Origin of the sequence: Synechococcus sp. R55.8 (assembly GCF_047461895.1) — a bacterium.
Taxonomy (GTDB): domain Bacteria; phylum Cyanobacteriota; class Cyanobacteriia; order Thermostichales; family Thermostichaceae; genus Thermostichus.
Genome location: NZ_JANSIB010000001.1, coordinates 9,489 through 52,780, shown reverse-complemented (window position 1 = coordinate 52,780; position 43,292 = coordinate 9,489). Strand labels below are relative to the sequence as shown.

The window sequence follows — 43,292 nt, the reverse complement described above, 5'->3', positions numbered from 1 at the left end:
GTTTTCTCGCCCCCCTGGGTTGCAGCCTTCTCAGCTGGCCTTGCAGGGCTTTGAAGCCCTTGGGCCGTTCCCAAAAGCGCCCTCTGAAGTCGTCAGGAATTGCTCCAAAACCAGGTCAATCCCCGTCGTCCGCCCGTGAGCTGGTTTGTTGGGAGGCATCTGGATAAGCCCAGTACTTGTAGGTTACCGCCAGCATAAGTAGGCTTTACTACAGATTTCGCTCAGGGGTATGGCGGGGATCCATGTATCCCAGTGCTCACCCTGCGGCTAGAGCATGGGACCTATTGCCCCCGCACCCCCGTTAGTTAAAATTGTTGGTACTAGAACTGTAAGGCACAGCTTCTTCTAGCTTTGTCCAGGTTTGCGGCTGAGCTACAGGTGCTCTGTTGTGGGCAAAGGGAACTTGCGCCTCGGCTGCAGCAAGCAAGATGGGGGTTGGCTTCCTGCTCAGCAGGTTTTGGGAAAGGTTGAAGGTTGTAAGTTGGCTCAGAAAAGGACTGGGTGTTTTGGGGCAGATGAAAAGTAGCTTAGTGCAGCTCGATTATCGAGTTTATAAGTTGGCGCGGCTGTTGAGCGAATATTTGGAGTTGGGGAAATGGGTTGCCCTGTCTGCTGGCTCGCTGGGTGAAGAGCCTTCTGGCAACGAACATCAAGCCTGGCTGCACAAATTTTCAGTTTACTTGTCAGAGCAGGCTCCTTGCCCTGGCCTCAAGGATCGGGATCCCGTAGGCTAGGTAGGCCCTCCCCTGCTGCACTCAACATGTGGATCCCTTCTTGGTGGCCGAAGCTCAGTTTTCAGGTTTGGCTGATCTTTATCGGTCGGCTGCTTTCCCAAACTGGAACCGGCTTTACCTTGTTTTATGCCAGTCTCTTTTTTGTGAATCAGGTGGGGCTGACCGCCACCCAAGTGGGCCTGGGGCTAGGCATTATGGCTTTTGCCGGGGTGTTTGGCCGCATCCTGGGCGGCTCGATGGCCGATGGAGCTTGGGGGCGCCGTTCCACTTTGATCCTCTCTCTGGCTATTTCCACCTTGGGGTCGTTTGGGTTTGCGCTCTCCTATGACTTCTGGAGTTTTGCCCTGGCCAATATGGCTGCAGGCTTGGGGCAGGGGTTGTACTGGCCGCCTGCGGAAGCGATTGTAGCAGATCTAACCACTCGTGAGCAGCGCAACGAAGCCTACGCTCTCAACCGTCTGGGGGATAACCTGGGCCTCAGCCTTGGGGTGGCTATGGCCAGCACGCTGGTGGCTCTGACGGGGGCCTATCGGCTCTTGTTTGTAATCGACGGTGTCACTTTTCTAATCTTTCTGGCAGTACTTTGGTTTTTTATCCGGGAAACTCGGGCGACTTGTCCGGCAGCAGAGCCTGTGTTGGCAGGTTGGAAAACCGCCCTTAGAGATCGCTCCCTTTTGGTGTTTGGCCTGTCGAATATCCTGTTCACCACCTATGTGGCCCAGCTCAGCAGCAGCATGCCCCTTTACTTCCGCAATGGGGTAGGGATCCCAGAGGTGCAAATCGGCATTTTGTTTGCCTTGCATGGGGCCTTGATCGCTCTGCTGCAGATGCCGGTGGCCCGTTGGTTGAATCGCCGGACGCGCATCCAAGGGTTGCAGGGATCCGCCCTGATGTGGGGGGTGGGATTTCTTTTGGTTTGGCTTAGCGGTCTGGCGGCGGGATTGGGGTCGGTGGTGGCAGTCTTGGCGCTGGCGGTGCTCTCTTTGGCGTTGGTGAGCTACAACCCCTCTGCCTCTGCTTTGGTGGCGGATTTGGCACCGGATCACTTGCGGGGAGTGTATCTGTCGGTCAACTCCCTCTGCTGGGCGGCGGGGTTTGCTCTTGGCCCAATGATTGGGGGGATGGCCTTGGACTTGCCGCAACCGTGGGCAAGCGGGTTGTGGATCTTTTGGGTGATCACCGTCAGTTGGGTTTGGGGGATCCTCCGCTTTCTGAACCGCATTCTGCCCTGCAAGGTGAATAGGGCCGCAGTGCCTCCGGTGATGGAGCCCGCTCCCCTCGGTGACGCAGAACGCTAGAGCCCAGGAAAGAAGCAGATTTTGGGATCCCAGTCTTGGCCAACAGCTGGTTAGAGTATGGATGTCGAACAGGAAGGCTAGTTCTGCTCTTGTACCCTGCAATTTGGTCTCAACGGTGGAGGATCTGAATCATGAGCTTGATTGGCAACATCATCTGGCTAATCTTCGGGGGTTTGCTGACAGGTTTGGGCTACATCTTAGGAGGACTGAGCCTTTGCCTGACAATCATCGGCATTCCCTTTGGCTGGCAGAGCATCAAACTGGGGTTTGCAGTGCTTGCCCCCTTCGGAAAGGAAGTGGTGGAGTATCCCGATGCCAACAGCCCGCTGCTGCTGATCTTTAACGTCATCTGGCTATTGCTGTTTGGCTGGCCGTTGGTGCTTAACCATCTCTTCTGGGCTGTGATTCTGGCAATCACCATTGTTGGGATCCCCTTTGCCAAACAACACATGAAGTTAATTATTTTGTCGTTGTTGCCCTTTGGCCGAGATCTGCGCTGAGAAAGTGGGTGAACCTAGATTGTGGGTTTATTGAGGGGTACGGCCAAACTGGTTATTAGGCATTTCTCACTTGGGATGCAGGAGAGTTTTCTGTCGGGTTGTCAGGATTTGGGGTTGCCAATTGCCAAGGCTGCTCTCGGAGTTGCTCTATTGAACCATCGTCAAACTATTGGTAATGACTTGCCTCGTGTAATTTCCCCAAGTTTGAGCAGCTATGCTGCTGCTTCCTCGTGTTGGGCTGGAGTCATCATTGCCCAACCAAACGCCGGTCACCAGAGGAGGGTTGGGCGTGTAGCCGATAAAGAGCAGATCCTTGTTGGCGGTGGTGGTGCCGGTTTTACCGGCTTCTCCAATGCCGAGCCCGGCAGCAGTGCCGGTGCCGGAGCTGATCACCCCTTGCAGTACGGCTGTCATCTGTTGGGCGACGGTTTCTGGCAGGACAAGTCGCTGAGAACGGGGATCCTCCCGACCAGGGTAAATCTCACGGCAGGTGCGAAAGTCGTTGGGGTTGGCGCAATCGCTGCTATCCAAGATGCGGCGGATGGTGTGGGGCCTTGACCAAAGGCCACGATTGGCAAAAGGAGTGAAGGCTGCTGTCAACTCCAGCAAGTTCACCTCCATGGTGCCAATCACCATAGAAGGATAGGGTTGCAATGGCGATTGGATGCCCATTTGCCGGGCCGTCGCCACCACTTGCTCTAGACCTACTTGTTGGGCCAACCGCAGGGCAATCACGTTTTCGGAGAGGATCAGGCCGCGGGCCAAATCCATAGGGGCCGATCCCGAGCGACAGCCCCGAAAGGTGAGGTTGCCCCAGGTGAGGGGCTCGCAAGACAACACTTGGGAGAGAGGGATCCCCTGGGTGAGGGCAGCCGCATAGGTGAACACTTTGAAGGTGGAGCCCGGCTGCCTTTGAGCTTGGGTAGCCCGGTTGAAGGGGCTGGCGTTGTAGTCGATCCCGCCCACCAAAGCCAGCACTTCGCCGTTGCGGCTGTCGAGACTGACCAAAGCGCCTTGGCTGAAGCCCAAGCGGGATCCCGACTCGCGCACCGTTTGGGCCAGGACTTGCTCTGCCAAACGCTGGTAGGGCAAATGCACCGTGGTTTCGATGATGAAGTTGCCCTCTGCCGAGAGGTCTTGGCCCAAGAGCTGCCGCAGCTCCTGGAAGACGGCACTGTAAAAGTAGGGAGCAACTGTCGAGGTTTGGGAGCGCAAATGGGGGTTGAGGGTGAGGCGACTGCGCCGGGCCCGCCGAATCTCCTCTTCGGGGAAGACTTTCAGCTCGCTCAGGCGATCCAACACCCGATCCCGGCCCCGAACGGCGGCATCATAGTTGGCGACGGGGTTAAAGGCATTGGGCGCGGGCAAAATGGCCGCCAGAGTCGCAGCTTCGGAAAGGCTGAGCTGGCGGCTTGGGATCCCGAAATAGAACTGGGCAGCAGTTTCAAAGCCGTAGATGCCGTTGCCCAGGTAAACATTGTTGAGGTAGAGAGCGAGGATTTCGTCTTTGCTGTAGCGCTGTTCCAGCTTCAGGGCAGCGACGGCCTCCCGCAGCTTGCGCCCGAAGGTGTTGCCGGAGCCGGTGTAGTCCCGCAGCACGGTGCGGGCCAGTTGTTGGCTGATGGAGCTGCCCCCCTGCTGCACTTCCCCCGAGCGCAGGTTCACCCAAAAGGCGCGGGCAATGCCCAGCAGATCCACCCCAAAGTGGGAGTAAAAGCGGTGATCTTCGGCGGCGACCACCACCTTGGGCAGAATTGGGCCAAAAGCTTCTAGGTTGGGCAGCTCCCGGTAGGTGTCCCCCTGATGGCGGCGCAGCTCCGTCTGCTGATCCCCGGCCAGGACGATCAGGGGGTTGCGATCCGCGGAGAGGGGTGGCTCCACTGAGAACTTGCTCCACTCATGGCCGATCCAAATCCTTGCCCCCAGCCCCAAGACTACCATCAGGATGAGGCAGCCACGCACCCCATACACCTGTGGTGGGGGTGGATCCAGCACTTGAATCCAGACGCTCTCCGGATCCCGAGGCGGGCCAAGGCTCAGTTGCTGGCCATGCCGCAAGATCACCCGGCGCACCCGCTCGGCGCCACCGAAGGGTTTGAGGCGGAAAACGCCGTTGGTCGAGTCTTGATCTTCTAGCTGGTAGCGACCGGCATTCCACCCCAGCCAGTAGAGAATAGGGGGCAACGGGATCCGCCAACCCAGACCGGGCAGGCGCCAATCCGGGCGAGGACGGATGTGGGCGTGGAGATGGCTCACCGCGGGGGCAGGGATGCGAATGGTGGCCACCGTCTGGCTGCGACCGAGAATGTCGGATCCCTTCAGGGCAACCACCTGGGGGGGCTCTCCTGGGCAGGTAATCCGCAGGCGCACCGGGCGCTTGGGGGGAGGAGGTTCGGGGGGTTTGAGGAGAGCTGTAGGCCCGACAGGGAAAGGCCTCGCCAGAGTTTTGAAGAAGCGAGCGACGGTGCTCAACAGCGGCTTTTTGTCTTCAGAAGCAGACATGGCTCAGTCCCCCCGCAATTCGCGCGCACGGCGCAGCAGCTCCTGCATGGTCTGGCCGGGACGAGGGCCGCCTGCTGCTGAATTGAGGTTACGGGCCTTGGGAGGCCGGGCAACGGGGGCAGCCGGGGGTAGGGTAGGAGAGGAGGGGGAAGGTGGTGGAGCACCGCTGGGCAGCGTGGGATCCCAGAGGGCCATGTAAAGATGGCCTTGGGCGTTGCGTTCGATCCTGCCGGCCCAGGGGCCAACGCGGAATTGCACTCGCCCGGAACGTCCCTCGCGCACAGCCTGCAGTTCTCGCTGCAGTTGAGCAGGCAAGGGGGCTTGCAGCATATCCTCCAAGAGTCCTTCCACTTGCGGGGTGGGTACGCCATCGGTGACGGTGGCTTCGGTTTGCCGCAGGGCCAGACTGGATGCGTCGTAGAGCAGGCCCAGGTTCACCCCGCCAAGGCGATACAGGTCATACACGGTGTTGGGCCAAGCACCATGCCCCTGCTGGTTGGGGGATCCCAGGCTGGCCCGTACCGTCTCGCGGGAAGTCTCCAGGGGAAAGGCGCGAAACACCGGCTCGCTCCTGTTGTAGGGTTCCAGCTCCGGCGCGGGATCCCGCCGTCCGTTCTGCTCTGAAGCCAAAACAAGGGGCTCAGGGACAAGCTCCCCAGGCATAGGATGGGCATTCTCTGGGGCAATGGGATCTTCCACTGCCGGACGAGATCCTGGCCCGGAAACACGGGGGGCCGAGGGGCGCTGCAGCAACTGTCCCCATTGCCAACTCACCAAAACCCAGCCCAGCAGCCCGCCCATCAGAAAGGGAATCAGGCGCACCCAAAGCAGGGATCCCCCGTTCTCGACCTCCGTGGCCGCCGTCAAGGGCCTGAGCCGCAGAGTACCTGATGCGGCCAAGGGCGGCGCAACAGCAGTGGGGTCTCCAGAAAGTGGGCCAGAGGCAACACTTCCAGAGGAGATCAGCGGAGATTGAAGGGCAACGGTCTCTGGAGATCCTTTTTGGGATCCCTGTGCTCTGGCTTGAATGTGCTCCAGCTCCGTCAACACGTTAGCCACCGATTGCGGGCGGGCGGCAGGATCTTTGGCCAGGCAACTGAGGATCAAGTCGGATAAACCGGCGGGCAGCGGAAACTTCAGTCCCCAGTCTTCTAGAGGGATGGGCCGGTGCTTGTGGTGGGCCTGGTACCAGCCCGGGAAAGATTCGGTGGTGGGCTTGAGGGGCATCTGGCCAGACACCATCTGGTACAGCATGATCCCGAAGCTGTAGATGTCGGAACGGACGTCCAGAGGGGATCCCTCCAGTTGTTCTGGGGAAGAATAGGCCAGCGTTCCCAGGTAGGCATGGGTAAAGCTCAAAGATTCATGGCTATTGAGCAGCTTGGCAATGCCGAAATCCACCAGCTTCGCCAGTTCCCCAAAACTGCTATCAGGCACTACAATCACGTTGGCCGGCTTCAAATCGCGGTGGATCACCTGTACCCTTTGCCCTTCCATGAGGATCCCCTCGTGGGCCGCCTTTAACCCCAGGCCAATTTGACGGGCCAGCCGGAAAAAGCGCTCCAAAGGCAAAGCCCCCGCGGCCAGAATATCCTTGAGGGTCTTGCCGTTCAGGTATTCCATCACATAGAAGGGCACCTCATCGGGGGTAATACCATAGTCATTGACTTTGACAATGTGCAGGCTTTTTTGGCCCAAAGCCGCGCAGGCTTTCGCTTCCCGTTCAAAGCGCAGGCGGGTGCGCTGATCCATTGCCGGCTGGGAAAGCAGCTTGACAGCCACTTCCACCCCACCAAAGAGCAAATCTTGAGCCAAATAGACTCGCCCCATGCCCCCCTGTCCCAGCAGATGTACAAGTCGATAACGCTGAGCCAAGAGGCGACCCAAAAAGGGATCCGACGCAGTAAACATAGGGAATCGCGGCGGTACGGAGAACAGGTTTGCAAGAGTCTCGAAGGGATCCGGCAGGAGCGGGCTACCTCTACCATAAGCACTGGAGCCGTCATAGGCCATGCTCGCCGCCGTCAATCCAGTTGCCCTTGATGTCTTTGCCAATTGTTTACCACCCCGACTACAGTGCCCCCCTGCCGCCGGGCCATCGCTTTCCCATGCCGAAATTTCGCCTCTTGCAAGAGCTGCTGCTGCGGGAAGGGGTGATCCGCCCCCAGCAAGTGCACCACCCTGAGCTGCCCCCTCTCGCCTGGATTGAGTCGGTACATACCCCTGAGTACGTCAGGGCCTACTGTGAGGGATCCCTGGAAGCCAAGCTGCAGCGGCGTATCGGCCTGCCCTGGAGCCCAGAGCTGGTACAGCGCACCTGTCGAGCGGTGGGCGGCACCATCCTGACTGCCCAATTGGCCCTGCGCCATGGCTTGGCCTGCAACACCGCCGGTGGCACCCACCATGCCTTCCCCGCCTACGGCTCCGGCTTTTGTATCTTCAACGACCTGGCCATTGCCGCCCAAGTCCTGCTGCAGCAAGGGCTGGTGCAAAGGCTCTTGATCGTGGATTTGGATGTCCACCAGGGAGACGGCACTGCTTGGATCTTTCGCTCCGAGCCGCGGGTGTTCACCTTTTCCATGCACTGCGAGGCCAACTTCCCCGCCACCAAACAACAGAGCGACCTGGACGTGCCCCTGCCAGTAGGCATGGAAGATGAAGCCTATCTCCAGACTTTGGCCGACCACTTGCCCGATCTGTTGGCTCAGGTGCGCCCTGACCTGGTGCTCTACGATGCCGGTGTGGATCCCCACGAAGAAGACCTCTTGGGCAAGCTGGCCCTTAGCGACCAGGGCCTGTTTCGGCGGGACATGCAAGTGCTGAACACTTGTCTAAAGCAGGGCTATCCTGTCGCCTGCGTCATCGGCGGCGGCTACGGCAAAGACCTCAACCGCCTCGTGTATCGCCACTCCCTGCTGCACCGGGCTGCCAGCGAAGTGTACCGCCAATACCGTCTTTAGCCGGGCGCAAACTAGGCGTATTCGGCAATCACTACTGTGATGTTGTCTCGCCCGCCCCGCTCTTTGGCCGCCTCGATGAGCTTTAGGGGAAGTTGCTCCAAATCTTCCACCTGCAGGCAATACTCGATGATCACTTCGTCGTCCAGCTCCTCAGTTAGGCCGTCGCTACACAACAACAGGCGATCCCCTGGGTAAACTGTAATCGGCTGCACAGAAGGTGGACCCGCATCGGGTCGGCCCAGGCAGCGCTCGAGAATATGTCGCCAAGGGTGAATCCGGGCCTGCTCATAGGTCAGCTCCCCCAGTCGAATGGAGCGGGCCACTAAGGTGTGATCCTCGGTCATTTGCTGCATTTCGGATCCCCGTAGGCGATAGAGGCGAGAATCACCGATGTGAGCGCTCCAGCAGTTGCCCTTGGGATCCACCATGGCCACCACCACCGTAGTGCCCATGTCTGCCCGCTCTGGATTTTCCCGCTGATCCTTGAGGATGGCACTGTTGGCTGCTTCTACGGCTTCGCTGAGCAACCGGGGTGCCGGCACGTTTTCCCAGCCTCGATCCAGATATTCTCGGATGGTCTCGACAGCCAACAGGCTGGCTGTAGCCCCGGCAGCATGTCCTCCCATACCATCGGCAACAATAAAGTAGCGTCCCTCCGGATCGCAGTAGTAGGCATCCTGATTGCTGCTGCGGAGCTTGCCGGGATCCGTAGCGCAGGCATATCGTCGCATCACATCAATCGCTCTGACCGATTCAACCTTAAGAGTACTCTGATTAAAGCAAGAGCAGCGAGGGCAGCCAAAACCAAAGTGATAACCGTTAAGGTAGCATGTCCGGCCAAAAAGAGCTGAGTTGCGCTCAAAAAAAAGGCCGCAAACAACACCCCGTAAATGACTCCCAGCCCGGTGTTGTTCAGCTTGCGCAGCAAGCGCTCCGTCTCGCTGGATCGCACCCGCAGGCGTAGCTCCCCTTGTTCTATCTTGCTCAAGGTCAATTCGATCCGGCGGGGCAAACTGAGACTGCTGCTGGTGAACTCAGCCGCTTGACGGCCAACCTGGGCCAAGAGGGTCTCAGTCTCGCTTCCGTTTAAACTCATCAGCTCTTCCGCAAAGGGTTTGGCCACCTCCATAAAGTCGAACTCCGGATCCAACCCTTTCCCCAATCCCTCCAGCGTGGTCAGGGCCCGCATCACAAAAGTAAAGGTAGCCGGGAAACGAAACGGCTGATCGTAGGCCAGCTCGTAAAGGTCTTCGCTAATGGCCGCCACCGAGATTTCTCCCGAGTTGCTGGAAAAGGGTTTGTCCATAAAGTGATCCAGCATGTACTGCACCGAGCGGCGCACCGGAGCCAGATCGGCGGTGGGCACCAGCACCCCCAGTTCCACCAGCGAGGCCACCACCCGATCGGCATTTTTGGAGACCACACCTGCCAGCGTGCCCATCAGCTTTTCTTTCACATCGGAGCGCAGGCGGCCCATCATGCCGAAGTCGTAGAAGATCAGCGTGCCATCGGGCTTCACGGCAATGTTGCCGGGGTGGGGATCGGCGTGAAAAAAGCCATCCTTGAGCAGTTGCCGCAGATAAGCCTCTGCCCCCAGACGAGCCAAAACCTTGCGATCCAACCCTGCCGCACTCAAGGCTTCGTAATCGCTGATTTTGATCCCCGGCAGGTATTCCAATGTCAACAGGCGAGGAGAGGTGTAACGCCAATACACTTTGGGAACAGCAATTTGCGGCATATCCCGAAAGTTGCGACGGAAGGTATCGGCATTGCGGCCCTCATTGAGGTAATCCACCTCTTCCCAGAGGGTGCGCCGACACTCTTCGTAGATGCCGATCCAGTCGCGGCCCGGCCCGCCCCAAGAGGTGCGATACTGAAAGAACTCGGCAATCCCACGGCAGATCTCCAAATCGATGGTGAACAGCCGGGTCAGCCCCGGACGCTGCACCTTCACCACCACCTCTTCCCCGGTTTTGAGCTTGGCGCGATGCACCTGCCCCAAGCTGGCAGCGGCCAAAGGGGTGGGATCAAAGTAGCTGTAGATTTGGGTGATCGGCCTGCCCAGCTCCTGCTGCACGATTGCCGCCACCTGTTCGTAGCTGAAAGCAGGCACCCGATCCTGCAGCTTGGAGAGCTCCTCGACATATTCCGGGGGGAAGAGATCGGCGCGGGTGGAGAAAAACTGCCCCACTTTAATAAAAGTAGGGCCTAAGTTAAGCAGCGTTTCGCGGATCCAAATGGCTCTGGCCCGGCGGCGCTTGGCCTTTCGCTCAGGCGTGGGTTGCCCCCCATAGCTCCAAGCCTGCTGATCCAGCCAAAGGTAAAACAGCCAGGTGAGCACAAATCGCCAAATGTCCAGCATGCGGCCCTGGCGAGTATAGTTCTCCCGGGCCCAGCGGTAGGCGGTATAGGGCTTGACGGGTTGTGATCCCAAAGAAGTCCGGGATCCCAAAAGGCTCGCGTTCAAGCGTTTCGACTCCGGTACTTCTGCAACTCGGAGCGCAACTGCGCCACTTCTGCCCGCAAGTCGTCCAGAGTTGCCTGCAGATCTTCTGTCTGGAAAGGAGGCGGCACCCTTTCCTGGGCGGCCACGGATGCTTCTGCCTCAGCTCGGGTCATGACATCCTGGGCAAAGGTTTGCCAGCCCTCCTGCAGCTCGGCCCACACCTTGCCCACTTCTCCGGCAATATCGGTGAGGGCGCTTTCCAAACGCTCCCGTAGGACATCCGCCACAGCCTTGCCGACAAAAAAAGCCCGCACAACCGGATTCTTCATGCGACCCAAGTGTTAAGAAGCATCACCCAGATTATAACGAATCTTGCCCCAGGCACAGCGGCAGGCCGACCCATCCGAACAGCCTCGGATCGATCGGCCCGGCAGAGCCCGCAAAGGGTTGTCCCCGGAAGCTTGCCCAGTCCTAGCGGCGGCTGGTGGTCATGTCCGGGATCTTCAGATCGAAGACGCTGATGTTTTGCCGTGCAGCCGGCTTGGGATTGAGCATGCGGGCCATGTTGAGGAAGTTTTCTGGATCCCCGGGTTTGGGAGGACGGGTGAGACGATAGGTGCGCACCACTTCCCGCGTCGAGCGCTTCACGCCGGAGACATCGCGCCAACGGGCTCCATAGCGGGGGGTTACCAGGTTGGCGGGCTTTTCCGACAGGCGACGGCGTTGGTAAGGCACCACATCGTCCCCAAAGGCGGCATTGTACTCTTCGCTATCCACCACAGCGTCGATGAAGCCATCTAGCCCCTTGGTGGCAACGATGATGGAGTACTTGATGCGCTCCTGTTGGCTGTAGGTGGGCCGACCCAAAAAGCGCTGGAAGGTGACCTCGATGAAGCGGTAGTTGTCGTTGGGAACCATGACCAGATCCCGGTACACCTCCGACTTGCCCAGGCCGCGCACAAACTCTTTGACCGAGATTGCCCCGTTGCGCAATTGGGACTCCAGAGCTTTTTGCCGATAACTCTCCAGCATCAGATGCTCGCTGAAGATCTGGCGATAGGCGGCGCGAATGATGTTGTCAATTCCTGTCGGGTCGTCAGGACGGTAGACCGGCGGGGTTTCGTCGCTGGGCACAAAGTAGCGAGGCACCCGCTCATTTTGGGTGGTGGGGCGATCGGCAAGCAACGGAAGGGACATAGATGGTGCTCCTAAAAAAACGAGAAAAACTTAAGAAAAACACAGTGGGGCAGGGAAGCTAAGGCTCGGCAGCCAACTCCTGCCGGCTCATCTGGGCGCGGAGAGGGATCAGAGGATCGGCATCTTCCAGGGCCATCTGGAGCGCAGCCTCGACTGAGGGGCGCAGAGATTGTTCACCCTGGCGAGCCAAGTCCGTCAGGGATCCGACGGCGGCATAGCGGACTCCCCAATCGGCATCGGCAAGACATTGCCGCAATAGGTGCAAGGCTCGCTCTTGATCGAGCAAGGGCCGCTTGGCCGCCACTCGTCCTAGCCCACGGGTCGCCGCCCGTCGCACACTGGGGGCAAAGTCCGCTACAATGGCTTCCGCCAAAAAGGGGTAGGCATCCCCATGGCCAATACGGGCCAGAGCCCGCACCGAATAGGCCCGCGCCCCATAGTCAAAACCGTCAATATGGCTCAGCAAGGGCTGCACCGCGGCTTCCCCAAAGCGCAGCACCTCCTCCAGAGCAGCCTCCCCAACTGCAGGGCGATTAAACCCAAAGGCGCGAATTAAGATGGGGATCCCTTCCACTTGGCCCAAAGCGCCCAGCGCCCTCACCACCCGCAGCAAGTCCTCAGGCGACGTGGCCTGCTCCAATTCTGCTGCCAGTTGAGCCACAGCAATGGGAAACGCTTGAGCAGCCGAGGCGGAGGACATAAGCAACGAGTAGTCAAAGGTACAGTTGAAGCATCTGAAATGATCTAAATCAAAGGCACTGAGCGCCCCAAAATCCTAAAAGAGCCTCTCCAGTTGCGGAAGGATCGCTGCCGCCACCTGAGCCGGCGGTACCCGCCCCAACTGAAGCGCCACATCGAACAGCCGCTTCAGAGCATTGATGCGCAGGTTGAGAGCCACGTCGGCTGTGGCCAACAGCGGTGCCCCCGCCACCCATCCCGATTCGGCCAGGTCGAACAAAGCGGCCTGTCGCAAGCTGGAGTTGGAGTGGGCCAGTAGCGCCACCAGGATTTGGGTCAGCTCCTCGGCTTGCGTAAAGCGATAGAGCACCCAAGCCGCTGCCGAACGCACCCGCTCAGAGGGATGGTTCAAAAAGGGCCGGATCGCTGCCTCAGCCTCGGTGGCCTGAAGCTGACCCAAGGCCTCGATAAGGGCTTCCCAGGGCTGCTCCTGCTCGCGGGACTGCAACAGTGCCAGCAAGGGATCCACCGCTCGCTTGTCCCCCAATTGAGCCAAGGCATAGGCAGCCTCTTCCCGCACATGAAAGTCGGTACAAGTGAGCGCCTCGATCAAACCGGGCACGGCCCGCGCATCCCCGATTTGCCCCAGGGCCTTAGCGGCATTGCGGCGCAGAGGATAGCCCCCCAAGGCAGTGCGATCCCGCTCATCCTGCAACGCCAAAAGCAGCGGCTCTACCCCCCTTGGATCCCGAACTGTGCCCAGGTACCAGGCAGCATAGTACCGATCTTGCAAGTCATCCCCCTGCAGCCGGGCTATCGCCTGCTCCCAAGTGAGCTGCTGCGGCAGCACCGCCGTGTTGGATGCCATACGAACCGTTGCAGAGCTGTTCATGACACCTGGGCAACCTTGCCGGTAACTTCAGTCGGCCGTCGGGCCTCCCTCACTCAGCAGCGCCGTTGCCCTGAGCGGGAGAGGCATTGGCTCCCGACAAGGCAGTGACCTGCACGATTTTGCCACCCATCCGCAGAATGCGCTGCATCTCGGCAGACAACCGACTGTAGGGAACAGTGGTGCTCAGGGTGCTGCGGCGAACTTTGGCAGAGGTGGCCAGAGCATCGGGCGGGTTGAGCAGACCGGTGTACTCAACTCGGTAAACCCGGCTGCCGGCTTCTGTCAGGGCTTCAGGGCTGGTGGTGCTTTGACCAAACATCGCTTTCCCCAGGTATCTATGAGACTTCGTTTGGAAGACAGGCAAACTGACCAGCGAACAAGCCGTACCGGCTATTCTCGCGAACCAGCACGCTGCCGTTGGGCAATGCCTACAATCCAAAGGCTAACTACCCCAGACTGGAGAGCAGGCGACCAACCCAACCGGCTTAAGAGAAGCCAAGGCGCCAAACCAACCTGGAAACAGGTGGAATAGACCTCTTTGGAGCCGTCGCCTGCTCTGGAGAGACACACAATTGGAAGACAAAGAAAGAGATCGTCCACTCCCAACAAGCAGGGATCTCTGCCCTGGGATCCCCTAGCTGAGGGCGTTGATGGCGTAATCGAAGTAGATGGCAGCTTCGTTGGCCGCTTGACCGCTCAGCATGCCCAGAGCGCGGCTCTTCATGTACTGCAGAGCCACGATGTACCAGCTGGGAGAGAGGTTAAAGGAGCGGTTCACTTCCCGCAGTCCGGCCACCAGGTATTCATCGAGGGGGCCGGTGCCACCTGCAACCAGAGAATAGGTAATGAAGCGGAGGTAGTAGCCGATGTCGCGGGCACACTTGGCTTGAAACACATCGCCGTGGCCCATTTCACCCGGCTGAGTCAGGTAAGGGAACCTCTTGAACACTTCCTGCACCGCTTCCCGCACCAGAGTTTGCTGGTTGTTGGTTAGGACACGGGCCGCTTCCAGAGAAGCAGCAGCACGCTGGTAACGACCATTCACGGCCTGCAGTTCGCTGGCATTCAGAAAACGCCCTTGATTGTCAGCGGCAGCAATCGCTTCAGTGATGACAGTTTTCACCTTGCAGCTCCTAAATTCATCGATTGTGTTGTTAATGGACGTTCTGTAGGAAAGGCGGACTGGATTTCCACCTGCCTATCAGAAATGAGGGATCTAACGGATCTCAATTCTGAAAGGAACGACCAAGCTGGCTTCGACCCAAAGCTCAAACGATGGCGGCAGCCGCCTTATCGAAGTAGCTGGCCACTTCGCTTTGCAGCGCCGAGCAGTCCCCAGGAGTGATGCCCTTCGGATCCATGATCTTGGCCAGCGCTTCCTTCTTCATAGCAGCAATGGCATTGGCCACAGAAGTGGTGGGCACCCCCAGAGCAATGTAGGTTTCCCGCAGGCCGTTCAGGCAGCGATCTTCCAGCACAGAGCTATCCCCGGCCAAGGTGGCATAGGTGATGTAGCGCAGGATGATCTCCATGTCCCGTAGGCAGGCAGCCATGCGGCGGTTGGTGTAGGCATTGCCGCCGGGAGCGATCAGATCCGGCTCTTGAGCAAACAAAGAGCGAGCTGCATTGGTTACGATTTGGGCGGCATTGCTGGTCATGCGGTTGACAGCATCTAGGCGCTTGTTGCCCTCTGCCACCAAAGCCGCCAAACGGTCAAAGTCTTGGTCACTTAAAAAGGCACCGCGTGCATCTGCCTGAGCGATCACCCGGGTAAAAGCATCTTGCATGATGGATCTCCTTCTGGTCTTTCCAAAAAGTGGTGAGCGACTGGCTGAACCTCCCAAAAGCCGAATCCCAAGCTTTTTTGCGGGATCCTCTTTGACCCCCAAAAATCAAGGATTCCGTGGCAGCAGACCCCCCACCGAACCCCTAAATTTTTAGATAGGTCAAGAACCTCTGCGACTTTCAGACAGCCGAGCATCCAGCCTAATTTTATATCGCGGGATGGATGAGTGTTTTGTGAAGATTTGCAAACCTACCAACCCCAAAATGTCTGCCTAGGCTGGGATCCCTGGACTATGGGGCGCAGCAGGGGGAAATGGGTCTGCGGGCTGGCTCACAAAATGTAAACATTTGTTTTGAGATGGAAGCAGTCTGAGTGGGCACCTTCCTGAACAGAAGTTAACACTCTGGAGTGGTCACCTCTTGCAGGGCCGCTTTGAGGGCTCGACAAAAGTGAGCTATTTGTTGCAGTCCTTCTTCAGGCGTGGGGCCTTTGGCCAGCCGTTGCACAAATGCGCTGCCCACAATCGCCGCATCTGCTCCCCAGAGAGCGATCTGGCGGGCCTGGTCTGGAGTGGAGATGCCGAAGCCCACCCCAATCGGCAGAGGGGTTTGTTGGCGCAGTTGCTGCAGCAAAGTCGGGATCCGCTTTTCCAGGGTGGCCCGTTCGCCGGTAACGCCGGTAGTGCTCACCAAGTAGACAAAGCCACTGGACTGCTGGGCGATGCGGCGCATGCGCTCTGGGGGGCTGGTAGGTGCCACCAGCAGGATGAGGTCGATCCCTTCGGCCTGGACTGCTTGTCGCAGGGATCCCGCCTCTTCCAGAGGCAGATCGGGGACGACCAAGCCGGCACAGCCGGCCTGCCGCAGTTGATGCAGAAAGTTGGGGATGCCGAGCTGGTGGATGGGGTTGTAGTAGGTGAACAGGATCAGGGGGGCCTGCAGCGAGAGACAGCGCAAGCCTTGTAGAATGGCGCCCAAAGTGACTCCCCGACTGAGGGCGCGGGTGGCTGCTGCTTGGATCACCGGCCCATCCGCCAAGGGATCCGAGTAGGGTACCCCCAGCTCGATAAGATCGGCGCCGCTCTGATCCAGAACCTGCAAAGCCTCAAAGGTGGTTTCCAAGTTGGGATCCCCAGCGGTGAGGTAGGGGATGAGGGCTTTTTCACCACGGCTGCGCAGCGCCTGAAAGCAGGCTGTGATCCGAGTGGGCATGGGATCCATTCGATTCTGAGGAGATTGAGAGCATCCCCCACTGTAGCGTCTGCCGGGATCCCTAGGGGAGAGGCACAAAATCGTAGCCGGTACCGGAGCGGTTGCCGGGCTCAACCCGCACCAGCACATGGGGAGCATTGCGGTCGCCGGAGGGCAAGAAGCGCACTTCTCCGGAAGCGCCGTCCGGCAAGCGGAAGTTCGGGTCGCCCAGGGCGGCGAGAACAGCGCTGCGGCTGGGGGATCCCTGCTGGATGGCTCGCAAAAAAGCCCGGGTGGCGTCGTAGGCCAGAGCGGTGCGCCAGCTCACCTGCCCTCCCCAGAGCTGGGCTGCCTTCTGGGCAAACTCGCGGTTGCGAGGCACCTGAGGATGCCAGGGCACCGCCACCACCAAGCCTTCTACCGCTGCTCCCCCGTCTTGCAACGTGGCGAGGCTGAAGAGCACATCGCCGCCCAGAAGAGCAAGGGGCTTACCAGCTACAGCGTTCTCGCGGGCTACGGCCAGCGCTTTTTCGGCTACGGAAGCCGTGGGAGCTAAAAAAGCTACCTGGGCTCCTTGGCTGACGGCCCTTTGCAGGCTGGCCTGGGGGTTGAAGTCCGACGCCGATAAGTCGAACTCCGCCAGCACGATGCCCCCTTCGCTGGTCAGGGTGGAGGCAAAGGCATCGCGCAAGCTGGAGCTGTAGGCGCTGTTGGGGTTGTAGAAGATGGCCACCCTTTGCAACCGCAACGTGTTGAGAGCATAACGGGCCAGTTGCGTGCCGGCCACTTGATCCGAGGGCACGGTGCGAAAAATGGCATCCCCCAGCATGCTGATGCGAGTGCTGGTGGAGGTGGAGGAGATCATCGCCAAGCCGGCAGGCTGATAAACCTCGGCTGCAGCCAGGGTGGCGTCGCTGGTGTTATGGCCGATCACGCCCAAGATCTCAGGCTGCGCCACCAGGGCTTTGGCCACCGCTGCTGCTCGCTCAGGGTTATCGCCATCGTCGGCAATCACTACCCGCAGCAGCCGTCCTCCGATTCCCCCCTGTTGGAAAAGCTCCTCCTGAGCTTGCGCCACCCCGCGCAGGGTCTCTTTGGCGCGGTTGGGGTTGCTGGAGATGGGCACCACCACCGCCAGGCTCAAGGGACTGCCCTGCTGCTGGGCACGGGCATTGTTCAAGAAAATGCGAGCTTCCGGGTCGTTGCGGTTGCTTTGCAGACCCATTTCCAACACCGAGATGGCCGCGCTGAGGTTACCTTGGCGCAACAGCTCTGCAGCGGCAACGGCAGCGGGACTGCTATCGGCAAACAAGGTGCGCTCGCCGCTGGTCAGGAGCAGATCTTGTGCTCCACCCCCCAACCCTGGCAGCGATACTGGCGGTAGAGAAATGCCTTCCGGCCAGCGAACATAGCCCGCCCGCCAAGCACGATGACCGCCCCAGAGTAGCAATAGCCCCAAGGCAATGTAGACAATGGGTGGTGGAGACTTGGCAACCATATATAGAGAGAGAAAACGCTAGCTTTTGGCCAGCAAAGACACTGCTTGTATCCTCAGGAATCCTCAAAAGTCATCTTTCCAAGGATCTCTAAGGATCTCCGACTATGCATCAGCATGAGTGCGGGAGTATGTCACGGATCGGGACGGTAGGAAGGGCTGTTGCGGTATTGGCGCTCTAGCTGCTCCACAATGGAAATGGGAACGGATGAGGTCTCGGAGGGCTCTTCTGGCGAGGTGCCGATCTGCGTCTCGGTCTCCACATTGAACTGCCGAGATGTTGCCCAAACCACTGCTGCAATCAGCAAAAGGACGATAGCGGCACCGTAAAGAAAGGCGACGATGGCCATCGGGTCAATGGTTTAGCTTTCCCCTTCCATGATAAAGGCTGTCGAGAATTACCCACTTCAGGATCCCTTAGAGCAAGCCCTATGGGACTGGCACCGAGGAGAGGCCAAGGGATCCCTGCTCTTGCATGCCTACGGCCTGGAGGGGATCCCGTTGGCGGAAGAGCCCCAGGTGGTCTCCCCAGAGGTGTTCTTCACCCAGGAGCTGCCGGAGGTGGAGGCCATGGCTTTGGATCTATGCCGCGGTCGGGTGCTGGACATCGGCGCCGGCACGGGCCGCCACAGCCTGCTGCTGCAGGAGGAAGGATTGGCCGTGGCTGCCTTGGATCGCTCCCCTGTGGCTTTGCAGATTATGGCAGAGCGGGGGGTGCGCTGCCGCATTGCCGCCGATCTTTTCCACTGGCCGGGGCCGGAGGATCCCTTCGATACCCTACTCCTGCTGATGAACGGCGTCGGCTTGGCGGGATCCCTGTCGGGCTTGGAGCGTTTTTTGCGCCTGGCTCGCCACTGGGTTCAGCCCACTGGCCAGTTGCTCCTGGATTCCACCGATTTGAGCGATGCCAGCGACCTCGCAGATCTGCGGAATCTGCCGGCAGAAGAGGGAGGGCGTTTAGAAAACTTGGAAGATCCCTCTGGCAAGCTGGCCGCTCCTGCCCACCTCGAAGCAGGTGGCTCAGAAGATTGGCAGGAAGGGAGCGAGGCAAAAGCCAAGGTAGTGAACTTTGTAGCCGAGTACAACGGCCAGCGGGGGGATCCCTTTCCCTGGCTATTTGTAGATCCGGAAACCCTGCTGCAGTGTGCCCACGCCAACGGCTGGCAGGGGCAGATTGTCTATCAAGAGCCGGAGGGGGCTTTTCTGGCACGCCTCACCCCCTTCTGAAGGACTCGCTAGTGGGAAAGGATCTGGGATAAAAACAGGCGGGAGCGCTCTTCTTTCGGATTGCTGAAAAACTCTTGGGGGGTGTTTTCCTCCACGATCTTGCCGCGGTCGAAGAAGATAATCCGATCCGCCACCTCGCGGGCAAAGCCCATCTCGTGGGTTACACACACCATGGTCATCCCCGAGCGGGCCAACTCCCGCATCACGTCCAGCACCTCCTTGATCATCTCTGGATCCAAGGCCGAGGTGGGCTCATCGAAGAGCATCACCGCCGGATTCATGGCCAAGGCGCGGGCAATCGCCACCCGCTGCTGCTGCCCCCCCGAAAGTTGCCCCGGGTATTTTTCTGCTTGCTCGGCGATCCCCACGCGGCTTAGCAGTTCCATAGCCCGCTCTATCGCCTCACTTTTTTTCATCTTTTTCACGTGGATTGGGCCAAGGGTTACATTTTGCAAAACCGTGAGATGGGGAAACAGGTTGAACTGTTGAAAAACCATGCCCACCTCGCGGCGAATGGCATCGATGTTGCGCAGGTCGCTGGTCAGCTCAATGCCATCTACCACAATGCGCCCTCTCTGGTGTTCTTCTAAGCGGTTCAACGTGCGAATAAACGTTGACTTGCCCGAACCTGAAGGCCCACAGACCACCACCACCTCTCCGCGGCGGATGCGGGTGGTAATGCCCTTGAGGACGTGGAAATCGCCGTACCATTTGTGAACATCTTCGCATTGGATAATGTCAGCGCTGGCTGCACTTTGCGGAGAGAGTGAAGACCTTATGTGCGGGGATCCTTGCATGGGTGGGTGACTCCCTAAGTTTCACCAAAGCAGGCATGGGTACCATGGCAGAACTGGCCGAGCCATAACCGTAGCCTCTGCAACATTTCTGTACGCCCTGACATGCAAGGCTTTGAGAAAATCGTAGGCGCCTATGGCAAACCATTCTATGGGGTGTGGGGTGTGGCAGGAGTGTAACCCAATGGCACGGTATCTCGGTTGAAGTGCCGTGTATGAACGACTGTTGACGACGAAGATCTTGAGGATTGACATGGGGTAATTTTATGAACTGGATAAAGCATTTGAACGGATTGGCTCCCTTGGCCGGGGCACTGGCGTTGTCTATGGGCCTGCAGTCCCTTCCCGCTTGGGCGCAGCTGGGGCCGCTCACCGACCGCATCAAGGCTCGGGGCGAGTTGATCTGTGGGGTAAACAACCAACTGCCCGGATTCGGCAACCTGGATGACCAAGGCAAGTATGTGGGTTTTGATATCGACATCTGCCGGGCGGTAGCTGCCGCTCTCTTTGGAGATCCGGACAAGGTTCGATACGTCTACCTGACGGCGGCCAATCGCCAGTCTGCGATTCAGTCGGGCGAGGTCGATATGATTAGCCGCAACACCACCTGGACCCTCACTCGGGATCGCGAGTGGGCGGTGACCTTCGGCCCCACCACCTACTACGACGGCCAAGGATTTATGGTGCGGAAGTCGCTGGGGGTGGAAAAGCTGGAAGACCTGAACGGGGCCACCATCTGTGTGATTGCCGGCACCACCACCGAGCTGAACTTGGCGGATACCTTCCGCGCCCGTGGCATTGCCTTTACGCCAGTAACCTTCGACGGCGATGATTCCTCTTTCAACGCCTACGAAGAGGGCCGTTGCGATGCCATCACCAGCGACCAAAGCGCCCTCATCTCCCGCCGGGCCAGCTTGGCTTCTCCCGACGACCACGTGATCTTGCCGGAGGTGATCTCCAAAGAGCCCTTGGGGCCGCTGGTTCCCCACGGAGATGAGAGTTTCTCCGACATTATGAACTGGACGGTCTACGCCCTCTTCTATGCAGAAGAAAAGGGGATCACCAGCGCCAATGTGGACGAGTTCCTCAAGTCCGAGGATCCCGACATTCGCCGCTTCTTGGGCCAGGAAGGCAACCTGGGAGAGCTGCTGGGCCTGAAGCCGGATTGGGTGGTCAATGTCATCAAGGCGGTGGGCAACTACGGCGAGATCTTCAACCGCCACCTGACCCCCTTGGGCGTGCCGCGGGGCTTGAACCAGCCCTACACCAAAGGCGGGATCCAGTACGCGCCGCCTTTCCGCTGATCGGCTGATTCGGAATCCGGGCCTAGGGATCCCGGTTGGTCAGTACCGGCCAGGGATCCCCTATTCTCTGCTGTGCTCTGAATTTTTGCTTGCCCCGCATGACTTCTCTGTCCGACCAGTCCCACCTTCGCCCCCCCTGGTGGCGGAATGAGCGCATCCTAAAAGTTCTGCTGCAGGTGGCCTTTGTCGTGGCCGTGCTGCTGGTGTTCGGGATCCTCGCCCAAAATCTCCTCGCCAGCCTGCGCCGCCTGGGCATCAGTTTGGGCTTTCGCTTTCTGGGCAACTCCGCCAACTTTGGGATCACCGAGGGGCTGATCCCCTACGACCCCTCCGAGAGCTACCTGAAGGCTCTGGCGGTGGGAGCGGTGAACACCCTCTGGCTGTCGGCAGTCAGCATTGTGTTGGCGACGGCGATGGGCTTTGTCCTGGGGATGGCTCGCCTCTCCAGCAACTGGCTGGCCCGCCAGCTGGCCACCGTTGTTACCGAGATCTTTCGCAATGTCCCGGTGCTGCTGATCGTGATCTTCTGGTACCAGGGGGTGATCCTCACCCTGCCGGGGGTGCGCAACAGTCTCTCCATCGGCGGGCTTGTCTTTATCAACCAGCGGGGAGTGAAGCTGCCCGGGTTGGATCCCAGCGGCTGGCTGGTTCCCGCGCTGGCCATTGTAATCGCGGCTGGGTGGGGGATCCGCAAGCTGCTCCTAGTCTGCCGACCCGAGCTGGGATCCCGGCAGCGGAACCTGTGGGTGGCTGCGGGGGTGGTGCTGCTGGCGGTGGCCTGCTGGGTGCTCTTCCCAGAGCCGCCGGTGCGGCTGGATGTCCCGGTACTGGAGCGCTTTAACTTCCGGGGTGGGATCCAGCTTTCGGCGGAGTTTACCGCCATGATGCTGGGCTTGGTGACCTACACCGGCTGCTACATTGCCGAAGTGGTGCGGGGATCCTTTTTGGCGGTGCCGCGGGGGCAGTGGGAGGCGGCCCGGGCCGTCGGCCTGTCGGAGCTGCAAACCTTTCGCTTGGTGATTGTGCCCCAGGCCCTGCGGATCATGATCCCCTCCTTGAACACTCAGTATCTCACCCTGATCAAAAACTCCAGCTTGGCCATTGCCGTTGGCTTTTCCGATCTGTTCAACATCAGCAGCACCATCATCAATCAGTCGGGACGCTCGGTGGAGATGTTCGCCATCCTCATGGCCACCTATCTGACCTTCAACCTGGTGGTTTCCTACGGCATGAACTGGCTCAATGCCCGCGTCAAATTGGTGGAGCGCTAACCCATGCCCAGCAGTCTCTCCTCTCCGCTTATAGAAGAAGAAAAGGTACTCCCCCCCACGGAGAAACAAAGTCCGCTGGCTTGGGTGCGTCGCAACCTGTTTGACTCCTGGTTGAGCACCTTGCTCACCTTGGTCTCCGCCTTGGTATTGGCCTGGGCAATTTCCCTGTTCTGGAACTGGGCGTTCACCCAAGCCCGCTGGGAAGTGATCCCGGCCAACCTCAAAATCTTTGCCAGCGGCACCTACCCCAGCAGCCAACTGTGGCGGGTGTGGGCGGTGTTGGGAATTGTGCTGGCCACCTTGGGGGTAGCGGGGGGGGCTTGGGGCGGTGTGCTGCTGCACTACCTCATTCTCTTGGGAGCTGCTATGGGCTTAGCCGCGTTCCTGCCTTTGGGAACCCAGTCGCAGGGGTGGCTGGCGGTTTGCTCTGGCGTCACTTTTGCCGCTATTGCCCTCAGTCGCGGACGGGAATCCTGGCGGCTGGCTTCCATCTGGGTTTGGGCCTTGATCTTGCCCCTCTGTCTGCAGCTGCTGCTGGGCAACCTGGGCCCCAATTGGCCGGCAGTGCGAACCGAGCAACTGTCTGGACTGCTGCTGACCTTGATCTTGGCGGCAGCCGCCATGATCATCGGCTTTCCCATCGGGGTGTTGCTGGCATTGGGCCGAGCCAATCGGGCGTTGCCGGTGATCCGGATCTTCTGCACGCTGGTGATCGAGCTGGTGCGGGGGGTGCCTCTGACCACCATTCTGTTTGCCGCCTGGCTGTTGGTGCCCTTCTTTCTGGGGGGGATCAGCGTCAACCTGATCATCAGGGCGGAGGTGGCCTTCATCTTGTTTACAGCCGTGTACGTGGCCGAGGACGTGCGGGGCGGCCTGCAGTCAATCCCGCTGGGCCAGCTAGAAGCGGCACGGGCACTCGGCTTGAACCCCTTTCAAGTGACGGCTCTGGTGATTTTGCCCCAGGCACTGCGGGCAGCCGTTCCGGCGCTGGTGAACGAGTTCCTCACCCTCTTCAAAGACACGTCGCTGGTGTTCATTGTCGGCCTCATCGACCTGCTGCAGGCGGGGCGGGTGGTGTTCACCAACCCCAACTGGCTGGGCACCCAGCGGGAAGTGCTGTTTTTTATCGGCCTGATCTACTTCATCTGCTGTTTTGCCATGGCCTATGCCGCCCAGCAGGTGGAAAAGGCGCTGGGCTTGGGCAAGCGCTAAAAACTGCAACCGCTCCCCTTCCCAGTTTCATCTGCTCAGGCCCCGGGATCCCCTTAACGGGCTTGGGCCACCGCCCAATGGCGAGGAGTGTTGGGCAAGTGCTTTTCCCTGGAGAGGGGGCAGCGCTAAGATAGCGGGGAACGTCTCGTTACACCTTGGCCCATGACCCTTGCCTCTGAGACCGAATCCCCGGAGCAAGCCGCGGCGGCCCCTGAGTCTGGTCGGGTGCGGGATCCGGAGTTTCCCTACGAGGTCGAGATGACCTTGATGGAGCACTTGGAAGAGCTGCGCAGCCGCCTGTTGGCCAGCGTGATCGCGGTGGTGATCTGCATCATCGCTTGCTTTGCCGTGGTGAACCGCATTGTCGCCCTGCTGGAGGTGCCCGCTCGGGGGGTTACCTTTTTGCAACTGGCGCCGGGGGAGTATTTTTTCGTTTCTGTGAAGGTGGCGGCCTACTCGGGGCTATTGCTGGCCACACCCTTTTTGCTCTACCAAATTGCCCGCTTCGTCTTGCCGGGGCTGAGCGTGAAGGAGCGCAAGCTGCTGGGGCCGGTGGTGCTAGGATCCAGCCTTCTCTTTGTGGCCGGCTTGGTCTTTGCCTACTATCTCCTCATTCCGGCGGCGCTCAACTTTTTCATCCGCTACGGCGAAGGGGTGGTGGATCAGGCTTGGTCCATCGACCGCTACTTTGAGTTTGTGCTGCTGCTGCTGTTCAGCACCGGCCTGGCCTTTCAGGTGCCGATTTTGCAGGCGCTGCTGGGGGCGCTGGGGCTGGTGACTGCCGAGCAGATGTTCAAGGGCTGGCGCTATGTGGTTCTGGGCGCGGTGGTGGCGGGGGCCATTCTCACCCCTTCGACGGATCCCCTTACCCAGAGCCTTTTGGCCGGGGCTGTGACGTTTCTATATTTGTTTGGCATTCTGCTGGTGAAGCTCCTTGGCAAATGAGCCGAAGCTGCATGCGCTGATCTTGGCGGCTGGGTTTTCCACGCGGATGGGAGAGCCGAAAGCCTTTCTGCCCTGGAAAGACGGGCAAACCCTGCTCTCTTACCAGATTTTTCAGTGGCGACAGGCGGGGTTTCAACCCTGGGTGGTGCTGGGATCCCAGCATTTGGCGGCAGCCCAACCCCACTTGGCAGGGGCAGAGGTGCTGGTCAATCCGGCTCCTGAGCTGGGCAAGACCCACTCCATTCGGGTAGGGGTGGAAGGGATCCCTGCCGATTTTCAGGTGCTGGCCATTTCGGCGGTGGATCAGCCCCGCCCGGCGTGGATCTACCACAGCTTGCTGGAGTACCATCTGCGCCATCGCGCTTGGGTTACTGTGCCGGTGCATCGAGGGCGACGGGGGCACCCTACCCTGATCGACAGGCGCTTGCGGGAAAAGCTGTTGGATCTCCGAGAAGAAACCCTGGGCCTGCGCCGGTTGTTGCAGGATCTGGGCAGGCGGGTACAGGAGGTGGAGCTCTACACTCCTGAGATCTTCCTGGACTGCAATACCCCTGCCGATATGGAGGCCGCTGCTGCCGGTTGCGACAGCGTTGCCCAGGGGTGAGGGGATCCCCTTCAGCACTTGTCCTGCGACCGGTCGCCTCAGCGGTACCGAGCACTTCGGCGTTGCCCAGCAAGATGTTCTTCCCATTGCTCGTATGAGAAAGGGCCTTTATCCTGCCAGCACCTACGATCCTGCCTGTCCGGTCGGCAGCTACTGGGACAGCACGATAGCAGATCCCGGTTGGCGGCATCCGGCACCTTTGCAAGCGCAGGTGGGCGCGGAGGTGGTCATTGTGGGGGGAGGATTGACGGGGCTATCGACGGCCTTGCACCTGGCCCGCGACCATGGCATTTCTGCCTGCCTGCTGGAGGCGGGATCCCTGGGTTGGGGGGCCTCGGGACGCAACGGTGGCTTTTGCGGGGTGGGGTCGAGCCACCTTACCCACACCCAGATGGTGCGGCGGGTGGGGCTGGCGGAGACGGAGCGCTACTACCGGGATCAATGGCAGGCAGTGGAAACCGTTCGGGAGCTGGCGGCCAGCGAGGGCTTCTCCCTAGAGGCCCAGGGACAGGGCTGCTACGCAGTGGCCCATCGTCCACAGGCATGGTCGGAGTTAGAGGCCGAGTACCAGATCTGTACTCAGGTGGCGGGCTACCCGGCCCAGCTCCTCAACCCCAAAGAGCTGCGGGAACGCGGCTTCAACAGCCAAGAGAACCACGGCGCTTTGCACATCGGGGTGGGGTTTGGCCTCAACCCCCTCAAGCTCACCCAAGGGCTGGCCCAAGCAGCCCACCGGTGGGGGGCAAAACTGTACAGCGGCAGTCCGGTCACGGCCTGGGAAAAGGTGGGATCCCACCACTGCTGCCACACGCCGGGAGGAACGGTGCGCGCTCGGCACTTGGTCATCGCCACCAATGGCTACACCCCAGAGGCCCTGTATCCCCAACTGGCGGGATCCCTGTTGCCGGCACTGTCCAACATCCTGGTCACCCGACCTCTAACGCCTCAGGAGCAGAAAGCGCAAGGGTGGTGGAATCCGACGCCGCTCTACGACATGCGGCGGCTGCTGTTCTATTACCGTCTGCTGCCGGATGGGCGTTTGCTGTTTGGGGGGCGGGGCGGCACCCGCGATACCCCGACGGAGCGACGGCAGTTGCGCACTTGGATGACTCGACAGCTCTATCGTCTTTTCCCCGCCTGGGAAGGGGTGGAGATCGAGTACGCCTGGAATGGACTGGTCTGCCTTTCTCGGCAGTTTCACCCCCATATTGGCCCTTCGCCGGCGGATCCCAGCCTGTGGTACGGCTTGGCCTATCACGGCAGCGGTGTAGCCACGGCGGTGTGGGCGGGCAAAATGCTGGCCCAGGAGATCGCCGGGATCCCTTCTCAGATGAGCGCTCTGTTTCGCCAGCCGCCCCGCTCTTTCCCTTTGCCCTGGCTACGGCTTCACTACCTGCGGCTGGGGTATCTTTGGTGGCAGTTGACGGATGGATAGCCTCTCCAAGTGTGCGGGGGATCCCTCTGTTCGGCGGAGAAGTCCTGCCCTAGTCTGGTCGTAGTTCGGGTGGAAACCATCGCTTGTCGTTGCTCCTGAGGTATCCAGTGCTGCTCACGTCTTGCCATCGGCCTGCTCCAGATCCGTCTCCTCTCGAAGCCCAATCGGCAGCCTGTCGCCGCCAACGGCTCTCGCAAGCGGGGCAGCGGCTAGGGTTTGCATTGCTGCTCAGCCTACCCACCATGTTTTGGCCTTGGCCCGGATTTGCCCAAATTGCCGGATCCCTTCTCAGCCCTTTGGTGGCGGCTTGGATCCGTTCTGAGGTGCAGAGGGTCGATAACCTGCAAGTGCAAATTGTCGGCTCTGACGCCCAGATTTTGAATGGGCAGATCCCTCAAGCCCAGGTGTCGGGAGACAACCTCAGCTATCAAGGCTTTCAGATCAGTCATCTGCGGCTGCAGGGCCAGGATATTCGCCTCAATGTGGGCGAAGCCATCCAAGGACGGAGCCCACTGCGGCTATTGGCCCCTGTGCCGGTGCAGGTGAGCTTGCGCCTTACCGAGGAAGACCTGAACCGCACCCTCCAGGCTCCCCTCATCCAAGCCCAACTGGCTCAGGCCCAGGTGCAGTTGCCTGTTGGGGGCCAAGTGGTGCCTTTTCTTATCCGCCAGCCTCAGGTCACGCTGGAACAGGGTCGGCTGCGCATCCAGGCCAACTTAACCACTCCCGAAGGGGTGGAAGCGCCGGTGACGGTGCTGACCGGCCTAGAAGCCCAAGGTCCCAACCGGTTGCGGCTGGTCAATCCCCTCTGGGTGAGCGAAGGCCAAGAGATCCCCATCCCCGGCCTGGCCGATTTCCCCATTCAGTTGGATCCCGGCGTGCGCATCGACCGCTTGGAGGTGCAGCCCGGCCAAATCCTCTACGAAGGGATCCTGACCATTTACCCAGAAGTCGCAACTGTGCCGCAGGGATAGTTCGCCTGGGCAGGACGGAGACCTTTCCCGTTCAGCAACGGGTGTGATCGGGATCAATCTCAAAGGGTGTGCCTCTGGGCGAGGATCCCTCTAGCAACCGGAGGGAAAGGGATCTTGCTGGCCGTTTGCGTTGGTGCCCCGTCGGGAACCGCACCGTCCACAAGACGAGAGCGGCATCGACTCCCTTCGGTAGCCGGGCAGGAGTGGTGTATTGAGGTGAGATCATGATCCAGCCATCCAACTGCAAACTCGACCCCTGGGTCGCGGTAGCGGTGCGGAGCACTTGCGGCTGGGCGCTGCTGCTGATTTTGTCGGTTGGTTTTTTGGGGGGATGTGCTGGCGACCCGGTTTCTACAGTCCCTCTGGACGGCGCTGCTGTCGGCACGCGGACGGCCACTCCCGAAGGCCGATCCTTTTCCGATATTCCGCCTGGTCGGGATCCCCGTCTGAAGCATCTTTGGGCCAGCTTTGTCATCAGCCCCCAGCAATTGCAATCTGCCCGCGAGGCTTCTGTCTCTCTCCATCCGCAGGCCATTTTTCCCTGCACCGACTGCGAAAGCCTGCCGGGATCCCCACCCCCCACTGCTTCCCCCGCTCCAGGCACCTACCGATCTGACCAGCTCACCTTCTCCTTCCGGGTTGAGCCCAATGAGACGTCCACCCGCCTCAGGGGTAGCTTTCACCTGGATACCACCACGCCTCTGATCCACCCCGGCGCAGGGGTGCGCTTGGTAATCCAACGGGCTTTCTGGGGGGAAGACCCGCTGGAACCGCTGCCACCTCCCCAGGACTTTCACCCTCAGCAGATCATCCGAGGCCAGTTCCAGGAGCGCAGTTGGATCCTCCCTTTCTCCCTGCCGCATCCCCCTGCCGGTGAGGTCTTGCCGCCGCTGCGGCTGGAGGTTGTTCTCACCTCGCCAATCCCACCCGATTCCGCCCCCTTTCTGCGGGGTAGGCCGCTGCCGCCACCTCCGGGTCGGCTGTATCACGGGGTCGCTTGGCCGGGCATTCCCACTTGGGATCAGCTCTTGTCCTACCGCCAGGCCATCGGTCAACCCCCCGCCTGGGCAGCCGTGGATCACCTCTGGGATCCCCGCCAGGACTTTCCACAGCAGTTGGCCAGTCGCCTGCGGGAAAGCGGCTCAGTCCCCTACCTGCGCCTGCGGCTAGATCCAGCCCAACTTTCTGCCTTGGCCAATGGGGATCACGATGAGACCTTGCGCTCTTGGGCCCGCGGGATCCAGCGCTTTGCCACCCCCATCATCCTGGCCGTCGTCGTTGGCGACGGGGATCCCGAACGCGCTCGCGGTAGCGGTGGGGAGCCCTTTGGTGGGACGGAGTCCTCGCTGCAACAACGGGCCTACCAACACCTGATGCAAACCCTGCGCTCTGTTCGCGTTAGCGGGACGGAGTCCTCGGCCAATTTGCTCTGGGTGGTGGAGCTGGACGGAGAAGATGCAGAGGCCGTGTCCGCCTGGGCTAACTTCCCTGGGATGGACTGGCTGAGCCTACAGGTAACGGGGGATCCCGCCGCTTTTGAACCGCTGTACCGCCGCCTTGAGGCCCTCAACCCGGAAGTGCCTGTGGTGATCCGCGGGCCGGCTCCGGGCTCAGCAACCTCTCAACCGCTGCTGGAAGGTCTGGAGGCGCAGCGCTGGCCTCAGGTGATCGGCTGGAGCTGGACTTTAAGCCCGGACGGGATCCCTCCTGCAGCCGCACAAGATTGGCGGCAGCATCTGCAACAGGGGGATCCCCAGATATGGCTGGGGGAAATGCGGGTGCAGCCCCCGCCCAGCCCCCTTCCCTCGCCCAAGCCTTGAGAAAGGACGACCTGTCTGGAAAAACCTCCCGGAAAAGTCGATAATAAGCCAGCCGTTTTACCTTTCCTTCAGGAATTGTGGCCCTGATCCCCTCATCACCTCCCCTGTCCCGCTTCGCCCAGGCCATCCAGCAGGGGGAATTTCTGCTCACCGCCGAGATTACCCCCCCCAAGGGATCCGACACCAGCACCCTGCTGTCTCTGGCCCAGCAGCTCAAGGGGCGGGTGCATGCCATCAACATTACGGACTCCAACCGAGCCATGGCCCGCATGAGCCCGTTGGCAGCTTCGCTGCTGTTGCATCAGGCAGGCGTTGAACCGATCCTGCAGTTGGCCTGTCGGGATCGCAACCGCCTGGCCCTCCAGGGGGATCTGTTGGGGGCCTCAGCTCTCGGCCTGCGCAATGTGTTGGCCCTCACCGGGGATCCCATCCACATCGGCGATTGCCCCGATGCCCGCCCCGTATTCGATCTGGAGTCGGTGCGCTTGCTGCAGCTTATCCAACGGCTGAACAACGGCCTCGATTGCAACGGCAAACCTCTCCCGGATGGGGGCACGCATCTGTTGCCGGGGGCAGCAGTAGAACCCCAATCGGGCAGCTTTTCCGGCCTGGAGCGGCGCTTCCACCGCAAGCTGGAAAACGGGGCCCAATTTTTCCAGAGCCAGATGGTCACCGACTTCGAGCAGCTGGAGCGCTTCATGGATAAGTTGGGCCGTCCCGCCGGCAAGCCCATTTTGGCCGGCATCTTTTTGCTCAAGTCGGCCAAAAATGCCGAGTTTATCAACCGCAACCTGCCAGGAGTGAAGATCCCAGACGGGATCATCCGGCGGCTGGCCAACGCCGCCCACCCCCTCGAAGAAGGGATCCGCATTGCCGCCGAACAGGTGCGGCAGGCCCGCCAAATCTGCCACGGGGTGCATCTGATGGCCGTCAAAGCCGAGCACCTCATCCCCCGCATTCTGGATGAGGCCGGGATCCCTCCCCTGACCCACTAGCTCAAGACCTGCTCCAGCCCGTAGACCAAACCTTGAAGCTGCAGCACCTTGCGGATCCCCAGGATCACCCCCGGCATAAAAGCTATCCGATCGGTGGTGTCGTGTCTCAAGGTGAGGGTTTGCCCCATCCCACCAAAAATGACCTCCTGATGGGCGATCAACCCCGGCAGACGAACGCTGTGAATGGGAATGTTGGGGCCAGAGAGCCCTCCCCGCGCACCGGGGATCAGCTCTTTTTCTTCCACTGAGGACTCCGTCCCGCTGTCGCGAACGGGCGGGTTAAAGGTTTTGCCCAATTGTCCCAGCCGTTGTGCCGTCTGTAGAGCCGTGCCGCTGGGGGCATCCGCTTTGCGGTTGTGGTGCAGCTCGATGATCTCAACGTGGTCAAAATACTGCGCCGCCTGCAGCGCCATCTGCTGCAGCAAAATCATGCCGATGGCAAAATTGGGCGCGATTAAACAGCCCACACCCGACTTGTCCGCCAGATCCCGCAGCCGCTCCACCTGCTCCGGCGTCAGGCCCGTCGTCCCCACCACCGGGCGTACGCCAAAGGCAATGGCCGAGCGAACATGTTCAAAGGCCGACCGAGGATGGGTAAAGTCCACCATTACGCCGCGGTTGCTCCGCTGCGACAACCTCAGCAACTGCCCCGACAAGTCATCGGTAATCTCCACCCCCAGGGATCCCAGGCCCAGCACCTCGCCAATGTCCGAGCCCAGTTGAGAGCGGGCCACCGCCCCCACCAACCTCATGTCGGGCGTCTGGGCAACGGCTCGCACCACCTCTCGCCCCATTTTGCCCAAGGCCCCCACCACCAAAACCGGAATGGGGGATGTAGCCGCTTCTGGAGCTGTCAACTCCTGAAAGTGCTCCCCACCGCTATCGTGGTCAACTGGATCAACCGATGTTGTCACCCGCTGCTGCCCTCATCCAAGCTCTACGAAATGACTGCGAAAGCGGGGGATCCCTGCAGATCCATCACAGCTTCACCTCGATATCTACCCCTGCCGGCAGATCCAGCTTCATGAGAGCATCGATGGTTTTGGAAGAGGGGGAATAGATGTCGATAATGCGCCGGTGGGTGCGGGTTTCAAAATGTTCCCGCGAGTCCTTGTCGGTGTGGGGGGAGCGCAGCACACAGTAGATGCGGCGCCGAGTAGGCAAAGGGATCGGGCCGACAGGTACGGCGTCGGTACGACGAGCCGTATCCACAATTTTGTCGCAGGAAGTATCCAGCAGCCGATGATCGTAAGCCTTCAGGCGGATGCGAATTTTCTGTTGGGTCAAGGTAGGCATGGCCGGAGAGCAATCCAGAAAAAGGGGGACTCAAAAAAGCTGGCAGGGAAAGTGCTCCGCGCCACTATCGCAACTGAGTTGGTCTGGGGCCGTCGGCACTCAATCCCTGCCAGGAAAAAGCAGCTTACTTCAGGATCTTGGAGACAACACCCGCTCCGACAGTACGGCCACCCTCGCGGATAGCAAAGCGCATCCCCTGCTCAATGGCGATGGGCTGAATCAGCTCCACCGTCATCCTGACGCGGTCGCCGGGCATCACCATCTCCGGCTGGGATCCGTCATCAGCCGTAAAGGAAGAGATGGTGCCGGTTACATCGGTGGTGCGCACATAGAACTGAGGACGATAGCCGGCGAAGAACGGCGTGTGGCGACCTCCTTCCTCTTTCTTGAGGACATACACCTCAGACTCGAAGCTGGTGTGAGGAGTAATGGTCTTGGGCTTGGCCAGCACCATGCCGCGCTCCACTTCGTTCTTCTGAATGCCCCGCAACAGCACACCAACGTTGTCGCCGGCAATCCCTTCGTCGAGGGTTTTCTGGAACATCTCCAGGCCGGTAACGGTGGTAGAGCGAGTTTCTCGCAGGCCCACCAGTTCCACCGTTTCGCCCACTTTGATGCGGCCCCGCTCGATCCGGCCCGTGGCCACCGTGCCCCGACCAGTAATCGAGAAGACATCCTCCACAGCCATCAGGAAGGGCTTGTCCACATCCCGCTCAGGCGTGGGAATGTAGGAGTCCACCGCATCCATCAGCTCATAAATTTTGTCCACCCAAGGATCTTCGCCCCGCTGGGTTTTGGGGTTGGCGGTCATCCGTTCCAGAGCTTTCAGCGCCGATCCTCTGATGATGGGAACGTCGTCGCCGGGGAAGTCGTATTTGGAGAGAAGTTCCCGCACTTCCAGCTCCACCAACTCCAGCAGCTCTGGATCGTCCACCATGTCTGCCTTGTTCAGAAAGACCACCAAGCTGGGCACCCCTACCTGACGGGCCAACAGGATGTGCTCCCGTGTTTGGGGCATGGGACCATCAGCTGCAGACACCACCAAGATGGCCCCATCCATCTGAGCCGCGCCTGTGATCATGTTCTTCACGTAGTCGGCGTGGCCGGGACAATCCACGTGGGCGTAGTGACGGTTGGCAGTCTGATACTCGACGTGGGCGGTGTTGATGGTAATGCCGCGAGCTTTTTCCTCTGGCGCTGCGTCGATTTCATCGTACCGCTTGGCTGTAGCCTGACCCAAAGCAGCCAAGGTGGTGGTGATGGCAGCCGTCAGGGTGGTCTTGCCGTGGTCAACATGGCCGATGGTGCCAACGTTGACATGGGGTTTGGTGCGTTCAAACTTAGCGCGTGCCATGAATCGTCACTTCCTTTTTGGTTTCAGTCAGCTACTCATTTCCTTTGTTTTTGGCAATGATGGCTTCGGCGATACTGCGAGGAACTTCCTCGTAGTGGCTGAACTCCATCGTGAAGGTGCCTCGACCCTGGGTTTTGGAGCGAATGTCGGTGGCATAGCCAAACATCTCCGCCAACGGAACCTTGGCATTGACTTTGGTAATGCCGCCTTCTGTATTCATCCCCTCCATCTGGCCGCGGCGGGCGTTGATGTCCCCGATGACATCCCCCACAAAGGCTTCAGGGACTTCCACCTCGACCTTCATCATCGGCTCCAGCAGGGTAGGGCTTGCCCTGCGAGCGGCCTCCTTCAGAGCCATCGAACCGGCGATCTTGAAGGCCATTTCGCTGGAGTCCACCTCGTGGTAGGAGCCATCCACCAGGGTGGCGCGGATGTCAATCAGGGGATAGCCCGCCAGCACACCGGATTCGCAGGCTTCTCGGATCCCTTGCTCGGCTGGCCCAATGTATTCTTTGGGCACAACGCCACCCACAATCTTGGAAACGAACTCAAATCCTGTACCCGGCTCCGCCGGCTCTAGGTCGATAACCACATGGCCGTACTGGCCGCGGCCACCACTCTGGCGAACAAACTTGCCTTCCACGCGGCTAACCGGCTTGCGAATGGTTTCGCGGTAGGCCACCTGTGGGTTACCAACATTGGCTTCTACGTTGAACTCCCGCAGCATCCGATCCACCAAGATCTCCAGGTGCAGCTCGCCCATCCCAGAGATGATGGTTTGATTGGTCTCGGGATCCACAGACACGCGGAAGGTGGGATCCTCCTTGGCCAGGGCCTGCAGGGCCTTGGAGAGCTTATCGATATCGGCTTTGGTTTTGGGTTCTACCGCTACTGAGATCACCGGCTCTGGGATAAACAGAGACTCCAGGATCACCGGCGCATTTTCGTCGCAGAGGGTGTCTCCGGTGGTGGTGTCCTTGAGGCCCACCACAGCTCCCAGATCTCCTGCCCGCAGCTCATCCACGTCCAAGCGTTCATCGGCCTTCAGCACCACCAACCGCGAAATTCGCTCCTTCTTGTTCTTGGTGGAGTTGAGCACATAAGTACCTTTGGTCAACACCCCCGAGTAGACGCGAATAAAGGTGAGATCCCCGTACTTATCACTCATCAACTTGAAGGCCAGGGCGGAGAAGGGCTCATCGTCGCTGGCACGGCGGGACACTTCTGAGCCATCTGGCAGCACCCCCTTGATGGCCGGAATATCCACAGGCGAGGGCAGGTAATCCACCACCGCATCCAGCAGCATCTGGACTCCCTTGTTCTTGAAGGCAGAGCCACACAGCATGGGCACAATTTGGCCGCTGATCGTGCCTTTGCGCAGACCCGCCATCAAGTCGGCTTCGCTCAGATCTTCTTCGGCGAAGTACTTTTCCATCAGAGCTTCGTCCGTCTCGGCCACTGCTTCCACCAGCTTGGCCCGATACTCTGCCACGAGATCTTTCATCTCCTCAGGGATGGGGGCCGGACGAATGTCTTTGCCGATCTCATCCATATAAATGCGGGCTTGCATCCGCACCAAGTCAACAATGCCGCAAAACCCGTCTTCGGCACCGATGGGCAGTTGGATGGGCACAGCATTGGCCTTAAGGCGCTCCCGGATCTGGTTGTAAACCTTGAGGAAATTGGCCCCCATGCGATCCATTTTGTTGACGAAGGCAATGCGGGGCACATTGTAACGATTGGCTTGCCGCCAGACGGTCTCAGACTGAGGCTGCACGCCGCCCACCGAGTCAAAGACGGCGATCACCCCATCCAGCACCCGCATGGAGCGCTCAACTTCGATGGTGAAATCGACGTGCCCAGGAGTATCGATGATGTTGATGGTGTACTCCGGTGCGCCGGAGAGGGGCTGGGAAGGATTGGCGGGATCCCGCTTGGTCCAACGGGTGGTGATGGCCGCAGCGGTGATGGTGATGCCCCGCTCCCGCTCCTGAGCCATCCAATCGGTGACCGCAGTTCCGTCGTGAACTTCGCCAATTTTGTGTACCAGACCGGAATAGAAGAGAATCCGCTCTGTGGTCGTGGTTTTGCCGGCATCGATGTGAGCCGCGATGCCGATGTTTCGGACTCGTTCTAGGGGAACTGTGCGTGCCACGTCAACCTCCCAATCCTCGTCGCCCTGCGACTTGGGCAAACTAAAAAATCCTTTACAATTCTAATCTTTTTTGCCGATTTTTCTCCACCTCGCTGGAACTCGGGCTGGGCAGAACAGGGATCCCAAAAGTCTCCACTGCTCCGCCAGGCTAGTTCAGTAGCGGTAGTGGGCAAAGGCCTTGTTGGCCTCGGCCATGCGATGCACCTCTTCCCGCCGTCGAATGGCGCTGCCGGTTTCGTTGGCTGCATCGATCAGCTCATTGGCCAACTTGGCGGCCATGGTGCGACCTGGACGAGTGCGCGAAAAGGTCACCAACCAGCGCAGCGCTAGGGAAGTGCCCCGTTCTCCTCTCACCTCCACAGGCACCTGATAAGTGGCTCCGCCCACCCGGCGGGCTTTCACCTCCACCAGTGGGGTGGCGTTGCGAACAGCATTTTCCAGCAAGGGCAGTGGGTCTTGGCCAGTGCGCTCCCGCACAATGTCCAGAGCTTCATAGAGGATCCTGGCAGCCAGGGATGCCTTACCCCTCATCATCAACTTGCGGATCAGCATGGTAACCAGACGGCTCCCATACTTGGGATCCGGGGGCACATCACGACGAGGGGCACGGTTGCGGCGAGACATAGGAGCTGGGTTGCTTGTTCAGATGGGGATGGCAGAAAGAAAGATAACGAGTGGGATATGGAGGGTTGAGGGTGAGGGCAAAGCTATTTTTTCTTGCCAGCGGCGGCTGGAGCTTGGCCCGGCTTGGGCCGTTTCGCCCCGTATTTGGAGCGGCCTTGTTTGCGGTCTTTGACCCCTGCAGCGTCGAGGGTGCCCCGGATAATGTGGTAACGCACGCCGGGCAAATCCTTAACCCGCCCACCGCGAATCATGACCACAGAGTGCTCCTGCAGGTTGTGGCCGATGCCAGGAATGTAGGCAGTGACCTCAAAGCCGGAAGTGAGGCGAACGCGAGCCACTTTTCTCAGGGCCGAGTTGGGCTTTTTGGGCGTTGTCGTGTACACTCGGGTGCAAACCCCCCGCCGCTGTGGACAAGCCTTCAGGGCAGGAGACTTGGTCTTGCGAGCGGCAACGCTGCGCTCCTCACGGATCAGTTGCTGAATGGTGGGCATGGGCTGGCAGAGAAGGTCACGGCTTAAATTTTAAATTATCCGGTTGAATTATCCGGCGATATTGAATCCTAGCAAGGCGGGATCCCAGCGTCAACTTGGGGATGGACTGCTGGGCTGTTAGCCTGGCCGAGTCTGAATTTCGGCCTCGTTCCCCCCTTGCCTCAGCTTTTTAGGAGACTCTGCACACCAGAAAGGATCCCTAGCAGACGATGGGCTGGTTAGATTGGTGGATTGTGCCTCCATGTCCGCTTTGCCGGCGCCCTGCCAAGGCCGTGTTCTGTCAAGACTGTCAAAGGCGGTTGCAGGCGGAGCGCCTTGCCACTTGGCCAGTCACCACCTCGCCTTGGCCACTTTACGCCTGGGGGATCCACCGGGGGGCGCTGCGCAGGGCCATCTACTGCCTGAAGTACGAAGGACAACGGCGCATTGGCTCGGTTTTGGGAGAATGGCTGGGATCCCGTTGGGTCGAAAGCCAGTCCACCTCTTTAGGCTCCCCTGGGGCCTACACGGTGGTGCCCATCCCTCTGCATGCAGAGCGGCTGCGGCAGCGGGGCTATAATCAGGCAGCCTTGATCAGCCAGGCTTTTTGCGAGCGCACCGGTCTTCGCCACCTGCCCGATGCTCTGGTGCGGGTGCGGGCCACAGCGGCTCAACATGAGCTCAACCCGCTGCAACGACAGCACAACTTGGCCGGGGCCTTTGCCCTGAAACAAGTTCCGGCCACACCGGTGTTGCTGGTGGATGACATCTACACCACCGGCTCTACTGTGCAAGCCGCCCAGCAGGTATTGGCCGCTGCCGGGATCCCGGTGGCCGGAGTAATTGTCGTCGCCCAAACCCCAAAAGCTGCCTGTTCAGCCTGGCCCGGAACCCTAGCCCCTATCCCGCCTCCAGCAAATTAAAGGCCGTAACAAACATAAAGTCACAAAACTCGCGCACCAAGTTCGGATCCCGCCAGCCCTTGCGGGTTTCCTCCCGCAGCACTTCCAGGGCCTGTTCGGCGGTCAGGGCCGGTTTGTAGGGGCGAGGGGAGATCAGAGCGTCGAAGATGTCGATCACCTGAAAGACGCGGGCCAACAGGGGAATCTCTTCGCCTGCCAGCCCATCCGGGTAGCCGCTGCCATCCCAACGCTCGTGGTGGTGGCGGATGATCGGCAGCACATCCTGCATGGTGCGCAAGCCCCGACAAATGTCTTCGCCAATCAACACATGGGATTTCATGATCTCCCATTCTTCCGGGGTATGCTTGCCCTGCTTGCACAAAATCGCATCCGGGATCCCGACTTTGCCGATGTCGTGCAGGTAGCCGCCCCAGCGCAGGGCCTTGATCTGTTGACGAGACAGCCCCAAGTAACGGCCAAACTGTTCCCCCATGACCACCAAGCGTTCGCAATGGTCACCCGTGGTGGGATCCCGACTTTCCACGGCGCGGGCAATGGCAAACAACACCTTGGCGGCGTGATCCAGATCTTCGTTCAAGCGCTTTTGGTGGATGGATGAGCGTACCCGCGCCAGCAGCTCCACGTGATCGAAGGGCTTGGTCAAAATGTCGTCGGCCCCCACCTGCATCCCCATCAGGCGATTGGAGCGGTCGGTCAGGGCTGTAATCAGCACAACGGGGATCAGGCGGGTCAGCTCATTGGCCTTCAGTTGCCGGCAGACATCGAACCCGCTCATGTTCGGCATCAGCACATCCAGCAGCACCAAGTCTGGCCGAAGCCGCTCCACAGCCTCCAAAGCCTCTTCGCCGTTGGTGGCCTCGCTCACGCGGAAGTGGGCCGACCGCAACAGCTCACCGATGTAGAGGCGGCTGCTGGCCTGATCGTCCACCACCAAAACATGATCCGCCTCCGCCAGCTTCGGGTTTAGACGGGGAAAGGGGGTGTGAGTCAGGCGGGAGTTCATGGCGGCCAAAATCTAGTCTTGCATCGAGTACGAGCTTTCCCCCTCAGCCGGATTCGGCGCAACTCTACGAGGGATCCCAGCCCAGACCCCTGGCGGTAGGATGTCAACGAACTCGAATGACATCCCTTCGCCTTCACATCTGGACACACTTTATACTCAGACTTTTAAGTCTGTACTCCGCAACTTTGCTGAACCTACTGCCCTCTTTGCAGGGCTGCCTGATGGGGATCCACATTGAGAAACACGGTGGCATCGCCCTCGACACGGATGATGCGCAAAGGGGGCAGCGAGCCCGTCGGGTTTTGGATGCGCTCTTGCAGCTTCTCGTAGAACAGCAGATCCGCCAGTTGCGCGTTCTGCGCTGCCGCTTGTCCTTTCAGCTCAATGGCCCGCTGGTTGGCCGCCGCCAGGATTAACAGTCGCTCCGTCTCTTTTTCCTGGATCTGCGCCCGCACTGCCGCCGTTTGTGCTGTAATCGAGGCCACCTGTTTGCGTTCAATCGAGTCTCTTAAGGCTTGTGGGAAATCGGGGTTGCCCAGAAACAGGCCCTCCACCTGCACCAGAGGCAGGGTTTGGCCATCGCGGTTGACAGTGGGCATCTCTTGGCGAATCAAGTCCAGCGCTCGTTGTTCGATGGCAGCCCGCTGGCTTTTCCGGTAAAAGTCTTCCGAATTGAAAGAGGCGGAGATATCCCGGATTTTGGAGCGCACCACCGGCACCACCACCGTGGAAAGATAGTTCTCGCCGATGTTGGCGTGCAGCTCGTCCAAAGTGGCGAGGTTGGGCTTGAGGGCAATGGCTACATCGATGGCAAAGGCTTGCCCATCGGCGGTGTTCACGGTGATGGCGTTGCTGATGGCATTGGCCGAGGCGGGGTCGTTGGTAAACTCCCAAACGCGGGTGAGCACGGTGTAGGTGATCGGCGTCTCGATCCCTGGGATCCGGAAGATGGCCCCTGGCAGTTCCACCCGCCCCTTCTGCAACCCGGAAAAGGTATTGAAAACTACAGTGGCATGTCCGGGCAAAGTGACGTACAGGCAAGCGCGGAGCACTCCCAGGGCCGCCAAGACGGCGATCCCTCCCGCGGTTAGCCAACCGGCTCTGCTGTGGGGTGCTTCTCCTGTTGGATACATGGCGGCTGCTCCCGTTTTAGGGTCGGTGAGAAGAGCTGAGGAAATTGGGGACAGGCTAAAAGGATTGATTTCCTGTTGAGTTATTTGGTGATCAAAGTTTCCAGACGGGATCCCAGTACCGCGGCTTTGACCACCTCTAGGTACTGCGGATTTTGGGTGAGGGCCTGTGCTTTGGCTCTCAATTGACCGGCTTCTGCCTCAGCTTGAGAAATGATGGCGCGGGCATCTTGGCGGGCCTGCTCGATCTCAAATTGCTTTTGCGCCAGTTGATTTTCGGCAATGGTCTTTGCCTCAATGGCCGCTACGAAATCAGGATCGAAATCCACATCCCGCAGCAGAAAATCCAAAACCTCGATGCCGTATTCCTTCAGCAGAAGAGCCACCCGTTCGCGGATTTGGCCCTGGAGCAGCGGACGCTCGGTAGAATACAGAGCCTGGGCGGAAAAGCCGCTGGTCTCATTCAGAATGACCGACCGGACGATGGGGGCGATGCGATCCAGGTAATTTTCCCCCAGTTGCGTATAGACCTTGGGGGCGTCCACAATGCGAAACTGCAGCGTCGCCTCAGCCGCAATCTGCTGCCCATCCTGAGAAAGGGCCACCAGCCGCGGCGCGTAGGCAGTCGGGTCGTTGTCCTTCCAGGTGAGGGCCTGCGTTTTTACATCGAAGGTAACCGTGCGCGAGACAAAAGGCGGCACCCAATGCAGACCTGGCTGCAAAGCCATCGGGCTCACCCCCCCTCCCCAGGTGAACACCACCATATTTTCTCCGTTGCCCACCAGTCGCAGCGGCCTGCCCATCGCCACTAGGATCAATACGGCTCCGGCAAGGGTGGCCTTGGGCAACCAGCGACCAACCCGCCTCTCCCAACCTTCTGCTCGCATCTCCCCATCTCCTGCGCATGCAGCCATTCTCGCGGCTGTGGGGAAATGAGGCTGAGAAATCGCCGCTATCTTTTAAGTTTTCTCCAGGGATCCCGCGAGAGATCCCGCGCTTGCTTACCCACTGTTCTCAACGATGTCGAGTTCTCTACAAAGTTCACAAAAGATCACTTCATACTTTGCAAAGACCCGTGACGGACAGGCGAAAAGGGAAGAAGATTAAGACATAATAAAGATTTGGGTTGCCGTTCATGCTGTCCATTCCCGATTACGAGCGGCGGGACATCCAAGTGCCACTCTCGTGCATCCCCGTTGCCGCCCGGGCCTTGATCCGGCAGGGGGTATCCGTCTGCTGGCGGGAAGAAAGCCTGTCTGCCTTGATTCGTCTGGGATCCAAAGGAGCCGCCGACCGAGCCGCCATTCTGCTGGTGGAAATGAGCCTCATGGGCCAACCTGAGGAGCTAAAAAGCTGGCTGGAGATGTGCTGGCAACTGCCCGCTTGTCCCAGGGAACCGCTGCAGGTGTAGGGGTACCCTCTGTGGACGAATGCGGGATCGGCTTCTGTAGCTATTCCTCTGTAGCTACTCTGAACATGTCTAAGACATCCCCCGCCGCCTTGCCCTGCTGGCCTCTCTCCCACTTTGTTTGGGAAGCTGCAAGCTTTTTTGCTCGAATTCTACCGAGTTTGTACCCCAGACTACAGCGCTGCTCAATCCAATTGTGACCTCAAGGTTTGCACTCCCCGCCGCGACCAGCTTACCGCTCCAGACCGATCGGCTACGTAGAGGGGTCGTTGTTTCTGCCGGAACCAGGTGACCACCGTCTCGCCGACAGAGCCAGAGCTAATGCCCGCCTGCACCTGAAAGCGCTCCAGGAGATCCAAAATCAGGGATCCCCCGTCCCACCACAGCCAGTCGATCTGGGCCGGCATCAGCGGGGATCCGGTTAGCTCGACTTGCACATGGGTGCCGGCAGAGCCCAGCAGCAGCCAATGGGATCCCTCTGTTTCTAAAGTCAACACCAGGGGGTTGGTGTGGATGACCTGTAGGCTCAACCGCTGCGACACCGGGATCCGGTCGGCAGGCTGCAACACTCGATAGGGGATCCCGGCAGCTTGCACAGCACTGAGGGAGCGCAGGTAACTTTCGGAAGCCGCATTAGCCCCTCCCCCGTCCCAGAATTGCCCAATCGCGTTGGCGGGACGTACTCCTTTGGAGAAAGCCGACAGCAGGATCTCCCAGCCGCCATTGGCAGAGCCGACAGAGGTCATGGCCACCGCCCCGTCCAGACGGTGCAAGCCCTGCTGCCGCAAAAAGGGCAACACCGTGCGTTCTGCCAAACGGGGATCCCCGCTGTTGAGCAAGAGGTGGCGCCCTTCCGCTTGAATGGCCAGGATGGGAATTCGTCCACTGGCCAAGGCGGTAATTTGGACCGGCGGCCCCGGCCACATCCTTGGACCCAGGAGGATGGCGGCCATGATCAGGGCTGTGCCCTGCCAGCGGAAGGCCTGTCGCCACCGCGGCCAAAAGGTTAGGGCCACCAGCGCCCCGTAGAGGAGCAGGCACTGGAGCAGGGAGACCCGGCCGGTGTAGTAGGAACTCAGAGGCCAGCTGGCCATCCAGTTCACCCAGTTGATCAGAGGCGTGATCAAAAACGTCAAGGGCCGGGCCAGCAGGGATCCCAGCCCCGGCCAGAGCAAAGCCCCAAACGCCACCCCGAACCCCGCCACCAGCAGCGGCACTAGCAGAATCAGCAGCAGCGGGTTGGCCAGCAGCGAGTAGGTGGGGATGCGGCCAAAGATGGCCACTTGCAGCGGCAAGGTCCAGATCTGGGCTGCCAGCGGAACGGCCAAGGCGGTGGCCACAGCCGGAGGCAAAAAGTCCAGCCGGGAAACAATTGGGGCTGTTCCGACCAGCAGGCCCAGGGTGGCGGCAAAGCTGAGCTGAAACCCCAGGTCTGTAATCCACAGCGGCTCGTAGATTAAGAGCAAAACTGCCGCCACCAGTAGCGTCCCCAGGGGATTGAGCTTCACCTTTCCTTCCAGGCGCGGCTCCGTCAGCACCAGCATGGCCGCCGCCCCCATCAGTGCCGCTCGCAACACCGAAGGGCTGAACCCCGTGAGGGCGGTATAAAGCCCCAGCACCGCCAGGATGCTCCCCTGCTGCAGGCGCACCGCCAACCGCCGTGTCAGGACAAACACCACCCCCACCAACAGCGACACATGGAACCCAGAGGCGGCCAGCGCATGGGCCATGCCGATTTCCCGGAAGGCATCCTGCAAGTCGAAATCCAATTGGGCGGCCCGGGATCCCAGCACCAAGGAAGCCAACAGATTCCCCTGCCGCTCCCCCAATCCAGCAACGAACGCCTCTCGCACCCGCCGCCGCAACACCCAGCCCCCCCAACCTCTTCCCCCCGGCTGCAGGATCACCTCACGGGCGCTGAAGCCGGCAAAAGCCCCCTGGCGCTGCAGGTAGGCTTGAAAATCAAAGCTGCCCGGGTTCAAGGCCGGACTGGGAAGGTACAGGGATCCCGTCAGGCGCACCCGTTGGTTGGGGTGGAGATCCTTGTCCTGGAGGGCCTCAGGGCCGGTGGTGACGTAGAGCTTGCCGCTGACCTGGCGGGCCGTGGAGTCGGCGTTGAGCACCTGCTCTGCTCTCAGCCAAAATTGCCGCCGTTCGCTGCGGGTGGGACGAGGTTCCGAGAGGACGGTGCCCACCAAGTTCATCTGCTGCTGGGGGGCCAACAGGCTGATATCCGTCGGCCCGGGAAAAGGCTGCCGCCAACCCAGGTAATTCCAAGCCAGACACCCCACCAGACCCATCGCCAGCCAAGTGCGGGCCAGACGCGGTTGCCGCCGGCACAGCAGGGATCCCGCCAGCCCCAATCCCAGCAGGATCCCCCAGCCCCACCCGGCAGCCTGGGGCCAAGCCCGCACCAGCAGGCCCAAGATCCAGCCCAACCCCAGCAGATAGGTTCTTTCCATGTGCCGCAGACCCGTCTGCCCCCCACTGTACCGATGTGGTCAAGCGGGATCCATTGCGTTGTCTTAACCTTGCTCGCCTGCCGAAAGAATTGTATTAAAGGATACTCTTTCTCGACCTTGGCAAAGGGAGTGTAGATTAGGGCTGGTCGCGCCAGCGGGATGTAGTCCTTGGCAGTTTCCTGCGCCGGCATCCTGAAAACGACCCTAA

41 protein-coding genes are annotated in these 43,292 nt (G+C 60.0%); 16 read left to right on the top strand and 25 right to left on the bottom strand.

Going from position 1 to position 43,292, the window contains the following annotated elements; translation table 11 throughout:
- Positions 1-515 precede the first annotated feature (515 nt).
- From NW829_RS00235 to NW829_RS00225, 3 genes are all read left to right on the top strand, one after another.
- Positions 516-734, top strand: a complete 219-nt coding sequence (locus tag NW829_RS00235) for a hypothetical protein (protein WP_414331694.1) — start codon at positions 516-518, stop codon at positions 732-734.
- A gap of 26 nt (positions 735-760) precedes the next feature.
- Positions 761-2,032 carry an MDR family MFS transporter gene (locus tag NW829_RS00230; RefSeq protein WP_414416172.1) on the top strand — a complete coding sequence of 424 codons (1,272 nt, stop codon included), beginning with the start codon at positions 761-763 and terminating at the stop codon, positions 2,030-2,032.
- 131 nt (positions 2,033-2,163) lie between these two features.
- A complete protein-coding gene (locus NW829_RS00225; RefSeq protein WP_414343163.1) occupies positions 2,164-2,532 on the top strand; it encodes a YccF domain-containing protein in 369 nt (122 codons plus the stop codon).
- Between the two features lie 147 nt (positions 2,533-2,679).
- Here the strand turns inward: NW829_RS00225 and NW829_RS00220 are convergent, their stop codons facing one another.
- Together NW829_RS00220 and NW829_RS00215 are read right to left on the bottom strand one after the other, a co-directional pair.
- Positions 2,680-5,034 (bottom strand): transglycosylase domain-containing protein, encoded by a 2,355-nt coding sequence (locus tag NW829_RS00220; protein ID WP_414416171.1) that lies wholly within the window; start codon positions 5,032-5,034, stop codon positions 2,680-2,682.
- A 3-nt stretch (positions 5,035-5,037) separates the two neighbouring features.
- On the bottom strand, positions 5,038-6,945 hold the full coding sequence (locus NW829_RS00215; protein ID WP_414416170.1) for a serine/threonine-protein kinase: 1,908 nt from the start codon (positions 6,943-6,945) through the stop codon (positions 5,038-5,040).
- 131 nt (positions 6,946-7,076) lie between these two features.
- Here NW829_RS00215 and NW829_RS00210 point away from each other — a divergent pair, with 131 nt between their 5' ends.
- Positions 7,077-7,994, top strand: a complete 918-nt coding sequence (locus NW829_RS00210; RefSeq protein ID WP_414343157.1) for a histone deacetylase — start codon at positions 7,077-7,079, stop codon at positions 7,992-7,994.
- Between the two features lie 11 nt (positions 7,995-8,005).
- Here NW829_RS00210 and NW829_RS00205 read toward each other — a convergent pair whose 3' ends face one another.
- The 12 genes from NW829_RS00205 to NW829_RS00150 form a co-directional block, all read right to left on the bottom strand.
- Positions 8,006-8,725, bottom strand: coding sequence for a PP2C family protein-serine/threonine phosphatase (locus NW829_RS00205; RefSeq protein ID WP_414329410.1), 720 nt, complete (start codon positions 8,723-8,725; stop codon positions 8,006-8,008).
- The gene (locus NW829_RS00200) at positions 8,725-10,428 is read right to left on the bottom strand and encodes an ABC1 kinase family protein (protein ID WP_414416169.1); all 1,704 of its coding nucleotides are present in this window, start codon (positions 10,426-10,428) and stop codon (positions 8,725-8,727) included. Before NW829_RS00200 ends, NW829_RS00205 begins: the two co-directional genes overlap by 1 nt.
- 29 nt (positions 10,429-10,457) lie before the next feature.
- Complete coding sequence (locus NW829_RS00195; RefSeq protein ID WP_414329408.1) at positions 10,458-10,769, bottom strand: DUF6825 family protein; 312 nt, start codon at positions 10,767-10,769, stop codon at positions 10,458-10,460.
- Between the two features lie 142 nt (positions 10,770-10,911).
- A complete protein-coding gene (locus NW829_RS00190) occupies positions 10,912-11,637 on the bottom strand; it encodes a phycobilisome rod-core linker polypeptide (RefSeq protein WP_011432578.1) in 726 nt (241 codons plus the stop codon).
- A 58-nt stretch (positions 11,638-11,695) separates the two neighbouring features.
- Positions 11,696-12,337 carry a HEAT repeat domain-containing protein gene (locus NW829_RS00185; protein ID WP_414416168.1) on the bottom strand — a complete coding sequence of 214 codons (642 nt, stop codon included), beginning with the start codon at positions 12,335-12,337 and terminating at the stop codon, positions 11,696-11,698.
- Positions 12,338-12,412: 75 nt separating this feature from the next.
- Entirely contained in the window at positions 12,413-13,183 is a 771-nt protein-coding gene (locus NW829_RS00180; RefSeq protein WP_414399851.1) for a HEAT repeat domain-containing protein, read from the bottom strand.
- A 73-nt stretch (positions 13,184-13,256) separates the two neighbouring features.
- Positions 13,257-13,526, bottom strand: a complete 270-nt coding sequence (locus NW829_RS00175) for a phycobilisome linker polypeptide (protein WP_011432575.1) — start codon at positions 13,524-13,526, stop codon at positions 13,257-13,259.
- Between the two features lie 315 nt (positions 13,527-13,841).
- Positions 13,842-14,330, bottom strand: coding sequence for a phycocyanin subunit alpha (locus NW829_RS00170; protein ID WP_011432574.1), 489 nt, complete (start codon positions 14,328-14,330; stop codon positions 13,842-13,844).
- A gap of 145 nt (positions 14,331-14,475) precedes the next feature.
- Positions 14,476-14,997 (bottom strand): phycocyanin subunit beta, encoded by a 522-nt coding sequence (locus NW829_RS00165; protein ID WP_414343171.1) that lies wholly within the window; start codon positions 14,995-14,997, stop codon positions 14,476-14,478.
- Between the two features lie 391 nt (positions 14,998-15,388).
- Positions 15,389-16,204: a tryptophan synthase subunit alpha gene (trpA, locus tag NW829_RS00160; RefSeq protein WP_414416167.1), complete on the bottom strand. Its 816-nt coding sequence runs from the start codon at positions 16,202-16,204 to the stop codon at positions 15,389-15,391.
- 61 nt (positions 16,205-16,265) lie between these two features.
- A complete protein-coding gene (locus tag NW829_RS00155) occupies positions 16,266-17,681 on the bottom strand; it encodes an ABC transporter substrate-binding protein (RefSeq protein ID WP_414416166.1) in 1,416 nt (471 codons plus the stop codon).
- 131 nt (positions 17,682-17,812) lie between these two features.
- Positions 17,813-18,028 (bottom strand): hypothetical protein, encoded by a 216-nt coding sequence (locus NW829_RS00150; RefSeq protein ID WP_011430147.1) that lies wholly within the window; start codon positions 18,026-18,028, stop codon positions 17,813-17,815.
- A gap of 28 nt (positions 18,029-18,056) precedes the next feature.
- On the opposite strand from NW829_RS00150, the gene NW829_RS00145 reads away from it, so the two are divergent.
- The gene (locus tag NW829_RS00145) at positions 18,057-18,905 is read left to right on the top strand and encodes a class I SAM-dependent methyltransferase (RefSeq protein WP_414416165.1); all 849 of its coding nucleotides are present in this window, start codon (positions 18,057-18,059) and stop codon (positions 18,903-18,905) included.
- An 8-nt stretch (positions 18,906-18,913) separates the two neighbouring features.
- Here NW829_RS00145 and NW829_RS00140 read toward each other — a convergent pair whose 3' ends face one another.
- The gene (locus NW829_RS00140) at positions 18,914-19,702 is read right to left on the bottom strand and encodes an amino acid ABC transporter ATP-binding protein (RefSeq protein WP_011432567.1); all 789 of its coding nucleotides are present in this window, start codon (positions 19,700-19,702) and stop codon (positions 18,914-18,916) included.
- Positions 19,703-19,965: 263 nt separating this feature from the next.
- Here NW829_RS00140 and NW829_RS00135 point away from each other — a divergent pair, with 263 nt between their 5' ends.
- The 9 genes from NW829_RS00135 (at position 19,966) to NW829_RS00095 (ending at position 30,259) form a co-directional block, all read left to right on the top strand.
- The gene (locus NW829_RS00135; protein WP_011430144.1) at positions 19,966-21,003 is read left to right on the top strand and encodes an amino acid ABC transporter substrate-binding protein; all 1,038 of its coding nucleotides are present in this window, start codon (positions 19,966-19,968) and stop codon (positions 21,001-21,003) included.
- A gap of 98 nt (positions 21,004-21,101) precedes the next feature.
- A complete protein-coding gene (locus NW829_RS00130) occupies positions 21,102-22,274 on the top strand; it encodes an amino acid ABC transporter permease (protein ID WP_414416164.1) in 1,173 nt (390 codons plus the stop codon).
- A gap of 3 nt (positions 22,275-22,277) precedes the next feature.
- Entirely contained in the window at positions 22,278-23,486 is a 1,209-nt protein-coding gene (locus NW829_RS00125; protein WP_414413725.1) for an amino acid ABC transporter permease, read from the top strand.
- A 258-nt stretch (positions 23,487-23,744) separates the two neighbouring features.
- Positions 23,745-24,431: a twin-arginine translocase subunit TatC gene (gene tatC, locus NW829_RS00120; RefSeq protein ID WP_414356410.1), complete on the top strand. Its 687-nt coding sequence runs from the start codon at positions 23,745-23,747 to the stop codon at positions 24,429-24,431.
- A complete protein-coding gene (locus tag NW829_RS00115) occupies positions 24,421-25,035 on the top strand; it encodes a nucleotidyltransferase family protein (protein WP_414413724.1) in 615 nt (204 codons plus the stop codon). The genes tatC and NW829_RS00115 overlap by 11 nt, the downstream gene beginning before the upstream one ends.
- A complete protein-coding gene (locus NW829_RS00110; RefSeq protein ID WP_414416163.1) occupies positions 25,022-26,470 on the top strand; it encodes an NAD(P)/FAD-dependent oxidoreductase in 1,449 nt (482 codons plus the stop codon). The genes NW829_RS00115 and NW829_RS00110 overlap by 14 nt, the downstream gene beginning before the upstream one ends.
- 107 nt (positions 26,471-26,577) lie before the next feature.
- On the top strand, positions 26,578-27,444 hold the full coding sequence (locus NW829_RS00105) for a DUF2993 domain-containing protein (RefSeq protein WP_414413722.1): 867 nt from the start codon (positions 26,578-26,580) through the stop codon (positions 27,442-27,444).
- A gap of 224 nt (positions 27,445-27,668) precedes the next feature.
- On the top strand, positions 27,669-29,264 hold the full coding sequence (locus NW829_RS00100) for a hypothetical protein (protein WP_414416162.1): 1,596 nt from the start codon (positions 27,669-27,671) through the stop codon (positions 29,262-29,264).
- 77 nt (positions 29,265-29,341) lie between these two features.
- Positions 29,342-30,259, top strand: coding sequence for a methylenetetrahydrofolate reductase (locus NW829_RS00095; RefSeq protein WP_414414174.1), 918 nt, complete (start codon positions 29,342-29,344; stop codon positions 30,257-30,259).
- Here the strand turns inward: NW829_RS00095 and dapB are convergent.
- The 6 genes from dapB to rpsL form a co-directional block, all read right to left on the bottom strand.
- Entirely contained in the window at positions 30,256-31,116 is an 861-nt protein-coding gene (gene dapB / locus NW829_RS00090) for a 4-hydroxy-tetrahydrodipicolinate reductase (RefSeq protein WP_414416174.1), read from the bottom strand. The two genes, NW829_RS00095 and dapB, sit on opposite strands and share 4 nt — an antisense overlap.
- Positions 31,117-31,237: 121 nt before the next feature.
- The gene (rpsJ, locus tag NW829_RS00085; protein ID WP_414328725.1) at positions 31,238-31,555 is read right to left on the bottom strand and encodes a 30S ribosomal protein S10; all 318 of its coding nucleotides are present in this window, start codon (positions 31,553-31,555) and stop codon (positions 31,238-31,240) included.
- Positions 31,556-31,679: 124 nt separating this feature from the next.
- The gene (gene tuf / locus NW829_RS00080; protein WP_414413642.1) at positions 31,680-32,909 is read right to left on the bottom strand and encodes an elongation factor Tu; all 1,230 of its coding nucleotides are present in this window, start codon (positions 32,907-32,909) and stop codon (positions 31,680-31,682) included.
- Between the two features lie 31 nt (positions 32,910-32,940).
- Positions 32,941-35,064 (bottom strand): elongation factor G, encoded by a 2,124-nt coding sequence (fusA, locus tag NW829_RS00075; protein ID WP_011432555.1) that lies wholly within the window; start codon positions 35,062-35,064, stop codon positions 32,941-32,943.
- Positions 35,065-35,217: 153 nt separating this feature from the next.
- On the bottom strand, positions 35,218-35,688 hold the full coding sequence (gene rpsG / locus NW829_RS00070; RefSeq protein WP_011432554.1) for a 30S ribosomal protein S7: 471 nt from the start codon (positions 35,686-35,688) through the stop codon (positions 35,218-35,220).
- Between the two features lie 83 nt (positions 35,689-35,771).
- On the bottom strand, positions 35,772-36,179 hold the full coding sequence (rpsL, locus tag NW829_RS00065; RefSeq protein WP_011432553.1) for a 30S ribosomal protein S12: 408 nt from the start codon (positions 36,177-36,179) through the stop codon (positions 35,772-35,774).
- 209 nt (positions 36,180-36,388) lie between these two features.
- Here rpsL and NW829_RS00060 point away from each other — a divergent pair, with 209 nt between their 5' ends.
- The gene (locus tag NW829_RS00060) at positions 36,389-37,081 is read left to right on the top strand and encodes a ComF family protein (RefSeq protein ID WP_414416161.1); all 693 of its coding nucleotides are present in this window, start codon (positions 36,389-36,391) and stop codon (positions 37,079-37,081) included.
- On the opposite strand, the gene NW829_RS00055 is transcribed toward NW829_RS00060, so the two are convergent.
- The 3 genes from NW829_RS00055 to NW829_RS00045 all read right to left on the bottom strand — a co-directional run bounded on the left by NW829_RS00055 (position 37,059) and on the right by NW829_RS00045 (position 40,101).
- A complete protein-coding gene (locus NW829_RS00055) occupies positions 37,059-38,084 on the bottom strand; it encodes an HD-GYP domain-containing protein (protein WP_414416160.1) in 1,026 nt (341 codons plus the stop codon). The two genes, NW829_RS00060 and NW829_RS00055, sit on opposite strands and share 23 nt — an antisense overlap.
- A 194-nt stretch (positions 38,085-38,278) precedes the next feature.
- Positions 38,279-39,217 carry a prohibitin family protein gene (locus NW829_RS00050; RefSeq protein ID WP_414328732.1) on the bottom strand — a complete coding sequence of 313 codons (939 nt, stop codon included), beginning with the start codon at positions 39,215-39,217 and terminating at the stop codon, positions 38,279-38,281.
- An 80-nt stretch (positions 39,218-39,297) separates the two neighbouring features.
- Positions 39,298-40,101: a prohibitin family protein gene (locus NW829_RS00045; protein ID WP_414413669.1), complete on the bottom strand. Its 804-nt coding sequence runs from the start codon at positions 40,099-40,101 to the stop codon at positions 39,298-39,300.
- 248 nt (positions 40,102-40,349) lie between these two features.
- Here NW829_RS00045 and NW829_RS00040 point away from each other — a divergent pair, with 248 nt between their 5' ends.
- Positions 40,350-40,625: a hypothetical protein gene (locus NW829_RS00040; protein ID WP_238376900.1), complete on the top strand. Its 276-nt coding sequence runs from the start codon at positions 40,350-40,352 to the stop codon at positions 40,623-40,625.
- A gap of 182 nt (positions 40,626-40,807) precedes the next feature.
- Here NW829_RS00040 and NW829_RS00035 read toward each other — a convergent pair whose 3' ends face one another.
- Positions 40,808-43,084: a ComEC/Rec2 family competence protein gene (locus NW829_RS00035; RefSeq protein WP_414416159.1), complete on the bottom strand. Its 2,277-nt coding sequence runs from the start codon at positions 43,082-43,084 to the stop codon at positions 40,808-40,810.
- Positions 43,085-43,292 lie beyond the last annotated feature (208 nt).

Bases quoted from the DNA above. Each gene is read 5' to 3' on its own strand.
- NW829_RS00190 (WP_011432578.1), bottom strand. From the start codon at position 11,637: ATGTCCCTTCCGTTGCTTGCCGATCGCCCCACCACCCAAAATGAGCGG.
- NW829_RS00210 (WP_414343157.1), top strand. From the start codon at position 7,077: ATGTCTTTGCCAATTGTTTACCACCCCGACTACAGTGCCCCCCTGCCG.
- NW829_RS00215 (WP_414416170.1), bottom strand. From the start codon at position 6,945: ATGTTTACTGCGTCGGATCCCTTTTTGGGTCGCCTCTTGGCTCAGCGT.
- NW829_RS00185 (WP_414416168.1), bottom strand. From the start codon at position 12,337: ATGTCCTCCGCCTCGGCTGCTCAAGCGTTTCCCATTGCTGTGGCTCAA.
- NW829_RS00130 (WP_414416164.1), top strand. From the start codon at position 21,102: ATGACTTCTCTGTCCGACCAGTCCCACCTTCGCCCCCCCTGGTGGCGG.
- tatC (WP_414356410.1), top strand. From the start codon at position 23,745: ATGACCTTGATGGAGCACTTGGAAGAGCTGCGCAGCCGCCTGTTGGCC.
- NW829_RS00230 (WP_414416172.1), top strand. From the start codon at position 761: ATGTGGATCCCTTCTTGGTGGCCGAAGCTCAGTTTTCAGGTTTGGCTG.
- trpA (WP_414416167.1), bottom strand. From the start codon at position 16,204: ATGCCCACTCGGATCACAGCCTGCTTTCAGGCGCTGCGCAGCCGTGGT.
- NW829_RS00060 (WP_414416161.1), top strand. From the start codon at position 36,389: ATGGGCTGGTTAGATTGGTGGATTGTGCCTCCATGTCCGCTTTGCCGG.
- NW829_RS00150 (WP_011430147.1), bottom strand. From the start codon at position 18,028: ATGGCCATCGTCGCCTTTCTTTACGGTGCCGCTATCGTCCTTTTGCTG.
- NW829_RS00140 (WP_011432567.1), bottom strand. From the start codon at position 19,702: ATGCAAGGATCCCCGCACATAAGGTCTTCACTCTCTCCGCAAAGTGCA.
- NW829_RS00100 (WP_414416162.1), top strand. From the start codon at position 27,669: ATGATCCAGCCATCCAACTGCAAACTCGACCCCTGGGTCGCGGTAGCG.
- rpsL (WP_011432553.1), bottom strand. From the start codon at position 36,179: ATGCCCACCATTCAGCAACTGATCCGTGAGGAGCGCAGCGTTGCCGCT.
- rpsJ (WP_414328725.1), bottom strand. From the start codon at position 31,555: ATGCCTACCTTGACCCAACAGAAAATTCGCATCCGCCTGAAGGCTTAC.
- NW829_RS00045 (WP_414413669.1), bottom strand. From the start codon at position 40,101: ATGCGAGCAGAAGGTTGGGAGAGGCGGGTTGGTCGCTGGTTGCCCAAG.
- NW829_RS00055 (WP_414416160.1), bottom strand. From the start codon at position 38,084: ATGAACTCCCGCCTGACTCACACCCCCTTTCCCCGTCTAAACCCGAAG.
- NW829_RS00175 (WP_011432575.1), bottom strand. From the start codon at position 13,526: ATGTTTGGTCAAAGCACCACCAGCCCTGAAGCCCTGACAGAAGCCGGC.
- NW829_RS00135 (WP_011430144.1), top strand. From the start codon at position 19,966: ATGAACTGGATAAAGCATTTGAACGGATTGGCTCCCTTGGCCGGGGCA.
- NW829_RS00225 (WP_414343163.1), top strand. From the start codon at position 2,164: ATGAGCTTGATTGGCAACATCATCTGGCTAATCTTCGGGGGTTTGCTG.
- NW829_RS00040 (WP_238376900.1), top strand. From the start codon at position 40,350: ATGCTGTCCATTCCCGATTACGAGCGGCGGGACATCCAAGTGCCACTC.
- NW829_RS00235 (WP_414331694.1), top strand. From the start codon at position 516: ATGAAAAGTAGCTTAGTGCAGCTCGATTATCGAGTTTATAAGTTGGCG.
- NW829_RS00125 (WP_414413725.1), top strand. From the start codon at position 22,278: ATGCCCAGCAGTCTCTCCTCTCCGCTTATAGAAGAAGAAAAGGTACTC.
- NW829_RS00145 (WP_414416165.1), top strand. From the start codon at position 18,057: ATGATAAAGGCTGTCGAGAATTACCCACTTCAGGATCCCTTAGAGCAA.
- tuf (WP_414413642.1), bottom strand. From the start codon at position 32,909: ATGGCACGCGCTAAGTTTGAACGCACCAAACCCCATGTCAACGTTGGC.
- NW829_RS00035 (WP_414416159.1), bottom strand. From the start codon at position 43,084: ATGGAAAGAACCTATCTGCTGGGGTTGGGCTGGATCTTGGGCCTGCTG.
- rpsG (WP_011432554.1), bottom strand. From the start codon at position 35,688: ATGTCTCGCCGCAACCGTGCCCCTCGTCGTGATGTGCCCCCGGATCCC.
- NW829_RS00220 (WP_414416171.1), bottom strand. From the start codon at position 5,034: ATGTCTGCTTCTGAAGACAAAAAGCCGCTGTTGAGCACCGTCGCTCGC.
- NW829_RS00155 (WP_414416166.1), bottom strand. From the start codon at position 17,681: ATGGTTGCCAAGTCTCCACCACCCATTGTCTACATTGCCTTGGGGCTA.
- NW829_RS00050 (WP_414328732.1), bottom strand. From the start codon at position 39,217: ATGTATCCAACAGGAGAAGCACCCCACAGCAGAGCCGGTTGGCTAACC.
- NW829_RS00180 (WP_414399851.1), bottom strand. From the start codon at position 13,183: ATGGCATCCAACACGGCGGTGCTGCCGCAGCAGCTCACTTGGGAGCAG.
- NW829_RS00195 (WP_414329408.1), bottom strand. From the start codon at position 10,769: ATGAAGAATCCGGTTGTGCGGGCTTTTTTTGTCGGCAAGGCTGTGGCG.
- NW829_RS00205 (WP_414329410.1), bottom strand. From the start codon at position 8,725: ATGCGACGATATGCCTGCGCTACGGATCCCGGCAAGCTCCGCAGCAGC.